This is a genomic window from Luteimonas aquatica (genome assembly GCF_022662575.1).
Taxonomy (GTDB): domain Bacteria; phylum Pseudomonadota; class Gammaproteobacteria; order Xanthomonadales; family Xanthomonadaceae; genus Luteimonas; species Luteimonas aquatica.
The window spans coordinates 171599-228241 of the sequence record NZ_JALBFU010000001.1 but is presented as its reverse complement, the minus strand read 5'-3'; the positions used below and the strand labels follow the sequence as shown (position 1 = coordinate 228241).

Here is a 56643-nt window from a genome sequence, read left to right as displayed (position 1 = left end):
GGTCGGCGGCCTCGGCAGCCTGCAGCAGCCGGCCACGCCGGCGGCGCCCGCCGCCGACGACCCGGTCGCCAGACTCAAGAAGGCCAAGGAGATGCTCGACCAGGGCCTGATCACCCAGGCGGACTACGACGCGCTCAAGGCGAAGGCGCTGGGCCTGTAAGCCGCGGGCCGCACGACGACGATGTCCAACGCCAACACCCCGCCGCCGTTGCCGCCGCGGGCGCCTGCCGATCCGGCTTCCGCGGGTCCGGCCCTTGCCGGGCCGGGCTCGCCGCAGGACGTCCCGCCGCTGCCCGGCGCTTCGCCGCTCGACCCGGCCACCCTGCCCCAGCCCATCCGCGATGAGCTGGAGGCGCCCGACCCGGTCGCCATCGACACGGCCTCCGACGAACTCAAGGACGGCCTCAACCGCTGCCCGAAATGCGGGTCGACCGACATCCGGCAGAAGCCGGGCGGCGACCTGCTGATCTGCCTGTACTGCCGCAACGAATGGCACAGCGCGCGGGTGGAAGAGGAGTTCGGCCTCGGCGAGGGCCTCGACCAGCTCCAGGGCACGGTCATCGCCTCGGGCGCGCGCGACATCGCCGCCGACGCCGCCAGCCTGATGACCTTCAAGTGCACCGGCTGCGGCGCCGAGGTGACGGTCAACACCGAGAACGCGATGACCGCGCGCTGCCACTGGTGCCGCCACGTCTTCGGCGTCAACGAGCAGGTGGCCAACGGCGCGGTGCCCGACGCGCTGCTGCCCTTCCACATCAAGAAGGACGACGCGGTCGCGCGCATCCGCCAGTTCGTGGCCAAGCGGCAGCTGTTCGCGCTGAAGGCCTTCAAGGAACAGTTCACGCCCGAGAACGTCGTCGGCGTCTACCTGCCCTACATGATCGTCGACGGCAGGGCCAGCGCCGACGTCGCCGGCCACGCCGAGATCGAGACGCGCCGCTACACGCGCGGCAGCGGCGACAACAAGAAGACCTACTACGACGCCGACGTGTACCAGGTGGAGCGGCACGTCGACTTCACCGTGGACGACCTGCCGCTGGAATCCTCCACCGAGCGCGGCAACCTCGACACGCGCGTCAACACCAACAACATCATCAACACCATCCTGCCGTTCGACACCAAGAACGCGGTGAAATGGAATGCCTCCTACCTGTCCGGCTTCACCTCCGAGAAGCGCGACCAGGACGTGGAGCGGCTGCGCCCGCGCCTGGAGGACCAGCTGCTGTCGATCGCCCGCGCCCAGGTCGAGGACTCGGTGGACCGCTACGACCGCGGCGTGCGCTGGGAGCAGGAACGCCTGGACGTGCACGGCACGCGCTGGGTGTCGATGTACCTGCCGGTCTGGCTCTACTCGTACCACCAGCCGGGCCGCAACGGCGGCCTGCTGCACTACATCGCCGTGAACGGGCGCACCGGCGAGACGATGGGCAGCGTGCCGGTGCAGCAGTGGAAGCTGCTGCTGACCGCCCTCACCGTCGGCACCTTCCTCGAAGGCATTGCACTCTGGATCCTGGCGAATTCGACATGAGCGACGACGGCGGCCTTTTCCTGCTGGCCCTCGGCCCCGCCGGCGCGACCGCGCTGTACTGGGCCCTGTACCGGTATTACCGCAACACCGACAAATCCCATGCCTTCGAGCGCGAGACCAAGGTCGAGGCCAAGCCGGTGACCGGCTCGGACAGGAAGGTCAACACGGTGACCGGCACGCAGAGGACGAGCATCGATGGCGACAACGTGAGCGAGTACCGCAAGCGCGTGCAGCGGATCCAGGACAACTCTCCCCCGAGCTAGGCGGTATGGCATGGAATTCAGCGATCTTGAAGCGTCGGCACTTCGACTGAACGCTCTCTACGAGCAGCTCGAGACCAAGAAGTACGGACGCATCTGGACCCCGGAAGAACTGGCGCTGGGTTTCATGGGGGACGTGGGCGACTTGGCGAAACTGATCCAGGCGAACGCCGGCATCCGGGACATCGACGACTGCAAGGCGAAGCTTGGGCACGAGTTGTCGGACTGTCTGTGGTCGATCATTGTTCTTGCGAACAAATGTGGCATTGATCTAGAGGCGGAGTTTGCCAGAAACACCGGAGAGCTGACCGAATATGTATCTAGCGAGCTAAACACATAGAAACAAGGGTCAGGTCAGCGCACAGAGCGTGATCAACCATCAAACGAATTTAAGATCACCTTCTTCATCCTGCCGCAAAGATTCCTCCAACAAGACTTCGTAAAGTTCAATACGATCGTTGAGGCGCAGTAGATACCACCCCATGGCGTACGCCAAAAGCAATGCCCAAATCAGCAGGCCTTGAACCAGATTAATCTCAGCAAGCATGCCCCAATCGCCCCACTCCCAATCCTTGAACTGCAGATACAAGACGAAGATAACGGGGAGAACGCCGAGACGCTCGAGGCCTCCGCTGAAAAGACCAAGCCGACGCTGCAGCGTCCTGCGCCGCCCGAGAATGTAATGCAACCGCATGCTCCTCTCGGCCGCCGGGTAGAGACGAAGAACATTCACGTACTGCTGGTACTTCGTGAAATCACGATCCAGCTCACAGGCATAATTACGTTTTGCGGAACGGAAGGCGCGCCACTCGCGTTTTACCAACAGCATCAGAGACAACGCAAAACCCGAAAGCTCAACAACCAAGCCCGCGACGGCAGACACCATCGCGGCACGCCCTTCCAGCAGCACGCCTAAAAGCATTCCTGCACCGGCCCCCATGAAACCGATGGCGAACGACCATCGCTCCCACGGGCCAGGCAGCGTCCCCTTTTGGGACTCAGCGAATGCATCGAGCATTTCATCCATGAACTCGAATCCGAGTGCCCGGGGCGTCTCGGAGGGAGTGCTCACTGCAGGCCTGCCCTTCTTAGCCAAATCGAATCCTTTATAGACGCGGGCACTAGCTCAAGAAGCACGAGCCACCTCTCTCCGAGGAGCTAGTTATCACGTTAAAAGCTAATGCCAGCGCAGTGCTCGAAGAGTGAATCTGCCCCAATTTCTCTTCAATCCCAACCCAACCCTGTTCTCTGGATGAAAAGTCGACTCTGCCCAGTTTTTGCCGAACGGCTCTACGCAGTCAATCCCACCAGAGCCCCACGACACGATCCCGACCGATGACCTCGGCTAGCGCATCGACCGAACCAATGCCTTGATCGACGGTGTCCGGGCAGAACGCGTACACCTCTTCGGCGAAGGCATGCAGATCCGGGGGCAATGTCTTCAGGCGGAAGGCGATGGTGTCCGTGGAAGCCATATAGATATCGATTCCATACGCGGCATCCCACTCCTTCAGTTTCCGGATCAGGTCCTCCGTCGCCATGTCGTAATTGACGGCATTGCTCGCCGCCACGCGCAGGATGTCGAACTGATCCGCCCCCTTGGCCACCACCACTTCGGAGCCCATCGCAGGCGGATCGGCCAGACTGTTGTCCGTACCGACGAAAGCGATCAACCCCGGACCAAGACGCGAGCGCAGCGATTCGACCAACGCCTCGGCCTGTGCTGGATCCACCAGCACCGACCGGGCGGCCATAAATGGCTCTCGGCCAAAGTCGCGGGTGGAATGCAATCTGACCGGCTGCCCGCTCGATTTCCCCAGCAGGCTGGCTGCGGTGTCCAGATCAATCGGGGTTTGTGCATGCGCCGTGCCTATGCCCAGTATGGCGAGCAGCAGGGTCATTCGAAGCATTATTCTCTTCCCTCAACCTAAATATGCAGCAATCTAGAGAAACAAAGGACGGAAACAAGCGACAGATCCGCAAGGCAATTGAAGCGCAGCTTGGGCGCTCGCTGGGCCCGAGGAAGATCGGCAGGCCGCGAAAGGTCATAGAACCCGGAGCGTCAGGAGTTGAAAGTCGACCCTGACCCCTGTTTTGGATAAAGCTGCTCAAGCCCCTCCCAGAAAGCTCGAACGCTGGCATTCACATTCTCACGCGTATCGAAACCAGACATAAGTTCGGCTGGAGTAACCGTGCGACGTAAAAATTTGCGGCGCGGCCCATGAGCAGACCGAGTCTCGGAGCGAACAACACCAGAATCAATGGCAACTCTCTCTACACCACCCCATCGAACATCATCAAAGATTCCAGCAAAAGTTCGATCTTGCACGCAAACAGGATTACATCTCGTATATGCACGCGCCAGGCGATCCACAAGCCTCACCACATCATCAGAAACATTTCTCACTGCCGATGGATCCGATGCTTTAGCCGCAGGAAATCCACGAGCATTAAGCTCTCCCCGGACTTTCGTAGGATCAAACAACTGAACAATCCCCCCATCAGCGCTTGCAACCCTCAATCCATTAAAACTAGAAACATCCACCTGACCAACCAGCTCAAGCACCGTGCAGCCGTCGACAAGCACACTCTCAAAAACTAAACGATCCCCACAACATCCAATGAATTTAAGATTCGAAAAATCAGCCCTCCGAAACTCCACATCACTGAAGGTGCATGCACTAAACTGAATCCCTCTCATCGATGATCCGGGAAATACAACGTCACGAATATTAATACTCTCGCATGGCACCTCTAAGCGCGCAAGCAGAGCAGCAACTATCCTTCCTGCATTCTCTTTTACTTGTCCTTGTTTTGGCGAAAACTCTGCCGAAGCAGCACAAAGTATCGCCACAAGACTCGAAACGGTTACCTCGCCGGCAACCACCATCTCATGCAATTTAGCAGCAACGCCGTGAGCCAATGAATCTGGCATCACAGAGCGCCCCAGAAGCAATGAAAGACCTTGTGCAGAAGATGAAATTTTTTTGGCGAACCTATTTGCAAGAAACTGAGAGAAGAATAATTCATGTTCGAATGCAACGGCCCCATAGGACTCTCCAACTTGCAGAAAAGCCATCGTAGGCATTCGCTCCATGACCACATGCTGATCGGAACTTGAAAGAGAAGTATCTGACAACACCAATTCCGCCAAATCCTTTACCGTCGACCGATCAAGTTCACGCGTCCCCTGCGCCCACATTTCTTCCGAGAAATCCTCGCAAAGTGACCTCAACTGCACCACTGACAGTATGGGGCGCTCATTTCTGTCACGAAGCTTATCTCGCTGCTCGCGCTGAAGGAAAGATGAAATCAATCTTTCCAATAACCCACCACTTCCTTCCAAATCCCCCCCGGTCATCAGGATGTCGACAGCCCTCACAATGAAAAGAGGCTTGTCCGCAAGCTCTTCATTTTCTCCGGAAAATATCTTCGTAAGCGCGAGGGCAATCGAATCCGACTGCCCATTTTCTTTGCAACGCCAATCCACATACTGCCGTCTCTGTATTTCGGCCCAGCCTCTGATTTCAATAGAGTCCAGCTTCCAAGACTGTTCACCTAACGCAGACGCTCTATTGGCCCTGGATAAGAATTCTTGTTCGTAATATGTCGAACGAGCAGATGCAAGAATTACACCACTGCCATTCAATTCTTCGACGAATGATGAAATTGAGTTGAAAGCATCATCATATCCTCCAACACCAATTAGCTCATCAAAACCATCAATAACCGGCACAAGCAAACCCAATCTAACCAGAGTTGAGACGGCATGAAACGGCAGCATCACACGCAGCTCATTCAGCTCGGTAGCCAGCGCTTCGTTGAACCTAGCGAGAGCGCGGCCTTGCGCATCTACATACAGGTACAAGTATCGAGATTGCCCTCGGACAAACAGATCCGCCTGCTGTCTGACCAATTCCTTAAGTACACTCGTCTTGCCCGCGCCAGCCTCTGCAGTAATCATCACCAAATCAGTCAGAAGATCACTTGAATCAGATTTTTCGACACAACTGCGAATTAGAGAGATTGCCGGCGATTCCGTATCAATTTCCGCATTCGAGTCCTTTGCGAAAGTTTCAACATATATAGAGTTCTTCAGTCTGGCCAAACTTCCCTTGGCAATACCAATCAAGTCCGCCATATCCTCGCCGGCAAAGAACGCCGTATAGGTTGTTCTATTTGAACCGCACTCAACCTCGACCTCACCCCCTGCGAGTGACACGCGAAAGCGCGCCTGCCTTACGACCCTTCGCTGCTCCCACGTCGCTTCAATCACGGCCCCATCTTCGATAATAAGCAACTCGCTTCCCGGATCAATGAATGGCGCAAGATCGCGCTCGATCCGCTCCTTCCATACAGCCACAAGGTCAGACATTGCCGTGCTCCCTCAGCATAACTCCCAGCCGCAAAATGACACTATCGTTGACACCGGCACCTGATTCTCGCTTTCTAGAACATAAAGCACCGCGCCTAATCGTAGATGCAAAAACTAGACCAGGAACCATATCGTCATCGTCAGAAAGCAACCCCAGTGGACAGGCAGTCTCTCGCGATGCATACACCATATCGGCGCACAGCATGGTATCGACCATTTTTTGCGACCCATACCTATAAGTGCCAATGAGTTTTTGATCTGGGCAGCACATGAGACTTAAGACGACCTCGGGCGTAATACGAGCACCATGACGACGTCCGCGCACAGTATGAAGAACTCGATACAGCCAATCAGCCCTGAAAGTTAGCTGTCCTCTCATATCAGTCCACCCCCCCGTATAGTCGCATCACTACTTCGTGGCATTGGGGAAAACACTCCAATCGCGCTAAAGCGACTAGCTCAGCAATCCTATTGATATTGAAAGCCACGTCTTCAATCTTTCTTTCTGGCTTCAACTGCTGGAGATTGTCGTAGTCCACTAGAACGATGCACTGCAATTCCGTTCTCCCCTAAAGCACAATGCGAATCACATATTCCGCCGATACTCCCCACCCACGTCATACAACGCATGGCTGATCTGCCCCAGGCTATGCGTCTTCACCGCCTCCATCAACGCCTGGAACACGTTCCGGCGCTCCCGGGCAGTAGCCTGGAGGTAGGCCAGCCCATGACCGTCGTGGACGAAGTCCTCCTCCTCGTCCGAGGCGGCCAGATGCCCGTGCTCAGTCTCCCCGACTGGGGCCAGGGCATTCCGTGACTGCTGCCACGCCTGGACGTTGGCGATCTGCTGGCCCTTCTCCTCCTCGGTGGAGCGGATCAGCTCGATCTCGGTGGCGATCTCGCCGCCGTGCTCCTTGGGGAGGAAGGTGTTGACGCCGACCAGGGGCAGCGAGCCGTCGTGCTTCTTGTGCTCGTAGTACATCGACTCTTCCTGGATCTTGCCGCGCTGGTACATGGTGTCCATGGCGCCGAGCACGCCGCCGCGTTCGCTGATCGACTCGAACTCCTTGTAGACGGCCTCCTCGACGATGTCGGTGAGCTTGTCGACGACGAAGCTGCCCTGCCAGGGGTTCTCGTTGAAGTTGAGGCCCAGTTCCTTGTTGATGATCATCTGGATGGCGACGGCGCGGCGCACGCTTTCCTCGGTCGGCGTGGTGATGGCCTCGTCGTAGGCGTTGGTGTGCAGGCTGTTGCAGTTGTCGAATAGCGCGTAGAGCGCTTGCAGCGTGGTGCGGATGTCGTTGAACTGGATTTCCTGGGCGTGCAGCGAGCGGCCGCTGGTCTGGATGTGGTACTTCATCATCTGGCTGCGCTCGTTGGCGCCGTAGCGCTCGCGCATGGCGCGGGCCCAGATGCGGCGGGCGACGCGGCCGATGACGGTGTATTCGGGGTCCATGCCGTTGGAGAAGAAGAACGACAGGTTGGGCGCGAAGTCGTCGATCTTCATGCCGCGCGCGAGGTAGTACTCGACGATGGTGAAGCCGTTGCTGAGGGTGAAGGCGAGCTGGCTGATCGGGTTCGCGCCGGCCTCGGCGATGTGGTAGCCGGAGATCGAGACCGAGTAGAAGTTGCGCACCTTGTGGTCGACGAAGTACTGCTGGATGTCGCCCATCATGCGCAAGGCGAACTCGGTGCTGAAGATGCAGGTGTTCTGCGCCTGGTCCTCCTTGAGGATGTCGGCCTGCACGGTGCCGCGCACGCTGGCCAGGGTCTCGGCCTTGATGCGGGCGTAGGTCTCGGCGTCGACCATCTGCTCGCCGGAGACGCCGAGCAGGGCCAGGCCGAGGCCGTTGTTGGTGGGCGGCAGGTCGCCCTGGTAGCGGGGGCGCTTGCGGCCCTCGAACAGCTTGACCAGGGTCTTGCCCGCCTCTTCCCAGCGCTTGGGATCGGCCTTGAGGTATTTCTCCACCTGCTGGTCGATGGCGGTGTTCATGAACATCGCCAGGATGATCGGCGCCGGGCCGTTGATGGTCATCGACACGCTGGTGGTGGGCGCGCACAAGTCGAAGCCGGAGTACAGCTTCTTCATGTCGTCTAGCGTGGGGATGTTGACGCCGGAGTTGCCGATCTTGCCGTAGATGTCCGGGCGCGGCGCCGGGTCCTCGCCGTAGAGGGTGACGCTGTCGAAGGCGGTGGACAGGCGCGCGGCCGGCTGGCCGACGCTGAGGTAGTGGAAGCGGCGGTTGGTGCGCTCGGGCGTGCCCTCGCCGGCGAACATGCGGATCGGGTCCTCGCCGGTGCGGCGGTAGGGATAGACGCCGCCGGTATAGGGATAGCTGCCGGGCAGGTTCTCCTTGCCGAGGAAGGTGAGCAGCTCGCCCCAGCTCTTGTAGGTGGGCGCGGCGATCTTGGGGATCAGCTGGTGGCTGAGCGATTCGCGGTAGTTCTCCACGCGGATGGTCTTGCCGCGCACCTCGTACTCGTTGACCTCGTCGGTGATCGACTTCAGGCGCTGCGGCCAGTCGCGCAGCAGCTTGAGCGAGTCGGAGGTGAGCGACTGGATGGCGTCGTTGTAGCGCTGGCGCAGCAGCAGAAGGGAACGGTCGGCGCCCTCGCCTCCATCCCCTCGCTCGCTCGCGGACGGGGGAAGCAAGGCATCGGCGCCGTAGAGGTCGAGCTGCCTGGGCAGCTTGGGGTCCTCCAACTCGTGCAGCGCCTGCCAGAACGCCTGCGCGCGGTCGGCGGCCTCGGCCTGCTTGCCGATGGCGGCGTTGATGCGCCGGCCCTGCTCGGCGATCTCGGCCAGGTAGCGCACGCGGCTGCCGGGGATCAGCACGGTGGCGCGCGGCTCCTTGAGCGAGGTGTCGATGCGCGGGGTCCACGCCTCCTTGGCCAGGTGCAGCTTCTCGGACAGCAGGCGGCACAGGTTGGCGAACATCCAGCTGACGCCGGGGTCGTTGAACTGGCTGGCGATGGTCGGATAGACGGGGACGTCGGCGTCCTTGGTCTGGAAGGCGACGCGGTTGCGCTTCCACTGCTTGCGCACGTCGCGCAGGGCGTCCTCGGCGCCGCGCTTGTCGTACTTGTTGAGCACGATCAGCTCGGCATAGTCGATCATGTCGATCTTCTCGAGCTGGCTGGCGGCGCCGTAGTCGCTGGTCATCACGTACATCGGGAAGTCGACCAGGTCGACGATCTCCGAATCGCTCTGGCCGATGCCGGCGGTCTCCACGATCACCAGGTCGTAGCCCAGGCTCTTGAGGAAGGCGATGCAGTCCTTGAGCACGGCATTGGTGGCCACGTTCTGGCGGCGGGTGGCCATCGAGCGCATGTAGACGCGGTGGCTGCGCAGCGAGTTCATGCGGATGCGGTCGCCCAGCAGCGCGCCGCCGGTGCGGCGGCGGGTGGGATCGACCGAGACCACCGCCACGCGCATCTTCGGGAAGTTGGCGAGGAAGCGGTTGAGCAGCTCGTCGGTGACCGAGGACTTGCCGGCGCCGCCGGTGCCGGTGATGCCGACCACCGGGGTCTTGCCGGCCGCCAGCTGCCATTGCTTGCGCAGGCGCGAGAGCTCGGCCTCGCCGTAGCTGCCGTCCTCGATGGCGCTGAGCACGCGGCCGATGGCGATCTCGTCGTCGATGCCGGGGGCCTCGTGCTTCTCTGCCGCGCGCGCGGCGTCATCGCGGGCGCCGGCGGCGCGCTTGACCACGTCCTCGATCATCTCCACCAGGCCCATCTTCATGCCGTCGTTGGGGTGGTAGATGCGCTCCACGCCGTAGGCCTCGAGCTCGCGGATCTCCTCCGGGGTGATGGTGCCACCGCCGCCGCCGAAGACGCGGACATGCGAGGCGCCGCGCTCGGCGAGCATGTCGACCATGTACTTGAAGTACTCGACGTGGCCGCCCTGGTAGGAGGAGAGCGCGATGGCGTCGGCGTCCTCCTGCAGCGCGGCGCGCACCACGTCCTCCACCGAGCGGTTGTGGCCGAGGTGGATGACCTCGGCGCCCTGCGACTGGATCAGCCGGCGCATGATGTTGATCGCGGCGTCGTGGCCGTCGAACAGGCTGGCGGCGGTGACGAAGCGCAGCGGCGCGGCGTCGGGCTGGGTCTCGGGGGTCTGCTTGTCAAAGGCGGTGGTGGCTGGCGTGCTCATCGCGCGCTCCGAACGGCTACTGGAATGCGCCGATTGTAGCGTGCGGCCCATGCCGCCCTCCCCGCCCCGGGCGGCGGCGACCGTGCGCACCCGCAGGGTGGCGCGCGCCTGAACGCGCGGCGGCCGGCCGTCAACAGCCGCGCGCGGCCGGCGTTCCCCTTCACGAACGGCGCGTGGGCGCCGATGCGAGGAGATGGTCATGAGGTTGCGTCCCTGGATCCTGTCCGCGGCGATCGCCTGCGCCGCGCTTGGCGGCGGCCTGCACAGCGGGTCCGCGCAGGCCGCCGGCTTCGTCGGCGTCAGCGTGCGCGTGGCGCCACCGCCCCCGCGCCACGAACGGGTCGTGGTGCGCCCGGGCTATGCGTGGACGCCGGGCTACTGGCGCTGGAACGGCCGGCGTCACGTCTGGGTGGCGGGCGGCTACGTGCCGGCGCGCGCCGGCTACGTCTACCGCCCGGCGCGCTGGTACCGGGCCGGCGCGGACTGGCGTTTCCGCGGCGGCTACTGGGTGAGGGGCCGGATCTAGAGCGCCAGACCCGGCCGGCATCGCGCAGCATGCCGGCCGGGACGGCGACGGCCTGGCGCGCGTCGGCGTCCCGCGCCCGCCCGCTGGCCGACGCGGGCCCTAGGTATCCAGCGCGCTGAGCAGTTCCAGGCAGCGTTCGCGCAGACCGGCCTCGGAGCGGTGGATGCTGAAGGGTTCGGCCGCCTGCTTCCTGCCCAGGATGCGCGCGGCGGTGGCCTCCAGCGTGGCGCGGTCGTCGTCGAAGCCGCCGTGCGTGGTGGCGTTGGCGGCCAGCGCCGAGCCGGGCGGCCGGTCCGAGGTGGGCGACTGCACCCAGTCCAGGCGCCCGGAGCGCAGCAGCTTGTGCACGCGCTCGAAGCCGAAGGCCTGGTCCTCGATACCGCGCGCGGCAAGGAAGCGCGCCATGCCGGCGAGCGGCGTGCCCTGGCTCAGGCGGCGGTCGATCCAGCTGCGCGGCTGCGATTCGAACGCGTGCGCCACCAGGTACAGCAGCGACTTGTTGTAGATGCGCGCGCACTGGTCGTCGTTCTCGGCCTTGTCGGTGAGGGTGAACAGGCCGGCGCGGTCGATGCGGCCGGCCTCCAGCGCCGGCGCGTAGGTCATCAGGAACATCTCCATGGTGATCGCCGGCGCCCACAGATTGAGGCTGTCGATCTTCGCGCCCATGCCCTGCATGCCGTGCGCCGGGCCGCCGATCACCTGCCCCTCGGAGGTGAGCAGCTGCACCAGCGGCGCCATCAGGATCGAGCCGCCGCTGTGCGCGGCCACGTGCAGCTCCACCGAGGCGTCCTCCTGCATCCACTCGTGCAGCAGCCGCGCCACCTGCGCCGCGCCGCCGGCCTCCTGGATGCCGCCGTCGGCGTTGCGCTGCACGGCGGTGGTGGCGAGCAGCGCGTTCTCCTTCATCTCGTCCCACAGCGCCTTGCCGCCGGCCAGGCGCGCCAGCGGTTCGAGGGTGTCGTCGAGCCGGTCGAGCAGCAGGTCGCGCGCGCGCTCGATCCCGCCCTCGGTGCGCGGGCGGGCGCTGTCGCGCAGGATGTTGCCCAGGGTGGTCCACAGGTCGCTCTTCCAGACGAAGCAGAGCGGATAGATTTCCTGGCGCAGGAAGGCGTCGCGGTAGTCGGCCACGCGCTGGATCGCCGAATCCTCGGGCACCAGGCCGCCATGCGCGTAGAGCAGCACGCGCTTCTTCTTCCAGTCCTGCATGGCCTTGCGCATGTCGTGGCGGACCAGGTTGCGCACGTCCTCCACGCCGGTGCCGAAGCGCCCGCTCTCGCGCAGCCGGCCGTTGTTGCCGAGACTGACGATATGCCCGCGCAGGTCGGCCTGCGCATAGCCGGCCGACTGCCGTCCCAGCGCCGAGATGCTCACCGCCGCCGACTGCGCGCGCTGCAGCCGCACCGGCGCGGCCAGGCGCCCGACCCAGACGTCGTCGCCGTACTGCAGCCATTCGTCGTAGCCGACGTGGCCGAAACCGCGGCGGCCCCAGCCGGCGCCCCAGGAGTTCTGGATCCAGAAGCCGGTCTCGTCGTAGCCGACGATGGCGAAGGCGTGGCCGCCGGCCACGTCCTGGCCGCGCCACTCGATCCGGCCGCTGGCCGGCGGATCGAACCAGCCCTCGTGCACCGAGGCCGAGGCGTACAGCACGCCGACCTCGGCGAAGGCGGCGTGCATGGCCACCAGGTCCTTGTGGTTGACGCGGAAGTAGGCGCCGAGCGGGCGCTTGAGCGCGTCCTTGGCGCGCTCGTCGGTGTAGGGCTCGGGCTTCTCGCCGGGCTTGTACGGCCACAGCGCCTCGGCGCAGACCCCATGGCGATGCCAGCCCTTCATCGCGCCGCGGCAGCTGGAGCCCGAATAGGCCTCGCCGCGCCATTCGTCGTTGCGGCGCGCCATGTCGTAGAACATGCGCGTGCTCACCTGCTCGGTGTCGGCACCCGAGCCGCGTGTGCGCAGCAGGGTATGCGCGATGGTGGCCAGGCCGAAGGCGGTGCATGCGCCCTCCTCGCCCTGGTTCAGCACCGGCACCTTCAGCGCCAGATGCCGCTCCAGCGGCACGCGCACCGGCACGTCGACCAGGGTGGGCTCGAACATGCGGTCGCGGAAATCCGCGGTGTCCGGGCGCGCGTCGAGCAGGCGCGCGCGCGCGGGCGGGGTCTGCGGTGCCTTCTTCGTAGCCATGCCATCCTCCGGGGGGAAGTGTTCGGGAACCTGGTTCGATTCAGAGATGGGGTTCAATTCAGAGACGGGGTTCAATGCGATGCTGCTCAGATCGCGCCGGGCGCCGGCGACATGCGCCCAGCATGCCAGCGCGCCATCTCGCCGGAAGCGACGGCGATGGCAATGCGCCCGGGCATGCGCGGGCCCGCGCCGCGGCCCGCCCGGGCACGGCGCAGGCGCCAATCCGCCCGCAAAGCATTAACCTTATGCGCCCGCCCCGCGGCCACGACCGGCCGCCCGGCGGTTCCCCACTTCCGGATCACGATCACAGATGCACGGATCACAGATGCACGCCCGCGCCGCCAACGGCGCACGACACCCCGTCCCTTCACGGGAATCGCGCCCATGCTGAGCGCCGATCAGGTCCTGGTCACGGTCGGCACGCCGTGCACGATGTCGGCGGTGGGCAGCACCGAGACCTACCAGGCGCTGGTGCGCGGCGACGCCAACTTCATCGCGCTGGCCGCCTTCGACGCCGGCCTGGTCGCGTTCGAGGACGACACCGGCGAGGAAGCGCTGCCGGCCATGCGCTGGACCGGCGGCGAGCAGGCCGGCCAGCCGGCCACGACCGCCGAGATCGAGGCCCGCCACGGCGCGCAGCTGCGCGCGGCGCTCGGCATCCGCCGCATCGATCCGGGCCTGCTGGCCCCCAACCAGACCGTCACCGACATCGCCGCCCCGCTGCCGCACGATTTCGAGACCGGCGGCCTGCGCCGGCTGGCCGGCCTGCGCTACGCCGACGTGCGCGAGTCGGAGTTGAAGGACATGTACGGCCTGTTCCAGGACGAGGCGCTGCTCGGCCCCTCGCTGCAGGCGCAGCTGTTCGTCTACGGCGCCCTCGGCGCGCTGGCCGGCCTGCCGGCACCGCTGTCGGAACTGCTGCCGCGCCCCTACGAGTTCCGCGTCGCCTCGGCCACGGCCTTCGGCGGCCTGGACGCGCTGGCGCAGTGGCTGCGGCCCGACGCGCCGCCGCCGCCGGGCGGCGAGCCGCGCGACAAGTTCGCGGTGCGCCTGGCCACCTCGCTCGGCTCGCACGGGCCGGCGCTGGTGTCGACCATGCTGGCGCCCTCCTACAGCCTGAGCCGCACCCTGAAGAATCCGGCGCTGCGCGATTCGCTGCATTCCGACGACCCGGGCTACCAGCGCGTGCCGCAGACCCCGCTGACCGCGGTCGGCGCCTGCGCCTCCAGCCTGATCGCCTTCAGCGACATCGCCCCGCAGCTGCTGTTCGACTACCCGGGCTTCGTGCGTCCGAAGATGGCGCTGCTGTGCGCGGCCGACGCCGCGCTGCAGCCGCGCTTCGGCATCCTCGACGCCTTCGGCGGCGGCGCGCTGATGACCAGCGAGAAGCTCGAGGCGATCAACGCCGGCCGCGCGCCCGATGAGCAGCGCGCGGTCGCGCATTCGCTGGCGCCGTTCGACATCGACGCCAACGGCACCGTGGTCGGCCACGGCGGCTCGGGCGTGCTGGTGACCACGCTGGACTTCGCGCTGCGCAATTTCCTCGACATCACCTCGATCGTCGTCGGCTGGGGCCAGAGCGGCGAGGCCGGCGGCAAGGCGCATTTCGCCGGCGTGGGCTTCGGCGGCGAGAACGCGGTGGTGCACGCGCTCGACATGGCCTACCGCGCGCACGGCTACGGCATCGCCGACTTCGAATATCTGGTCGCGCACGCCACCGGCACGCGCACCAATTCCAAGACCGATCTCACCACCGCCGCCGCCGGCCGCGCCGGCGCGGCCGAGCGCCAGGGCTTCCAGGGGCCGTTGCCGCCGATGGCCGTGGGCACGCCCAAGGCTCTGGGCGATGCGCACACCATGGGCGAGACCGGGCTGAAGGCGATCTCGCAGGCGCTGCAGTACGTGCTGGGACGTCCCGCGCCGGGCGTGCCGACGCTGCGCCGCCTGGATCCGGAACTGGAATCGGTGGCGGAGGCCTTCACGCTGCAGGCGGCGCCCGTGGCCGGCAGCGCCGACGGCGGCGCGCTGTGCGCCACCCAGGGCTTCGGCGGCTACAACGGCGCGATCGCGCTGCGCTCGGCGCATGCCGAGGCCTTCGCGCGCTACGCGATCGACCCGCAGGTGCTGTCCGCCTACCTCGAACGCTGGCCGCAGCTGCGCGCCGAGCGCGAGCGGCGCGAGCGCATGTACCGCCGCGGCCCGCGGCTGGCGCTGGCGATGGCCGAGCGCCACCACTGGCAGGGCGCCGACTGAGCGCCCGCCCGGACCGGCCGCGCGCGTCGCGGCCGGATGCCGACGAGGCGGCCCATGGCCGCCTTTTCCTTGCCGTGCCCACGCCTGCGCGCGGGCACCCCGTCGCCCGCGCGTCTCGCATCCCCCGGCGACACGCGCCCGCGCACGGCCGCGAACGCGTCCTGGGCCGCCCTACTGCGCTGTACGGGCTTTTGCCGGAAGGGACGCGTAAAATACCGCGCCTTCGACGCCGGCCCCGTTGCGCGCCGCGCCTCGATACCTGCCGATTCAATCACTTACCACATACACCTTACATCGCCAGCACCGCCCGCCCGCGCGGATCCGGTGCCATGCACGGAGTTTTTCGATGATCTTCGAACACCTCGACACCTACGGCCACGAGCAGGTCGTGTTCTGCCACAACAAGGACGCGGGCCTGAAGGCCATCATCGCGATCCACAACACCGTGCTCGGACCGGCCCTGGGTGGCACGCGCATGTGGCCGTACAAGACCGAGCAGGAAGCGCTCAACGACGTGCTGCGCCTCTCGCGCGGCATGACCTACAAGAACGCGGTGGCCGGCCTGAACATCGGCGGCGGCAAGGCGGTGATCATCGGCGACCCCGCGGCCGACAAGTCCGAGGCGCTGTTCCGCGCCTTCGGCCAGTTCGTGGAGTCGCTGGGCGGCCGCTACATCACCGCCGAGGACGTAGGCATCGACGTCAACGACATGGAATACGTGTTCCGCGAGACCGAGTACGTCACCGGCGTGCACCAGGTCCACGGCGGCTCGGGCGACCCCTCGCCGTTCACCGCCTACGGCACGCTGCAGGGCCTGATGGCCACGCTCAACCGCAAGTTCGGCGACGAGGAAGTGGGCAAGTACAGCTACGCCGTGCAGGGCCTGGGCCACGTCGGCATGGAGTTCGTGAAGCTGCTCAAGGAGCGCGGCGCCAAGATCTTCGTCACCGACATCAACAAGCAGCTGATCGACAAGGCGGTCAGCGAGTACGGCGCCGAGGCCGTGGGCGCGGAGGAGATCTACGACGTCAACGCCGACGTCTATTCGCCCTGCGCGCTGGGCGGCACCGTCAACGAGCACACCCTGCCCCGCCTGAAGGCCAAGATCATCTGCGGCGCGGCCAACAACCAGCTGGCCAACAACGCCATCGGCGACGAAGTGGTCAAGCGCGGCATCCTCTACGCCCCCGACTACGCGGTCAATGCCGGCGGCGTGATGAACGTGGCGCTGGAGCTGGACGGCTACAACCGCGAGCGCGCCATGCGCATGATGCGCACGATCTACCACAACCTGACGCGCATCTACGAAATCTCCGAGCGCGACGGCATCCCCACCTATATGGCCGCCGACCGCCTCGCCGAGGAGCGCATCGCCGCCATCGGCAAGCTCAAGCTGCCGATGGGCCGCAACACCCCGCGCTTCAAGGGCCGGATCCGCAACCACTGACCGGCGTCGATCCGGGCGATGCCCGGATCGGCCCCCAAGGTTTGTCGCACACACCTTGGGGGCCGCCTGTGCTTCCTATTCCCCGCCGCTGCCGCGGCGCCCCTTCGCCAAAGGGGGCCATGACTCCGATGAGTACAAGAGGTCGTGATGCGTCCGTTCCCACTCGGTGAAGAGCTCGATGCCCTGCGTGAAGCCATCCGCCGTTTCGCGGACGCGGAAATCGCCCCGCGCGCGGCGCAGATCGACCACGACAACGCCTTCCCCCAGGACCTGTGGCCCAAGCTCGGCGAGATGGGCCTGCTCGGCATGACCGTGCCGGGCGAGTTCGGCGGCAGCGACATGGGCTACCTCGCCCACCTGGTGGCGATGGAGGAAATCTCGCGCGCCTCCGGCTCGGTCGGCCTGTCCTACGGCGCCCACTCCAACCTGTGCGTGTCCAACCTGCATGCCAACGCCAGCCAGGCGCAGCGCGAGAAGTACCTGCCCAGGCTGTGCAGCGGCGAGTGGAAGGGCGCGCTGGCGATGAGCGAACCGGGCGCCGGCTCGGACGTGGTCGGCTCGATGAGCTGCCGCGCCGAGCTGCGCGACGGCGTGTGGGTGGCCAACGGCAACAAGATGTGGATCACCAACGGCCCCGAGGCCGACGTGCTGATCGTGTACATGCGCACCGCCGGCAAGGACGCGGGAAGCCGCTGCATGACCGCGTTCCTGGTCGAGAAGGGCATGAAGGGCTTCTCCACCGCGCAGAAGCTGGACAAGCTCGGCATGCGCGGCTCCAACACCTGCGAGCTGGTGTTCGAGAACTGCGAGATCCCGGCCGAGAACGTGCTCGGCGAGGTCCATCAGGGCGTCAAGGTGCTGATGCGCGGCCTGAACACCGAGCGCCTGGTGCTGACCGGCGGCCCGCTCGGCCTGATGCAGGCGGCGCTGGACATCGCCCTGCCCTACGTGCGCGAGCGCAAGCAGTTCAACGCCGCCATCGGCACCTTCGGCATCATGCAGGCCAAGATCGCCGACATGTACACCGCCCTGCAGTCCAGCCGCGCCTTCGCCTACCAGGTGGCGCGCGACTACGATGCCGGCCACAAGTCGCGCGTGGACGCGGCCGCCTGCCTGCTGCACGCCTCCGACGCCGCGGTGCAGGTCGGGCTGGAAGCGATCCAGACCCTCGGCGGCAACGGCTACATCAACGAATACCCGACCGGGCGCATCCTGCGCGACGCCAAGCTCTACGCCATCGGCGCGGGCACCAACGAGATCCGCCGCATGCTGATCGGACGCGAACTGTTCGAGGGGCGAGCCTAAGCAAGCCCCGCCACAAGCGGGGCTTGCTTAGGCGAGCGCCCGGCCACGGATGGCCGGGCCGGACGTTCCGAAGCCTGTCAGCACCGCCATGGACGGCACACGCACCGCCATTCGAAGCCACCCGCCACACGCGGATCGTGCTCAGGCGAGCGCCCGGCCACGGATGGCCGGGCCGGACGTTCCGAAGCCTGTCAGCACCGCCATGGACGGCAAACGCACCGCCATTCGAAGCCACCCGCCACAAGCGGATCGTGCTCAGGCGAGCGCCCGGCCACGGATGGCCGGGCCGGACGTTCCGAAGCCTGTCAGCACCGCCATGGACGGCAAACGCACCGCCATTCGAAGCCACCCGCCACATGCGGATCGTGCTCAGGCGAGCGCCCGGCCACGGATGGCCGGGCCGGACGTTCCGAAGCCGCCCTAGCACCGCCATGGACGGCCACCACACCGCCATTCGAAGCCACCCGCCACAAGCGAGTCGTGCTTAGACGAGCGCCCGGCCAGGAATGCCCGGACCGGGCCTTCCCCCCTCACCCCCAGCCCCTCTCCCGCCGGCGCGAGAGGCGCGCATCCGCTCCCCGGCCGGATTTGCCGCAGCGCAGCACGAGTCGCATAATTCAGCCTTTCCGGCGCCCCCACAGGCCCGTCTACCGGAGTTCCCCATGAGCGATATCGTCATCGTCGGCGCCAAGCGCACCGGCATCGGCTCCTTCCTCGGCCAGTTCACGGGCGTTCCGACGCCGACCCTGGGCGCGGCCGCCATCAACGGCGCGCTCGACCACGCCGGCGTGGCGCCGGACCAGATCGACGAGGTGATCATGGGCTGCGTGCTGCCGGCCGGCCTCGGCCAGGCCCCCGCCCGCCAGGCCTCGCGCGCGGCCGGGATCCCCGACGCGACCGGCTGCACCACCATCAATAAGGTGTGCGGCTCGGGCATGAAGGCGATCATGCTGGCCAGCGACCTGATCAAGGCCGGCTCGGCCACGGTGGTGGTCGCCGGCGGCATGGAGTCGATGACCAATGCCCCGCACCTGCTCAACGGCTCGCGCACCGGCATCCGCTACGGCAGCGGCGAACTGCTCGACCACATGGCCTGGGACGGCCTGACCAATCCCTACGACGGCAAGGCGATGGGCGTGTTCGGCGATGCCACCTGCAGCCAGTACGGCTTTACCCGCGAGGCGCTGGACGCCTTCTCCGCCGAGAGTGCGCTGCGCGCCCAGGCCGCGCAGAAGAACGGCAAGTTCGCCGCCGAGATCGTCCCGGTGACGGTCAAGGGCCGCAAGGGCGAGGTGGTGGTCGACAGCGACGAGGAGCCGGGCAAGATCGACACCGCCAAGATCCCGACGTTGCGCCCGGCCTTCGCCAAGGACGGCGTGATCACCGCCGCCTCGTCCTCGAAGATTTCCGACGGCGCCGCCGCCACCGTGCTGATGTCGGCCGACGAAGCGGCCAGGCGCGGCCTGACGCCGCTGGCCCGCATCGTCGCCCATGCCGGCCACGCGCAGGCGCCAGAGTGGTTCACCACCGCGCCGGTGAAAGCGATTTCAAACGTGCTCGAGAAAGCCGGCTGGAAAGTCGGGGACGTCGACCTGTTCGAGGTCAACGAGGCGTTCGCCTGCGTGGCCATGGCGCCGATGAAGGACCTGGGCATCTCCCACGACAAGCTCAACGTCAACGGCGGTGCCTGCGCGCTCGGCCATCCGATCGGCGCCAGCGGCGCGCGCTTGGTGGTGACCCTGCTGCATGCCCTGCGCGACCGCGGCGGCAAGCGCGGTGTGGCATCGCTGTGCATCGGCGGCGGAGAAGCCACCGCCATCGCGGTGGAACTGGTCTAAACCGGCCTGGAACGGCAACTTGAACGGTTGCCGAGGCTTAATAACTTCTTTACAAAAAAACCCGATCAACCGCTTGACAGCCGAAACGGGCTTGTCATCATGGCATCGCGCGCATTTATGCGCGTTGCCAAACTTTAACGACGAGGAAGATTGACATGACGATCAACAAGGCGCTGCTGGCCCTGGCTCTGGGTTTCGCCCTGGCTGCATGCAGCAACCAGAAGCAGGCCGAGAACTCGGCTGCCGACGCCGCCGATGCGGCCGCTGATGCTCAGACCGCCGCCGACCAGGCCGCCGCCGCTGGCGACGCCACGGCCGATGCCGCTCAGCAGGCTGCCGACACGGCTGCCGACGCCGCCGCGACCGCCGGTCAGGCTGCTGGCGACACCGCCGCCGCCGCCACCGACGCTGCGGCCGACGCCGCCGCCGACACGGCTGACAAGGCTGCCGACACCGCCGAGCAGGCGAAGGACGCCGCCCAGGAAGCCGCGAAGGACGAGGCTCCGAAGCAGTAATTCCGGAGCTACAATCCAAGCTGCAAAGAAGAAGTCGCTGGTTCGCCGGCGACTTTTTCTGTTGTGACGGACGCTTGCCGGCTTAGCTTTACCGCTGTGTGCTACAAACAAGTGTAAGAACCACTTTTTCCATCAACGCAACATCACCTCGATTACGGAGTGCTCCATGAACACCAAGTTCCTCGTTCTGCTCGCCGCCAGCGTCCTGGCCGTCTCGGCCTGCCAGAAGCAGGCTGACAGCGCCGCCGACGCCGCCAACCAGGCTGCCGACGCCACCGCCGACGCCGCCCAGCAGGCCGCCGACGCCACCGCCGACGCCGCCAACGCCACGGCCGATGCCGCCGGCCAGGCCGCCGACGCCACCGCCGCTGCCGCCAACGCCGCCGGCGATGCCGCCGCCGCCGCGGGCGACGCCGCCGCCGCGACCACCGCCGACGCTGCCAACGCCGCCGGCGACGCCGCCACCCAGGCTGCCGACGCCGCCAAGGACGCCGCCGCCGACGCCAAGGACGCCGCCAAGGACGCCACGGCCGCTGCCGCCGGCGCCGTGAAGGAAGGCGCCGAGAAGGTCGAAGAGGCCGCCAAGAAGTAATCGTCCCCGACGATGCAAAGAAGCCCGCGCAAGCGGGCTTTTTTGTGCCCGCGGCAATCGCCGCGCGCGCGTCGCCGGCACGGGCGCGGCGCCCGCCCCTCACGTCGGCGCACGCGTTCCTCTATCCTTGCCCGACCGCCGACACCGCTTTCGACATGCCTGCACTGATTTCGCAACTCGACCCGCGCTCGCAGGACTTCGCCGACAACGCCGCCTACCATCGCGCGCTGGCGCAGGAGCTGGAGGCGCGCCTGGCGCGTGCCGCCGACGGCGGCGGCGAGAAGGCGCGCACTAAGCACACCGAACGCGGCAAGCTGCTCGCGCGCGACCGCGTCACCGCCCTGCTCGACCCGGGTTCGCCGTTCCTGGAGATCGCCCCGCTCGCCGCCGAGGGCATGTACGAGGACGCCGCGCCGGCCGCCGGCATGGTCTGCGGCATCGGCCGGGTGATGGGACAGGAAGTGGTGATCGTCGCCAACGACGCCACCGTCAAGGGCGGCACCTATTTCCCGATGACGGTGAAGAAGCATCTGCGCGCGCAGGAGATCGCCCGCGAGAACCGTCTGCCCTGCGTGTACCTGGTCGACTCGGGCGGCGCCTTCCTGCCGCTGCAGGACGAGGTGTTCCCGGACCGCGAGCACTTCGGCCGCATCTTCTACAACCAGGCGCGCCTGTCGGCGGAGAACATCCCGCAGATCGCCGTGGTCATGGGAAGCTGCACCGCCGGCGGCGCCTACGTGCCGGCGATGTGCGACGAGTCGATCATCGTCAAGGAACAGGGCACGATCTTCCTCGGCGGTCCGCCGCTGGTGAAGGCGGCCACCGGCGAGGTGGTCGACGCCGAGGCGCTCGGCGGCGCCGACGTGCATACCTCGGTCTCCGGCGTGGCCGACCATTTCGCCGAGGACGATCGCCATGCGCTGCAGATCGCGCGCGGCCTGGTCGGCAACCTCAACCGGCGCAAGACGCTGCCGGTGGCCGTGCGCGAGGCGCGCGAGCCGCTCTACCCGGGCGAGGAGCTGTACGGCATCGTGCCCAAGGACACCCGGCGCCCGTTCGACATCCGCGAGGTGATCGCGCGCCTGGTCGACGGCAGCGACTTCGACGAGTTCAAGGCGCGATACGGCAAGACCCTGGTCACCGGCTTCGCGCACCTGCACGGCTATCCGGTCGGCATCGTCGCCAACAACGGCATCCTGTTCTCCGAGTCCGCGCTCAAGGGCGCGCACTTCATCGAGCTGTGCAACCAGCGCGGCATCCCGCTGGTGTTCCTGCAGAACATCACCGGCTTCATGGTCGGCAAGAAATACGAGAACGCCGGCATCGCCAAGGACGGGGCCAAGATGGTCACCGCCGTGGCCTGCTCGAGCGTGCCGAAGTTCACCGTGGTGATCGGCGGCAGCTTCGGCGCCGGCAACTACGCCATGTGCGGCAGGGCTTATGGCGCAAGGTTCCTGTGGATGTGGCCGAACGCGCGCATCAGCGTGATGGGCGGCGAGCAGGCCGCGAGCGTGCTGGCCACGGTGCGGCGCGACGGCATCGAGGCCAAGGGCGGCAGCTGGTCGGCCGATGAGGAAGACCGGTTCAAGGCGCCGATCCGCGCCCAGTACGAGACGCAGGGCAACCCCTATTACGCCACCGCGCGCCTGTGGGACGACGGCATCATCGACCCGGCCGACACCCGCCGCGTGCTGGGCCTGGCGATCTCGGCCTCGCTCAACGCGCCGATCGAGCCGGCGCGCTTCGGCGTGTTCCGGATGTGATGCCGAAGCGGCGCGCGAAGCTCAGCGCAGGGTATAGCCGCCGTCGGTGAACAGCGTGCTGCCGGTGGTGTAGGTGTTGCGCATCAGGAACAGCACGGCGTCGGCGGCCTCGTCGACGGTGCCCACGCGACCCAGCGCCGCCATCGCCGCGTAGTGGGCGTGGGCCTGTTCGCGCTTGTGCCTGAGCCGGGTCTGCCACAGTTCGGTGTCGATGGTGCCCGGCGAGATCGCGTTGACGCGGATCGGCGCCAGTTCCACCGCCAGCGCGCGCGCCAGGCCTTCGATGGCGCTGTTGCAGGCGACGTAGGTGGCCGAGCCGGCCAGCGGCCGCTGGCTGTAGGCGCCGGACATCAGCACGATGGAACCGGTCTTCGCCAGGTGCGGCAGCGCGTGCTTGACCGCGTAGTACTGGCCCCAGAACTTGGAGCGGAACGGGCTCTCGGCGGTGTCGTCGTCGATCTCGTCGATGCGCCCGGAGGACTGCGAGGATCCCGGCGTGAACAGGTGGTCGAAGCGGCCGATGCCCTCGAAGAAGGCGGCGATGGAGGCCTTGTCGCTGCTGTCGATCCGCCGCGCCTGGGCGCGCTCGCCCAGCGTCGCCGCCGCCTGCGCCAGCCGCTCCGGATCGCGCCCGCCGATCACCACCTGCCCGCCCGACGCCACCACCGAGCGCGCCACCCGCAAGCCCATGCCGGAACTGCCGCCGACGATGACAACCCGTTGATCCCGCATGGTTTTTTCGCCGCCTCGAGGAGATGCCGCGAATTCTAGCCAGCGCCGGCGCGGGCATCGACGCCCTCGGTGGAAATCAGCAATCCGCGGCGTCCGTGGCCGGGAATGCCGCCTGCGAATGACTGCCACGCCATCGTCACGATCATGGCCGAACCTCGCGTACAGGTTGGTAATCGCCCCGCAAGCCCTTGAGCAACGACGTTATTCGGTGAGGGGCGTCACATCCTGCGGCGGGTGATGGCGTGCTAGTCTCGCCGTTCGCCCGCCATTCCAGTCCCCTAAAGATTCGAGGAAGTCGCGTCATGGCCATCTTCAACAACCAGCAATCCCCCGCCAAGAAAGACACCCTGCCCTTCGGCGAGCCCTCGCCGCCGCCCGTGCGCGAAGCCGCCCCCGCGGTCGCCGACTTCAGCGTGCCCACGCCGCAGCCGCAGCCGGCCGCGCCGCGCCCGGCCCCGCAGCCGGAAACCAAGGAATCGGTGATCGCCGCCGACCTCACCATCGAAGGCAAGATCGAAGGCACCGGCCATGTGCGCATCGCCGGCAAGTTCAAGGGCGACGTGAACGTGCAGGGCGACCTGACCATCGAGAACGGCGCCAAGCTCAACGGCGGCGTGCGCGCCAAGCGCGTCGTGGTCGCGGGCGAGCTGGAAGGCAACATCGAATCCGCGTCGAACGTCGAGCTGCAGCCGTCCTCGGTGCTGGTCGGCGACCTCAAGGCCGGCTCGCTCACCATCGCCTCCGGCGCGCGCGTGCGTGGCCACGTCGAATGCGGCTGGGGCGAAAAGGACGGCGCCAAGGCCAATGGCAAGGCTTCCGCCGCGAAGTCGGAAGAACCCTCACTGGTCCAGTGAGCTTGCATTCGTGAGCAACGCCCGTCCGGGCACGGCAGGTGCCACGCGCACCTGCCCGCACTGCAAGACCCGCATCCTCGAAAGCGCGGCGATCTGTCCCGCGTGCAAGCACTACCTGCGCATCGATTCGCCCAATTCCCCGCTCGCGCAGCCGATGCCCTCCCCGCTCAAGGTGGAGGGCGTCATCCGCCAGCCTGCCGACGGCGGTTCCTGGGAATACCAGGTGGTGGTCACGGTGCGCGACGAGCGCGGCGAGGAAGTCTCGCGCCACGTCGTCGGCGTGGGCGCGCTGCACCCGAACGACGAGCGGACGTTCTCGCTGGCGGTGGAGATGTTCGCGCCCGCCGGAAAGGCCGGGCGGCGCCATTGACGGCGCCGCTTCGGCGGCGTTGATCGCGGAGAGGCGGGACGAGACCGCCGCCTGCGCAGCTATTTTCCGCGCGCCGACGGCCCGCAACTGTCGCAGCCGCCGCAGGCGCCGCTTCCGCCGCCCGACATCGGCGGCGCGATCCGTCGGCCCAGCGTGCGCAGCCATCCGGGCCGCCCTTCGCGCACCAGCGGCATCGCCACGGCCACCCGCAGGCGTCGCGTCGCGCTGGGGAACTGCTTCTTCATCACCACCCACAGGCTGACCAGCGCGGCCAGCGCGATCACCAGGTATTGCAGTGCCAGCGAGACGGTCATCGCCGCGACCTCAACCGCCGCCCAAGGCCACGGCGACCTGATAGGTCAGCAGCGAGGCCACGTAGGCCAGCGCGAACAGGTAGCCGGCGGTCAGCGCCATGGTCTTCCAGGAATTGGTCTCGCGCTTGATCGTCGCCCAGGTGGACAGGCATTGCGGCGCGTAGATGAACCAGACCAGCAGCGACAGCGCGGTGGCCAGCGACCAAGTGTCGGTGATGATCGGCCTGAGCGCATCGGCGGCAGCGGCATCGTCGGCTGCGGCCACGGCATACACCGTGGCCAGCGAGGATACGGCCACCTCGCGCGCGGCCAAGCCAGGAATCAGCGCGATACAAATCTGCCAGTTGAAGCCGATTGGTGCGAACACCGCGGCCATGGCGTGACCGATGCGACCGGCCAGGCTGTAATCGATGGCCGGCATCGTGGCGTTGGCGGGCGCGGCCGGGAAATTCAGCAACACCCATAACAGGATGGTCAGCGCGAGGATGATGCCGCCCACGCGCTTGAGGAAGATCGCCGCACGCTCGTACAGGCCAATGAGCAGGTCGCGCGCATGCGGCATGCGGTAGGACGGCAACTCCAGCAACAGCGGATGCTCGCTCTTGTCGCGGCGCCACTTCTTCATCACGAACGAGACCACGAGCGCGCTGAGGATACCGGCCATGTACAGCGCGAACAGCACCAGGCCCTGCAGGTTGAACACGCCGCCGACGCTGCGCTGCGGGATGAACGCGCCGATCAGCAGCGTATAGACCGGCAGCCGCGCCGAACAGGTCATCAGCGGGGCGACCACAATCGTGGCGATGCGGTCGCGCGGATCCTGGATCGAGCGCGTGGCCATGATGCCGGGGATGGCGCAGGCGAAGCTCGACAGCAGCGGGATGAAGGAGCGTCCGGACAGGCCCGCCGAAGCCATCATGCGGTCGAGCAGGAAGGCCGCGCGCGGCAGGTAGCCCGACTCCTCCAGTGCGAGGATGAAGGCGAACAGGATCAGGATCTGCGGCAGGAACACCACCACGCTGCCGAGGCCGGCGATGATGCCGTCGGTGAGCAGGCTGGTGAGCGGTCCTTCCGGCAGCACGCTGCCGACCCAGGCGCCCAGCGCGGCGGTGCCGGCGTCGATCGCGTCCATCATCGGCGTGGCCCAGGCGAATACCGCCTGGAAGATCAGGAACATGATCACGATCAGCGCCAGCAGGCCGAACACCGGATGCAACAGCCAGCGGTCGAGCGTGTCGTCGATGCGCGCGGTGCGCGCCGGCATGCTCACGGCGAGCGAGAGCAGGCGGCGCGTTTCCTCGTGATAGGCGTTCTCGTCCGCGGGCGGTTCCACCGACGGCGCGGTCAGGCGCCCGGCCTCGACCAGGGACTCGATGCGTTCGACCAGGGCCTTGGCGCCGTGCCGCCGCACCGCGACGGTCTCCACCACCGGCACGCCGAGCTCAGCCTCCAGTACCTCGCGGTCGATGCGGATGCCGCGGCGCGCGGCCACGTCGGCCATGTTCAGCGCCACCACCATCGGACGGCCGAGCTCGCGCACTTCCAGCACGAAGCGCAGGTGCAGGCGCAGGTTGGTGGCGTCGATGACGCACACCAGCACGTCGGGCGCCGCCTCGCCAGGATAGAAGCCGCGGCACAGGTCGCGGGTGATCGCCTCGTCCAGGCTGGCCGGCTGCAGGCTGTAGGCGCCGGGCAGGTCGAGCAGCGCGTAGCTGCGGCCCGAAGGCGCGGTGAGGCGGCCCTCCTTGCGCTCGACGGTGACGCCGGCGTAGTTGGCCACCTTCTGGCGGCTGCCGGTGAGCTGGTTGAACAGCGCGGTCTTGCCGCAGTTGGGATTGCCCACCAGCGCCAGGCGCAGCGATGCGGCCGTGCTCATTCGCCCACCGTGCGCGCGATGGCGGGCGCGTCGGCCGCGCCGTTCTTCAGGATCACGCGCGCGGCCTCCTTGCGGCGCAGCGCGAAGCGGGTGAAGCCGATCTGCACCAGCAGCGGCTCGGCGCCGAGCGGCCCATGCGCCATCAGCTGCACGGTTTCCCCGGCCACGAAGCCGAGTTCGCGGAGGCGGCGGGCAATGGGATCGTGAGGCATCTGGTCCTCCACGCTCTCGACGGTGGCGCTGGCGCGTCGCGGCAAATCGGACAGCCTCACGGATACACCAGAACCAGAATGGGAATTGTTCTCAATTATACATTAGCTGATCGCCCGCGACACCAGGGCCGGGCCGGAACGCAACGGTGCAGCGGCTATCATTCCGCCTTTCCCTCCGGTCCCGCCGATGGCCTTCGACTCCCTGCTCTCGCAACGCACCGGCGCCGTCGCCCGCCTGCGCCTGAACCGTCCGGACCTGCACAACGCCTTCGACGCGGCGCTGATCGCGGCGCTGACCGCGGAGCTGGAACGGCTGGCCGGCGAGGCCGCCGTGCGCGTGGTGGTGCTGGAAGGCGCCGGCGCCTCGTTCTCGGCCGGCGCGGACCTGAACTGGATGCGCGGCATGGCCGCCGCCGGCGAGGCGGAGAACCGCGAGGACGCGCTCGCCCTCGCCCGCCTGATGCGCACCCTGGACGAACTGCCCAAGCCGACCATCGCCCGCGTGCACGGCGCGGCCTTCGGCGGCGGCGTCGGGCTGGTGGCCTGCTGCGACATCGCCATCGGCACGCCCGAGGCGAAGTTCGGCCTCACCGAGAGCAAGCTCGGCCTGTTGCCGGCGGTGATCTCGCCCTACGTCATCGCGGCCATCGGCGCGCGCCAGTCGCGGCGCTATTTCGCCACCGCCGAGATTTTCGACGCGCGCACCGCGCAGGCCATCGGCCTGCTGCACGAGGTGGCGGCGGCCGACGCCCTGGATGCGGCGGTCGAACGGCAGATCGCGCTGCTGCTCAAGGCCGGGCCGCTGGCCTCGGCGCAGGCCAAGGCGCTGGTGCGCTCGGTCGCGGCGCAGACCGACCGCGATGCCGTCGACGCCGCCAATGCCGCGCTGATCGCCGGGCTGCGCGTCTCCGCCGAGGGACAGGAGGGCCTGGGCGCCTTCCTCGACAAGCGCGCGCCCGCATGGGCCGCGAAGGAGTAGCGGCATGCTCGATCACGTCGGCTTCCCGGTGGCGGATTTCGCGCGCAGCAAGGCGTTCTACGAGCGCGCGCTGGCGCCGCTGGGCGTGGTGCCGATCCTGGAGGTGACGCCGGAGATGAGCGGCGGCGACGCGCACGTCGGCTACGGCAGCAGCGGCAAGCCCTGGTTCTGGATCGGCAGCGGGCAAGCGCTGCGCGGGCGCATGCACGTGGCCATCGCCGCCGGCTCGCGCGCCCAGGTCGACGCCTTCCACGCGGCCGCGCTCGCCGCCGGCGGCCGCGACAACGGCGCGCCGGGACTGCGGCCGCATTACCATCCCCACTACTACGGCGCGTTCGTGCTCGATCCGGACGGCCACAACATCGAAGCCGTCTGCCACGCGCCGGAAGCCTAGGGCCCCCATGTTCGACAAGATCCTGATCGCCAACCGCGGCGAAATCGCCTGCCGCGTCATCCGCACCGCGCGCCGGCTCGGCATCCACACGGTGGCGGTGTACTCGGACGCCGACGCCGACGCGCAGCACGTGCGCCAGGCCGACGAGGCCTGGCCGATCGGCGGCCCGCGGCCGGCCGACAGCTACCTGCGCGGCGAGGCCATCCTGGAAGCGGCCAGGCGCAGCGGCGCGCAGGCGATCCACCCCGGCTACGGCTTCCTCAGCGAGAACGCCGACTTCGCCGACGCGGTGGAGGCGGCCGGGCTGGTCTTCATCGGGCCGAAGGCGGCCTCGATGCGCAAGATGGGCAGCAAGGCCGGCGCCAAGGAGCTGATGCAGGCCGCGGGCGTGCCGGTGGTGCCCGGCTACACCGGCGAGGACCAGGACGCGACGACGCTGGCGCGCGAGGCCGAACGCATCGGCTTCCCGCTGATGATCAAGGCCGCGCACGGCGGCGGCGGCAAGGGCATGCGCATCGTGCGCGGCGCCGGCGAATTCCTGCCCAACCTGGAAAGCTGCCAGCGCGAGGCGCGCAACGCCTTCGGCCGCGACCGCGTGCTGCTGGAGCGCTACATCGAGCAGCCCCGACACATCGAGATCCAGGTCTTCGGCGACAACCACGGCAATGCCCTGCACCTGTTCGAGCGCGAGTGCTCGGCGCAGCGCCGCTACCAGAAGGTGCTGGAGGAATCGCCCTCGCCCTTCCTCACCCCGGAGCTGCGCGCGGCGATGGGCGCGGCGGCGGTGCAGGCCGCGCACGCGATCGACTACGCCAATGCCGGCACGGTGGAGTTCATCGTCGCTCCGGACGGCGGCTTCTATTTCATGGAGATCAACACGCGCCTGCAGGTGGAGCATCCGGTCACCGAACTGGTCACCGGGCTCGACCTGGTCGAATGGCAGCTGCGCATCGCCGCCGGCGAGCCGCTGCCGCTGGCGCAGGACGAGATCGTCCAGCGCGGCCATGCCATCGAGGTGCGGCTCTATGCGGAAGATCCCGACGCGGGCTTCCTGCCGGGCTCGGGGCGCCTGCAGCGGCTGCGCCTGCCGCCGCCGTCGGCGCATGCGCGCATCGACTCGGGCGTGGTCGAGGGCGATACGGTGACGATCTTCTACGATCCGATGATCGCCAAGCTCATCGTCTACGACGAGGACCGGCCGCGCGCCCTCGCCCGCCTGCGCGATGCGCTGGCGAACTGCGAGGTGGAGGGGCCGAAGTCCAACATCGCCTTCCTCGAGCGCCTGGCGCGGCACCCGGCGGTGGTCGACGGCCGGATCGACACCGGCTACCTGGATCGCCACCTCGACGAGTTCGTCGGCGACAGCGGCGGCACCGGCGAGGCCGACGCGGTGATCGCCGCGGCCACGGTCGCGCTGCTGCGCGACGAGGCGGCCACGCGCGCGCTGGCCGCCGCCAGCGGCGACCCCCATTCGCCCTGGGCCGAGGCCTCCGGCTGGCGGCTGGGGCACGCCGGGCAGCGCCGCCTGGTGCTGCGCGAGGGCGAGACGCGCCACCTCGTGCTCGCCAGCGGCGCCGCCGGCGACTACCGCATCGAATACGGGGATCGCGCCGCGGACGTGCGCGGCGCGCGCCTGGACGGCGAGGCCGACGGCGGCACGCGGCTGAGCGCCCGCTTCGACGACCAGGCGCGCGGCTATCGCGTCGAGGCCGACGAGCATCGCGTGCTGCTGCACGACGGCGAGCGGCGCCGCCGCTACGCGCGCGTGCCCGCCTACGAGCCCGAGCATGCGGCCGACGCCGGCGGCGGCGACCAGCTCAAGGCGCCGATGCCCGGACGCATCGTGCTGGTCAAGGTCGCGCCGGGCGACGCCGTCTCGCAGGGCCAGGAGCTGCTGGTGATGGAGGCGATGAAGATGGAACTGGCGCTCAAGGCGCCGCGCGACGGCAAGGTCGCCGAGCTGCGCGCCGCGGCGGGCGACTTCGTCGAGGCGGATACCGCGCTGGTGCTGCTGGAAACCTGAGCCCCGCGCCCACACGTCTTCCTTGGACACCCCTCTCCCGCCGTACGGGCGAGGGCCATGAACCCACGCATCGACCGAGTCCGCCATGGCACTTCCCACCCACGTCCGCATCGTCGAGGTCGGCCCGCGCGACGGGCTGCAGAACGAAAAAACCGTCATCCCCGCCGCGGCGAAGATCGAACTGATCGACCGGCTGGGCGCCACCGGCCTGCAGACCGTGGAGGCCACCAGCTTCGTCAGCCCGAAATGGGTGCCGCAGCTGGCCGATGCCGCCGAGGTGTTCGCCGGCATCGCCCGCCGGCCCGGCGTGCGCTATCCGGTGCTGGTGCCCAACGAGCAGGGCTACGACCGCGCGCGCGCGGTGGGCGCCGAGGAGATCGCCGTCTTCACCGCGGCCTCGGAAGCCTTCAACAGGAAGAACATCAACGCCTCGATCGACGAGTCGCTGGCGCGCTTCGAGCCGGTGGTGGCGCGCGCCAGGGCCGACGGCGTGGCGGTGCGCGGCTACGTGTCCACCGTGCTCGGCTGCCCCTACCAGGGCGAGGTGCCGGTGGCCGACGTGGTGCGCGTGGCGCGCGCGCTGCACGCGATGGGCTGCTACGAGGTCTCGCTCGGCGACACCATCGGCGTCGGCACACCCGCCAAGGCGCGGGCGATGCTGCTGGCGGTGGCCGAGGCGGTGCCGATGCCGGCGCTGGCGGTGCATTTCCACGACACCTACGGGCAGGCGCTGGCCAACATCCTGGCCTGCCTGGAGGAAGGCGTGGCGGTGGTGGATTCGGCGGTCTCGGGCACCGGCGGCTGCCCCTACGCCAAGGGCGCCACCGGCAACGTCGCCAGCGAGGACGTGGTCTACATGCTGCACGGCATGGGCATCGCGACCGGCGTGGACCTCGAGGTCCTCGTCGAGACCGGGCGCTGGCTCGCCGCCCTGCTCGGCCACGAGACCAGCAGCAAGGTGACCCGCGCCCGCTCGGCGGCATAGCGCCCGCCGTCGCGGGATCGTCGCGGCTCTGGGCTAAAATGGGCGTTTTCCCCGCAGGATCGCCCATGCAGCTCGCAGCCACCCGCGCCGTCGTCACCGGCGGCGTTTCCGGCCTCGGCCTGGCCGTCGCCCAGCACCTGGTCGCCCACGGCGGCAAGGTCGCGCTGTTCGACGTCAACGACGACAAGGGCGCGGCCGCCGTCGCCGGACTCGGCGCCGACAAGGCCCGCTACTTCAAGACCGACGTGACCGACGAGGCCGGCGTCGCCGCCAACATCGCCGCCGCGCGCGACTTCTTCGGCGGCCTCAACGCCGCCATCAACTGCGCCGGCATCCTCGGCGCCGGGCGCGTGCTCGGCCGCGAGGGCCCGATGCCGCTGTCGCAGTTCCAGACCACGGTGCTGGTCAACCTGGTCGGCAGCTTCAACGTCGCCAAGGCGGCCGCGGCCGTGATGCAGGGCAACGAGGCGGGCGAGGACGGCGAGCGCGGCGTGATCGTCAACACCGCCTCCGTGGCCGCCTACGAGGGCCAGATCGGCCAGGCCGCCTATTCCGCGTCCAAGGGCGGCGTGGTCGGCATGACCCTGCCGATGGCGCGCGAGCTCTCGCGCTTCGGCATCCGCGTGATGACCGTCGCGCCGGGCGTGTTCTGGACGCCGATGGTCGACGGCATGAGCGAGGAAGTGCAGCAGTCGCTGTCCGCCTCCATCCCCTTCCCCTCGCGGCTCGGCCGTCCGGAGGAGTTCGCCGACCTGGTCGCCTACATCCTCGGCAACCGCTACCTCAACGGCGAGACCATCCGCATCGACGGCGCCACGCGCCTGGCGCCGAAGTGATCTTCCGCGTCGTCCGGGCCGGGCCCGGATGACGCGCGGGATTCGACGCGCCTTGCCCATTTCCCTCCAAGAACCCAATCCGATGAAAGCCTACGACGTCAAGAAAGGAAACGTGGTCGAACACAACAACGGCGTGTACCAGGTGCGCGACATCGAGCGCAGCTCGCCGCAGGGCCGCGGCGGCAACGTGCGCTTCCGTTTCGTCATGTACAGCGTGCCCGGCGGCAACAAGACCGACGCCAGCTTCGACGCCGACGACGAGCTCAAGGAAGTCGACCTGCTGCGCCGCCAGGCCAGCTTCTCGTACAAGGACGGCGAGGCGTTCGTGTTCATGGACGACGAGGACTTCACCCCCTACACCCTCGACGCCGACGTGGTCGGCGATGCCGCCGGCTACATCACCGACGGACTGAGCGGCTGCTACGTGCAGGTGATCGACGAGCAGCCGGTGGCCGTGCAGCTGCCGCAGAGCGTGGTGCTGGAAGTGGTCGAGACCCCGCCCGAGCTCAAGGGCGGCACCGCCACCAAGCGGCCCAAGCCGGCCAGGCTCAGCACCGGCCTGGAAATCCAGGTGCCCGAGTACATCGGCAACGGCGAGCGGGTGTGGGTGAACACCACCACGGGCGAGTTCGGCGGACGCGCGGACTGAACGCCCGCGGCTCGAACCCATGCCTCGTCGCGAGGCATGGGCAGGCATCGGGCGCGGCGCCCGCCTTCCCGACGCGCCGGATGTCCCGACTCGCGTTCGATGGCCCACTAATGGCCCACTAGTAGCAAGGCCCGGTGGTGGTCGCCGTGCCGGTGGCCTGATGGTTCAGGTAGAAGCCGACGGTGGCCTTGATCAGCCCGCCGCGCCGGGGGCAGTAGAAGGAACAGGAATACTTGTTGGTGCAGTTGTAGGGGATCACCGCATCGGTTCCCTGCGGATCGATGGCCCACTCGATCCTGTCGTGCGCGGGACCCGGCCGGTCCGTGTAGCAATAGTTGCCGTCCGTGCATTCCAGGTAGACGGAGTCCGCGCGCGCCTGCGTCGGCGCGAACAGGCAGGAAGCCATCAGCGCCATCGCGCCGAGAATCGGATATTTCACGACTGTTCTCCCATGGATGTGTCGAATGGATGCGAGGGCCGTGCCTCCCGCGATCGGGAGCACAGCCAACCCTCAACTCGAAATCCATGGCGCGAACGGATCATCGCGGCGCGCGCGCCGCTCCGCCGCGGCAGCGCTATCGGTCGAACAGCTTTCCGGGATTCATGATGCCGGACGGATCGAGCACCCGCTTGATCCCGCGCATCAGGGCGATCTCCTCCGCGCCGCGGGTGCAGGACAGGTACGGCTTCTTGACCAGGCCGATGCCGTGCTCGGCGGAAATGCTGCCGCCGTGCTCCTCCAGCGTCGCCGCCAGCAGCCTGGTGACATGCTCGCACTGCGTCAGGAAGACGGCGTCCTCCAAACCGTCGGGCTTGAGCACGTTGATGTGCAGGTTGCCGTCGCCGATGTGGCCGAACCAGACCACGTCGAAATGCGGGTACTCCCGCCCGAGCAGCGCCTGCGTTTGTTCCAGGAATGCCGGCATCCGCGAGATCCGCACCGAGACGTCGTTCTTGTACGGCTTGTGGCGCGCCAGGCTCTCGGTGATGCCCTCGCGCAGGCGCCACAGCTGCGCGGCCTGCGCCTCGCTCTGGCTGATCACCCCGTCGCTGACCCAGCCGCTGTCCATGCAGTGCTCGAAGGCTTCCAGCACCCGCGCTTCCTGGCGCTCGTCGCCGGTCGCGAACTCGGTGACCACGTAATACGGATGGATCTCGGCGAACGGCGCCTGCGCGCCGTGGGCGAGCACGTGGTGCAGCGCGCGATCGGTGAAGAACTCGAACGCCTCCAGCTGCAGGCGTTCGCGCAGGGCGGCATACACCTGCATCAGCACCTGGAACGAGGGCAGCGCCAGCAGCATCACGTTGGTCGGCGGCGGCGGGTCGGTCAGCCGCAGCGTCGCCTCCACGATCACGCCGAGCGTGCCCTCGGAGGCGATGGCCAGGTGCCGCAGGTCGTAGCCGCTGGAATTCTTGATCAGGCCGCGGTTGAGGTCGACCAGCGCTCCCGTCCCGGTCACCAGCTTCAGTCCGGCGACCCATTCGCGGGTGTTGCCGTAGCGGATCACGCGGATGCCGCCGGCGTTGGTGGCGATGTTGCCGCCGATGCTGCAGGAGCCGCGCGCGGCGAAGTCGACCGGATAGACCAGCCCGTGCTCGCGGGCGGCCTCGTGCACCGCCTGAAGGGCGATGCCCGGCTGCACGGTCAGGGTGCGGTCGATGGGATCGAAGCCGAGCACGCGGTTCATCCGCTCCATGCTCAGCACCAGCTCGCCGTCGGCGGCCACCGCCCCGCCGGACAATCCGGTGCGCCCGCCCGAGGGAACGACACCGACCCCGTTCGCACCCGCCCAGCGCACCACGGCCTGCACCTGGCCGGCGTCCGCGGGCAGCGCCACCGCCAGCGGCGCCGGCGTCCAGCGCCGGGTCCAGTCGCGGCCGTAGTGTTCCAGGTCGGCCGGATCGGTTTTCAGGCGCAGCCCCGGCACGGCCTGCAGCAGGGAATCGAGACGCGGGTCGGCCATGGGATCGGAGGCATCGGCGGGAGAGCCAGCGTGCCAGCCGGCCCGGTCGGCGTCCAGTGCGGCAGTGCAGCAAAAACCCGGATTTGCTGGCACACTCCATGGGGACGCGCGCCGCCCCAACCTTCTGCTTCTGCTCTTCGCCGCCAGGAATCCGAAGCGGAGGGACTGATCGCAGACCCGAAGGGCGGCGTACAGGATGTGCGCCGTTTTTCGACCGAGCCAGGATGGCGAGTCGAAAAATCCCGATAGCGGCGAAGCGATGGGACTGACTCGTCGGGAAGGCGTTTTTCTTTGGTTCGTTTCTTTTGACGCCTTTCAAAAGAAATGAACTCGTCCGCGACAGCGGACGAAACGCTTCGCCCCTGCCAAAGCGATGCAGATGCATATGCCGCCATCCCCTATCGAAAGAAGATGAAAAAAACCTCCTACCCCAAGCGCGACATCCGCATCCTCCTGCTGGAAGGCATCAGCCAGACCGCCGTCGAGACCTTCCAGGCCGCCGGCTACACCCAGATCGAGCAGCACGCCAAGTCGCTGCCCGAGGACGAGCTCAAGCGCCGCATCGCCGACGCCCACTTCGTCGGCATCCGCTCGCGCACCCACCTCAGCGCCGAGGTGCTGGCCGAGGCCAGACGCCTGCTGGCCGTGGGTTGCTTCTGCATCGGCACCAACCAGGTCGACACCGAGGCGGCCGAGCTGGCCGGCATCCCGGTGTTCAACGCCCCCTACTCCAACACGCGCAGCGTCGCCGAACTGGTGGTGGCCGAGGCCATCATGCTGCTGCGCGGCATCCCGCAGAAATCCGCCGAATGCCATCGCGGCGGCTGGTCGAAGAGCGCCGCCGGCAGCCACGAGGCGCGCGGCAAGACCCTGGGCATCGTCGGCTACGGCCACATCGGCACCCAGGTCGGCGTGCTGGCCGAGGCGCTGGGCATGCAGGTGCTCTTCCACGACATCGAGACCAAGCTCTCGCTCGGCAACGCGCGGCCCTCCGTCGATCTGGACGACCTGCTGCAGCGCTCGGACGTGGTGACCCTGCACGTGCCGGAAACCCCCGCCACCAGGCTGATGTTCGGCGCCCGGCAGATCGCGCGGATGCGGCCCGGCGCGCACCTGATCAATGCCTCGCGCGGCACCGTGGTCGACATCGACGCGCTGGCCGAGGCCCTGCAGTCAGGCCAGGTCGGCGGCGCCGCCGTGGACGTGTTCCCGGTGGAACCCAAGGGCAACGGCGATCCTTTCGAATCGGCGCTGCGCGGGCGCGAGAACGCGATCCTCACCCCGCACGTGGGCGGCAGCACGCTGGAGGCGCAGGACAACATCGGCGTGGAAGTCGCCGCCAAGCTGGTGCGCTACAGCGACAACGGCAGCACGCTCTCGGCGGTGAACTTCCCCGAGGTGACGCTGCCCGAGCACGCGGCCAGCCATCGCCTGCTGCACATCCACCGCAACGTGCCGGGCGTGCTGTCGCAGATCAACGACCTCTTCAGCAAGCGCAACATCAACATCGACGGGCAGTTCCTGCGCACCGACGCCAAGGTCGGCTACGTGGTGATCGACGTGACCGCCGACCAGGCGCAGGCGGGAGAGCTGCGCACGGCGCTGGCGGAGATTCCGGGAACGCTGAAGACGCGGGTGCTGTACTGACGGTGCCGCGCTCCGCCCCGCCTGGTCCGCTTCGCGCGCAAGCGGCGGGATCCGCGCAGGGATCCCGCCTCCGGCGACGCTCGGCGGCCGCGAGGAACCGCTAGGTCTCGACGCCCGGCCCGTCCGGATCCGGCGGTTGCGGGCAGCCTGCGCCGGGCGTGCACACTCCGATCAGGCGCCATGCCCCGCCGCGGCACTGATAGTAGGCGCCGGGGTCGCCGGGATGGTCGTAAGGCACCAGAAACAGATGCCCTTCCGTGTCCGCCGTGCACGCATAGGTCGGCTCGGCCGCCACCGGCGCCGCCGCACTCATCGCTGCGACGAAAAGCGCCAATGCCGCGCCTGTTGCAATTCCTTTCATGCGGATGTCCTCCGTCGAATGCCGCCGCGATCGATGCCTTTCCCGGGACAAGGCGGCACGCATGACGATGCGGACGCCGGCGCGCGCCTTCCGGAAGCGGCGGCGCCTCCGGAATCGCCCCCTAGCGAGACGCTAGCACATGCCGCGCCGCATCATGAGCGGCCTGCGGCGGGTCATGACGGAGCGGTTCGGTTGGCACACCGACGGCGCGGAGCGTGCATCAGGCAGGGCGCGCGGGAGTGCGCCTGGACGTGCGCCGCATCCCCGGCTCGCCACGGATGATCTCGCCCACCTGCCCGCGCAACCAGGCATGCGCCTGATCGTGCTGGCGCGACTCGTGCCAGTAGCCCAGGATCGGAAACGGCCTCACCCGCAGCGGCAGCGGCCGAACCAGGATCGGCACGCGCTCCGACAGGTGCTGCGCATAGGACAGCGGCAGGGTCAGCAGCAGATCGCTGCCGGCGATCGCCTCGCAGGCGGCGAAATAGTGCTGGCAGACCAGGCGGATGTCGCGGAACACGCCGCTCTGTCCGAGCAGCACGTCGAGCGTATGCGGCTCGCCGAGCGGAGAGACCGCCACGTGCCGCGCCGCCAGGTACTCGGCGCGGCGCATCGTGCCGGCGGCCAGCGCGTGGCGGCGGCGCATCGCCACCACCAGCGAATCCTCGATCAGGTACTCGGTGACCAGGCGCGGGCCGACCGGCAGCCGGCGATCGACCGCCAGATCGATGCGGCCGGCGACCAGTTCGCGCTCGAGCTCGCCCAGCGCCACGCGCCGGCTGACCAGGCGCAGCCCCGGCGCCGAAGCGGCCAGGCGCGCGAGCAGCCGCGGCAGCACGATCGGCTCCAGCGCGTCGCGGAAGCCCAAGGCGAATTCCATCTCCAGGGCCGCCGGATCGAAGTCGGCGCGCAGCCGCGAGACGGCCTGCAGGCCCTTCAGGTGCGCCTGCACGTCGGCGATCACCGCGCGTGTGCGTTCGGTGGGAAACACCCGATTGCCCTGGCGCACGAACAAGGGGTCGTCGAAGTGCGCGCGCAGGCGGTTCAGCGCATGGCTGACCGCCGGCTGGGTGAGATGCAGCGCGCGCGCGGCCGCGCCGATGCCGCCATGGGTATGGATCGCATCGAGGATGCGGAACAGGTTGAGATCGACGCGGCTCTCGCGACCGGTCATCGCGGCACCGCGTCCCGGCGGCCGGCCAGGCTGGCCCTGCTCCAGGTTGAAGCCGGACACCGGGCTGGTTCGGGACGACGCGACATGGTCGATACCGGCGAGGAAGACCAAGCCATTATCCATGCGAATGACCTGGCATGAAACATATTCATTTCATCGATGATGGCAAGCGGCGTAGGCTCGACCCTGCCAACCGGAGCCAGCGCCATGGAATTCGCCCCATCCGATCGTTGCCGCGAACTCGCCGAGCGCCTCGGCCGCTTCATGCGCGAGGAGGTGTTGCCGGCCGAATCGGCCTATGCCGCCGAACTGGCCGGCGGTGAGGATTGGCGGCGATGGCGGCAGCCCGCGGTGATGGAAGCGCTGAAGGCCAAGGCGCGCGACGCCGGCCTGTGGAACCTGTTCCTGCCCGAGGCGCCCCCATCGTCCACGCCCGACGCCGCGCACGGCGTTGGCCTGAGCAACGTCGACTACGCGCCGCTGGCCGAGATCATGGGCCATTCCTTCCTCGCGCCCGAGGTCTTCAACTGCAACGCGCCCGACACCGGCAACATGGAGGTGCTGGCCCGCTACGGCACGCCGGAGCAGCAGCGGCAATGGCTGGCACCGCTGCTCGCGGGCGAGATCCGCTCCGCCTTCTGCATGACCGAGCCGCAGGTCGCCTCCTCCGACGCCACCAACATGCAGGCCACCGCCGCCGTGCAGGGCGACGAGGTGGTGCTCAACGGCCGCAAGTGGTGGTCCACGGGCATCGGCCATCCGCACTGCCGCTTCGCGATCTTCATGGGACTGAGTGATCCGCAGGCCGAGACGCACCGCCGCCACGCGATGGTGATCTGCCCGCTCGACGCGCCGGGCGTGAAGATCGAACGCATGCTGCCGGTGTTCAACGCCTTCGACGAGCCGTTCGGGCACGGCGAGGTCAGCTTCGCCGACGTGCGCCTGCCGGCGGCCAACATCCTGCTCGGCCCCGGGCGCGGCTTCGAGATCGCGCAGGGGCGATTGGGCCCGGGACGCGTCCATCACTGCATGCGCGCCCTGGGCGCGGCCGAGCGCGCGCTCGCCCTGCTGTGCGCGCGCGCCGCCAGCCGCCAGGCCTTCGGCCAGCCGCTGATCCGCCTGGGCGGCAATGCCGACCTCGTCGCCGATCTGCGCATGGCCATCGAACAGGCGCGCCTGCTCACCCTGAAAGCGGCCTGGACCATCGACACGCAGGGGCCGAAGGCGGCCCTGAGCCTGGTCTCGCAGATCAAGGTGGTGGTGCCGGCGGTGGCGCAGCGCGCCGCCGATGCCGCCATGCAAATGCATGGCGCGGCCGGCCTGTCCAACGATTTCCCGCTCGCGGCCCTGTACGCCTACGCGCGCGTGCTGCGCCTGGCCGACGGCCCGGACGAGGTGCATCGCGCAGTGGTGGCCAAGCTGGAAATCAAGCGGCAACTGGGCGCCGCGGCATGAACGCCGCGATCGATCAGGCCCGCGCCGTTCGCGAGGAGGACGCCTTCGACCTCGCGCGCGTCGACGCCTTTCTCAAGGAACGCATCGAAGGGCTCGCCGGCCAGCCGGAACTGCAGCAGTTCCCCGGCGGCGCCTCCAACCTCACCTACCTGCTGCGCTACGGCGAGCGCGAGCTGGTGCTGCGCCGCCCGCCCGCCGGCGCCAAGGCCCGGTCCGCGCACGACATGCTGCGCGAGGCGCGGGTGATGGCGGCGCTGAAGCCGCACTACCCGGCCGTCCCGGCGATCCTGGCGGTGTGCGAAGACGCCGGGCTGATCGGCCAGCATTTCTACGTCATGGAGCGCCTGCGCGGGGTGATCCTGCGCCGCGATCTGCCGCCCGAACTCGGCCTGGACGCCGGCGGCGTGCGGCGGCTGTGCGAGGCGTTCGTCGAGCGCCTGGTGGAACTGCACGGCATCGACACCGGCATCCCGGACGTCGCCGCGCTCGGCAAGGGCGAAGGCTACGTGCATCGCCAGGTGGCCGGCTGGAGCGAGCGCTGGACGGCCTCGCTCACCGACGGCACCGACGCCTGCGAAGACGTGCTGGCCTGGCTCGCGGCGAAGCGGCCGGCGCACGAGACCGCGATCTGCGTCATCCACAACGACTACCGCTTCGACAACGTCGTGCTCGGCACAGCGTCCGCCGCGCACCCGCTGTCGATCGTCGGCGTGCTCGACTGGGAGATGGCCACCCTGGGCGACCCGCTGATGGACCTCGGCGGCTCGCTCGCCTACTGGGTGCAGGCCGACGACGACGCGACCTTCCAGACGTTCCGGCGGCAGCCGAGCAACGCGCCGGGCATGCTCAGCCGGCGCGGAATCGTCGAGCACTACGCGCGCCGCACCGGCCGCGACATCGGAGTGTTCGATTTCTACGAGGTCTTCGGCCTGTTCCGCCTGATGGTGATCATCCAGCAGATCTACCGCCGCTACGTGCTCGGCCAGACCACCAATCCGCAGTTCGCCGGGTTCGGCCACGCGGTACGGTATCTCGGCCAGCGTTGCCGCGGCCTGATCGCGGCCTCGGCGCTGTAGACGATGGCCGACCTGCTGCTGATCCGCCACGGACAGGCCAGCTTCGGCGCGGCCGACTACGACCGGCTCTCCGACACCGGCGAGGAGCAATCGCGCCGCCTGGGCGCCTGGCTCGCGCGCTGCGGCGTCGGGGCCGAACTGGTCGCCACCGGGCGCTTGCATCGCCATGCGCGTACCGCCGAGCTGTGCCTGGACGCGGCCGGCCTCGCCGGACTGCCGCGCCTGACGCTGGCGGGCCTGGACGAGCTCGACCATGTCGAGGTGCTCAAGCGCCATCGCCCCGACCTGCGGGATTTCGAGGACTTCGCGCGCGAGCTGCGCGGGCAGCCCGACCCGCACCGGGCCTTCCAGCGCATGTTCGCCGAGGCGGTCGCGCGCTGGAGCGGCGGCCGGCACGACCACGAGTACGAACGCACCTGGCCGGCGTTCCGCCGCGAAACGCTGGAGGCATTGCAGGCGCTCGCCGAACACCCGGCGCGCGGGATCTGGGCCTTCACGTCCGGCGGACCGATCGCGGTGATCGCCACCGAACTGCTCGGCGCGCCGGTCGAGCGCACCTTCGCGCTGAGCTGGAACCTGGTGAACACCGGCATCACCCGCGTGCGCCTGGGGCGCGGCGCGCCGCAGCTGATCACCTACAACGCCTGGCCGCACCTGGCCGAGGCCGCCGACGCGGCCCTGATCACCTATCGCTGACCCATGCCCGCACGCGAGACGACGCCCATGACCGGATCCACGCCTTCCGCTCCTTCCGACCCGTTCGACCTCGGCGGCAAGATCGCCGTGGTCACCGGCGCCAGCCGCGGCATCGGCGCCGAGATCGCCAAGCTGCTCGCCGCCAAGGGCGCGCACGTGATCGTCTCCAGCCGCAAGCGCGAGGACTGCCAGACGGTGGCCGACGAGATCCGCGGTACCGGCGGCAGCGCCGAGGCCGCGGCCTGCCACATCGGCGAGCCGGCGCAGATCGAGGCGCTGTTCGCCGGCCTCGACGCCGGCCACGGCCGCATCGACGTGCTGGTCAACAACGCTGCGACCAATCCCTACTTCGGCCCGATCGTCGACACCGATCCGGGCGTGTTCCAGAAGACCGTGGACGTCAACATCCGCGGCTACTTCTACATGTCCGCGCACGCCGCCCGGCGCATGGCCGCCGGCGGCGGCGGCTCGATCGTCAACGTCGCCTCGGTCAACGGCGTGGTGCCCGGCTTCCAGCAGGGCATCTATTCGATCACCAAGGCGGCGGTGATCTCGATGACCAAGGCCTTCGCGGTCGAATGCGCGGGCGCCGGTGTGCGCTGCAACGCGCTGCTGCCCGGACTCACCGATACCAAGTTCGCCTCGGTGCTGGTGAACACGCCGGAGATCCTCAAGCTGGCGCTGGCGCACGTGCCGATGCGCCGGGTGGCGCAGCCGTCGGAAATGGCCGGCGCGGCGCTGTATCTCGCCTCGGCCGCCTCCTCCTACACCACCGGCGCGATCCTCAACGTCGACGGCGGCTACCTCTGCGTCTGACCTCGTCCCCACCCCCTTCCGGAGTCCGCTCGATGACCGCATCCCCCGCCCCGCGCCTGGCCGGCAAGCAGGCCTTCGTCACCGGCGCCGCCGGCGGCCTGGGCCGCGCCATCGCGCGCCGCTTCGCCGAACACGGCGCCAGGCTGTTCCTCACCGACCTGGACGGCGCGGGTGCGGCCGAGGTCGCCGCCGACATCAATGCCGGGATCGGAACGCAGGTGGCCTGGAGCGCCGCCCAGGACGTGCGCGACGAAGCGCTGTGGCAGTCCCTGCTCGGCGAGGCCAGCGCGGCGATGGGCGGCGTGTCGGTGCTGGTCAACAATGCCGGCACCGGCTCGCTGGGCGGCGTGGAGCACATCGAGCAGAAGGAGTGGCGCCGGGTGATGGCGGTGAACGTGGAGAGCATCGTGTTCGGCTGCAAGCATGCCCTGCCCCATCTGCGCGCCGCCCAGCCCGGATCGATCGTCAACATCTCCTCGCTGGCCGCGTTCAAGATCGAGCCCGACTACACCGCCTACAACGCCTCCAAGGCCGCGGTCGCCTCGCTCAGCAAGTCGATCGCGGTGGACTGCGCGCGGCAGAAGATCGACGTGCGCTGCAATTCGATCCATCCGGCCTTCATCCGCACCGGCATCGTCGAGCCGTTCTTCCGGCAGCTCGGCGAGGAGGAAGCCACGCGCAAGCTGGTGCGCGGCATCCCGATGCGCCGGCTGGGCGATCCGGACGACGTGGCATACGCGGCGATCTACCTCGCCAGCGACGAAAGCCGCTACGTCACCGCGGCCGAGCTGACCGTCGACGGCGGCGCGCGCGCCATCTAACATCGTCTTCTTTGCCGGACCCTCCGCATGCCGTTCCTCGACCTGCCGCAGCATCGCCTGCACTACCGCATCGACGGCGACGGCAAGCGTCCCTGGCTGCTGCTGTGCAACTCGATCGGCACCGACCTGCACATGTGGGACGAACAGATCGAGGCGTTTTCGCGCGACTTCCGCGTCCTGCGCTACGACCGCCGCGGCCATGCGCGTTCGAGCGCGCCGCCGCCGCCCTGGACCGTATCCGACCTCGGCCGCGACGTGCTCGCGCTGCTCGATGCACTCGATGCCGAGCGCGTCCATTTCTGCGGCCTCTCGCTCGGCGGCCTGATCGGCCAATGGCTGGCCCTGCATGCCCCGCGGCGCATCGGCCGCCTGGTGGTGTGCAGCACCGCGGCGAAGATCGGCAGCGCCGAGGCCTGGCGTTCGCGCATCGCCCTGGTGCGCGAACGGGGCATGGACGCCGTGGCCGAGGCGACGCCCTCGCGCTGGTTCACCGACGCCTTCGCCCAGGCGCATCCGGAACGGGTGCGCTCCATCCTCGCGACGATGCGTTCGCTCTCTCCCGAGGTCTACGCGGCCTATTGCGGGATCCTGATCGACGCCGACTTCCGCGCCGAACTGGCGGACATCGCCGCGCCGCTGCTGGCCGTGGCCGGCCGCGACGACGCCACCACGACGCCCGCCGACCTGAAATGCATCGCCCACGGGGTCGCGGACGGCCGCTACCTCGAACTCCCCGGCCGCCATCTGACCAATGTGGAATCGGCGGCCGCGTTCACGCCGGCCGTGCTGGATTTCCTCCATTCCTGACCCGCAAGACGCGAGACCGACCATGTCCGAGAGCAATCGCCAGCTGCGCCTGAAAACCCGTCCCGAGGGCGACGTGCGCCGCGAAGACTTCGACCTCGTCGCGCAGCCCCTGCCCGAGCTCGGCGACGGCGAGGTGCTGATCCGCGTGCTGTACCTGTCCATGGACCCGACCCAGCGGGTCTGGATGCGCGACATCCCGCAGTACCTGCCGCCGGTGGCCATCGGCGAGGTGATGCGCGCGCTGGGCATCGGCCGCGTCGTGGCGTCGCGGTCGGCGCACTATGCCGAGGGCGACCTGGTGCAGGGCCTGCTCGGCTGGCAGGACTACGCCCAGCTCCACGAGAAGCAGCTGGCCGCGTCGGGCTACGTGAAACTGGGCGCGCAGGCGCAGCAGCTGCCTCTGCCGACCCTGCTCGGCGCCTGCGGCATGAGCGGCATGACCGCCTACTACGGCCTGACCGACATCGCGCCGGTGCAGCCGGGCGAGACCCTGGTGGTGTCCGCGGCCGCCGGCTCGGTCGGCTCGATCGCCGGGCAGATCGGCAAGATCCGCGGCGCGCGCGTGGTCGGCATCGCCGGCGGCGCCGACAAATGCCGCTACCTGGTCGAGGAACTGGGCTTCGACGCGGCCGTCGACTACAAGGCCGGCGACTGGAAGCAGGCGCTCAAGGCCGCCACGCCCGACGGCGTGCACGTGAATTTCGAGAACGTCGGCGGCGAGATCATGCGCGCGGTGCTCTCGCGCATGGTCATCGGCGGCCGCGTGGCGCTGTGCGGCGTGATCGCCGGCTACAACAGCGACGAACGTCCCGCCGACGACTTCAGCGTCGCGATCTACAAGCGCCTGACCATCCGCGGCTTCCTGATCCTGGACTACAAGCAGGCCAAGGAAGCGGTGCAGGCGCTGGGCGGCTGGCTGCGCGAGGGCAGGCTCAAGGCCGAGGAGACCGTGGTCGATGGCCTGGAGAACGCGCCGCTCGCGCTCAACCGCCTGTTCGACGGCAGCCATCGCGGCAAGCTGGTGCTGCGCGTGGATCCGGCGAGCTGAGCATCGCGCCCGCGCGGCGGGCGCCGAACGTTTGCCCAGCGGGATGCCGGCGCGGATTTCCCGGCGCAGCCGCGCCCACTTCCATTCGGCGATCGCGCTCGTGTATGATCGGCGCCGCTTCACAGAGGAAGCCATCATGCAAAGTGTTCGTCTCCGCGCCTGACGCAGGCCGCCCCGCTTCAGGCCGCTCGCCAGCCCATCGCGCTGGCCCGCCCGCCTCGGCTCCGATTCTCCCGGCTCCGACTCCCTCAGCGCTGACTCGCTCAGTGCCGATCCGTTTCGGCTCCGAATCCCGCTGAAGCGCCTTTTTCGCGCGCGGCATCGCCGTGCGCCTCCCAGACATCCAACGCCATGTCCATTCCTACCTTTCGCGCCGGCAAGGCGGCGATCGCGTTCATCCTCGTCACCGCGATGCTCGACATCGTGGCGATGGGCATCGTCATCCCCGTCCTGCCGCCTCTCATCGAACAATTCTCCGGCTCCAGCTCGCGCGCCGGCATCATCAACGGCATCTTCGTCGCGCTCTGGGCGCTGATGCAGTTCGTCGCCTCGCCGATCATCGGCTCGCTGTCCGACCAGTACGGCCGGCGCCCGGTCATCCTGCTCTCGACCGCGGGACTGGCCGCCGACTACCTGCTGATGGCGGTGGCGCCGAACCTGTGGTGGCTGGCGCTGGGCCGCATCGTCGCCGGCATCACCTCCGCCAGCTTCACCACGGTCTACGCCTACATGGCCGACATCACCACGCCGGAGAACCGCGCGCGCGGCTACGGCCTGGTCGGCGCGGCCTTCAGCGCCGGCTTCGTCGCCGGTCCGCTGCTGGGCGGCGTGCTCGGCGAATGGTCGCCGCGCGCGCCGTTCTGGGCGGCCGCGGCGATGAGCGGCCTGGCCTTCCTCTACGGCCTGTTCATCCTGCCGGAGTCGCTGCCCAAGGAGCGGCGCATGCCCTTCTCCTGGCGGCGCGCCAATCCGCTGGGTGCATTGCGCCTGCTGGGATCGCACCCGGAGCTCACCGGCCTGGCCACCGTCAACTTTCTGCTCTACTTCGCCCACCACGTGTTCTCGGCGGTGTTCGTGCTCTATGCCGGGCACCGCTACGGCCTGGGCGCCTGGCAGGTCGGCATGCTGCTGGCGCTGGCAGGCGTGCTAGAGCTACTCGTGCAGGGCGTGCTGACCGGCCACGCGGTCAAGCGTTTCGGCGATCGCAAGGTGATGGTGTTCGGCCTGTTCGCGGGCACCGTGGGCATCGCCTGCATGGGTCTGGCGCCGAACGCGCTGGCGTTCACGCTGGCGCTGCTGCCCAACGCGCTGTGGGCGCTGGCGATGCCCACGCTGCAGTCGCTGATGACCCAGCGCGTGTCGGAATCCGAGCAGGGCCAGCTGCAGGGTGCCAACAACAGCGTCGGCAGCATCGCCGGCGTGTTCTCGCCGCTGTTCTTCGGCGCGGTGTATGCCGCCTCGGTGGGCACCGACGCGCCGTTCCCGCATCCCGGCGCGGCCTTCCTGATCGCGGCGCTGGTGCTGCTGGTCGCGGCGGTGCTCGGCTGGCGCGTGGCGCGTCGCGCGAGGGACGCTCAGGCGGCGGCCGGCGCCTGAGCCGGTCCCGCCGCCGCCTCGCGCGGCGGCGGGACTGGGCCGATTTCCGTTTGGCCGATTTCCGCTCGGGGTCCTTGTCCGAAAACGGCCAGCATCGCGCGCGCGATCGCGGCATAAGGCATTGGCGCATCGCGCGTCGATGCCGCGCAAGCCGCTCCACGATTCCCACGCGACGGCTCGCGCCGTCGCTGCGGTCCCGTTCGGCCCAGGCATCGGCTTCAAGCACCGGATTCGAATGCCTGAACCCTCGATTCGGAACAGGAGACGCCATGACCCGCTTCCGCAAGCCCGCTCTGCTGGCCGCCTCCACGGCCGCGCTCTTCGTCGGCCTCGCGCACGGCGCCGATCCCTTCGTGGTGCGCTATCGCATCGCGGTGCTCCCCGCGCTGGGCGGCTCCTCCAGCGCCGGCGCCGGCATCAACGATCGCGGCTGGGCCACGGGCACGTCCAACCTCGCCGGCGACCGGACCGTGCGCGCCACCCTGTGGCGCGGCGGCCGGGCCACCGATCTCGGTGCGCTCGGCGGCCCCGGCGCCAACAGCGCGGTGCTGTGGCCGGTGAAGAATCTGCGCGGGATCGTCGCGGGCATCACCCAGACCGCCGAGGACGATCCGCTCGGGGAGCGCTGGAGCTGCTACTCCTTCTTCCCCGGCCCGAACCGCGCCGGCAAGCGCTGCGTCGGCTTCATATGGGAGAACGGCGCGATGACCGAGCTGCCCACGCTCGGCGGCACGCACGGCTTCGCCGCCGGCGCCAACAACCTCGGCCAGGTGGCCGGGTGGGCCGAGAACCGGGTCCGCGATCCGAGCTGCATCGCGCCGCAGGTGCTGCAGTTCCGCGCCGTGCTCTGGGGGCCCGGGCGCGGAGAGCTGCGCGAACTGCCGCCGTTGCCCGGCGACTCGGTCAGTTCCGCCACCGCGCTCAACGACCGCGGCCAGGTGGTCGGCATTTCCGGCAGTTGCGCCAACGCCGTCGGCGGGCGCAGCGCGCGGCGCAACGTGCTCTGGGAGCACGGCAGGCCGGTCGACATCGGCGACTTCGGCGGCATCGCCTGGAACACGCCGATGGCGATCAACCAGCACGGCGACATCGTCGGTTTCGCCAACCGCTCCGCCGCCGACGGCACCGCGTTCAATCCGCGCGCCTTCCTCAAGTCGCCCGGACGCAGGATCCGCAACCTCGGCACCCTCGGCGGCGAGGGCAACAGCCAGGCGCTGGGCGTCAACGCATGGCGGCAGGTGGTCGGACAGTCATGCGACGCCGCCGGCGCCTGCGTCGGCTTCCTGTGGCAGGACGGCAGGATGACCGACCTCAATACCCTGCTCTCCCCCGCTTTCCACGGCAGCGTCGTCGCCGCCAACGACATCGACGATTTCGGCCGGATCACCGGGCAGGCGGTCGACGCGGCCAGCGGCGATGCCGTGGCCTTCGTCGCCACGCCCTACCTCGTCCGCAGCCCCTAGCGGTCGCCCGGCTTCGGCCCTTTCGAGCCGGCGGAATGGGTTCCGCCGGCTTTTTTTCGTGCCCGCGCTCGCGGCACAACATCAGCTGAACGATTCAGGACATCCTCGCCGGCCTTGTCGATCCCGCGCATTCCCATCCGTCGCCCTCACAAGAACCGATGACGACGCATCGGTCGCGCCACAGACCAGAGGAGACCGCCATGAAAGTGCTAGTGATCGTCAAAGCCACCGCCGCGTCCGAAGCCGGCGTCATGCCCAGCCGGGAACAGATCGCCGCGATGGGCAACTTCAACGAGGAGCTGGTCAAGGCCGGGATCATGCTCGCCGGCGAAGGCCTGCATCCCAGCGCCAGGGGCGCGCGCGTGCGTTTCTCCGGGCGCGAGCGCACCGTCACCGACGGGCCGTTCGCCGAGACCAAGGAACTGGTCGCCGGCTTCTGGATCTGGCAGGTGCGTTCGCTGGACGAGGCCATCGAATGGGTCAAGCGCTGCCCGAATCCGCACGAGGAAGAGAGCGAGATCGAAATCCGCCCGTTCTTCGAGGCCGATGACTTCGGCGAGGAATTCACTCCCGAACTGCGCCAGCAGGAAGACCGTCTGCGCGCCACGATCGAACGGCAGCGCTCCTGATCCCCGCGCTGCCTTTGCACGCCATTCCCGCCCATCCCGCATCCGACCGAGAGTCCACCGCCATGTCCCTGCAATTCACGCCCTATCTCATCTTCAACGGCCAGTGCCGCGAAGCCTTCGAGTTCTACCGGAGCGTCTTCGGCGGCAGGATCGAGGCCATGATGGGTTTCCGCGATACGCCCATGGCCGGTCATGCGCCGCCCGGCGCCGAGGACGACATCATGCATGCCTGCCTGATCATCGATGGGCAGAGCGCCGACGGGCATACGCTCATGGGCTCCGACTCCTGCGGCCAGCCCTACGTCAAGCCGCAGGGCCAGCACATCTCGATCCAGGTCGACACGCCCGAGGACGCCGAGCGCATCTATGCGGCGTTGTCCGACCAGGGCGCGATCGCGATGGAACTGCAGGAAACCTTCTGGGCCAAGCGCTTCGCGATGTTCACCGATCGCTTCAATATCCCCTGGATGATCAATTGCCCGTGCGAGCTGCGCAAGGAATAAGCGTCGCCGCAGGCACGCACGCCCCTTGCAACGCGCCGTGCCGGCCTGGACGGCCTCTTGCGCCCCCCGGGCCGCAGGCCGGCCGCGCGCGCCTTGGACGATCGTCATGGGAAAACCCTGGAGGCATGCCGCCATGCGGGACTTGCGCCGGATAGTCGATGATGTTGTGATCGCCCGCCATGACACCGGCCGACGTTCACCGCAGCATCGACACCGTCTGGCGCATGGAGTCGCCGCGGGTGATCGCCGGCCTCGTGCGCATGGTGCGCGACGTCGGCCTGGCCGAGGAGCTGGCCCAGGACGCGCTGGTCGCGGCGCTGGAGCGCTGGCCGCGCGACGGCGTGCCCGACAATCCCGGCGCCTGGCTGATGGCCACCGCCAAGCACCGCGCGATCGACCGCCTGCGCCGCAGCAAGCTGCAGCAGCGCAAGCACGAGGAGATCGCCTACGAGCTGGAGTCGGAGCAGGACATGGCCGCCTCTGACGCCATCGACGCGCTCGACGATGACATCGGCGACGATCTGCTGCGGCTGATCTTCACCGCCTGCCACCCGGTGCTGCCGATGGAGGGACGCGTAGCGCTGACGCTGCGCCTGCTCGGCGGCCTCACCACCGACGAGATCGCGCGCGCCTTCCTGGTGCCCGAACCCACCGTCGCGCAGCGCATCGTGCGCGCCAAGCGCACCCTTTCCGAGAAGCAGGTGCCCTACGAGGTGCCGCGCGGCGAGGAACTGGCCGAACGCCTGGCGGCCGTGCTGCACGTGATCTACCTGATCTTCAACGAAGGCTATTCGGCGACCGCCGGCGACGACTGGATGCGCCCCGCCCTGTGCCAGGAAGCCCTGCGCCTGGGCCGCGTGCTCGCCGGCCTGGCGCCGCGCGAGGCGGAGGTGCACGGCCTGGTGGCGCTGATGGACATCCAGGCCTCGCGCACGCGCGCGCGCACCGGCGCGTCGGGCGAGCCGATCCTGCTGCTGGAGCAGAACCGCGCGCGCTGGGACCGCCTGCTCATCAACCATGGCCTGGAGGCGCTCGAGCGCGCCGAGCGCCTGGGCGGCGCCGACGGTCCCTATGCTCTGCAGGCCGCCATCGCCGCCTGCCATGCGCGCGCGCCGGTCGCCGAGCAGACCGACTGGGCGCGCATCGCCGCGCTCTACGCCCGGCTGGCCGAGGCGATGCCCTCGCCCGTGGTCGAGCTCAACCGCTCGGTGGCGCTGTCGATGGCCGCGGGCCCGGCCGCCGGCCTGGCGCACGTGGATACCTTGCGCGACGAGCCGGCCCTGAAGGACTACCACCTGCTGCCCAGCGTGCGCGGCGACCTGCTGCAGAAGCTCGGCCGCCTCGGCGAGGCGCGCGCGGAATTCGAACGCGCGGCCTCGCTGACCCGCAACGCCCGCGAACGCGAGCTGCTGCTCGGGCGCGCACAGGCCTGCGTCGACTAGGCAGGGGACTTTTCACGCGCGGACCGCGCCTGCCATGAACCATGCCGGCTTCGGATCAAGCCGGGATCAAGTCGCTTCGGATCGAGCCGGCTCGATGCCGGCTCGATGCCGGCTCGAAGCACGCCCGCTCGAATCAGGCGGCGTGCGAATCGGGCACGCCGGTCTCCGGTGTCGGCGTGCGCGCCGGGCGCAGCAGCAGCGCGCCCAGGATCGCCGCCAGCACGGCGAATCCCGCGCCCACCAGGAAGGCGATGCGGTAGCCATCGTTGAGCGCCACCAGCCGGTCGGCGCCGAGCGACAGCAGGGCCCCGGTGCGCGCCGAGGCCAGGCTGGCCAGCACCGCCAGCCCGAGCGCGCCGCCCATCATGAAGGCGGTGTTGACCACGCCCGAGGCCAGGCCCGATTCGTCCGGGCGCACGTCGCTCATCGCCGCCAGCAGCAGCGGATTGAAGGCCATGCCCGCGCCGAGGCCGAGCAGCAGCATGCCGGGCAGCACGTGGCTGGCGAACTCGCCGTTCACCGGCGCCTGCGAGAACAGCAGCAGGCCCGCGGCCGCCAGCCCCAGGCCGACCGCCAGCGGCACGCGGATGCCGAAGCGCATCACCAGTTTGGCCGACAGGCCGAGCGAGAACGCCGCCATGATCAGGTTGGCCGGCAGGAACGCCAGCCCGACCTGCATCGGGCCGTAGCCGAGCACCAGCTGCATGTATAGCGCCGACAGGAAGAACCAGGAGAACATGCCCGCCGCCCACAGTACGCCGACCACGTTGGCCGTGCTGACGTTGCGCGAGGCGAACAGGTGCAGCGGCATCAGCGGCACCCGCACGCGCGACTCGATCCGCAGGAACGCGCCGAGCAGCACCGCCGCCACCGCCAGCATGCCCAGCGTCCTGGCGGCGAGCCAGCCCACCTCGTTGCCGTTGACGATCGCGTACACGGCCAGCATCAGCGACAGCGTCACGGTGACCGCGCCGGCGACGTCCAGCTCGCGGGTATCGGGCGCCTTGTGCTCGGCCGGCAGCAGCTTGCGCGAAAGCAGGAACACCACCGCGCCGATCGGGATGTTGATCAGGAAGATCCAGTGCCAGCTCAGCGCGCTGGTCAGCAGTCCGCCGAGCAGCACGCCGATGCTGCCGCCGCCCGCGCAGACGAAGCTGTAGACGCCCATGGCCTTGGCGCGCTCGGCGGTCTGCGTGAACAGCATCATGATCAGCGACAGCGCCACCGCGGTGACCACCGCGCCGCCGAAGCCCTGCACGGCGCGCGCGGTCACCAGGAACGCCTGCGAGCGGGCCAGGCCGCAGGCCAGCGAGGCCAGCGTGAACAGCACGATGCCGATCAGGAACAGGCGCCGGTGGCCGAACAGGTCGCCCAGGCGCCCGCCCAGCAGCATGAAGCCGCCGAAGGTGAGCAGATAGGCGTTGACCACCCAGGCCAGCGCCGCGTCGGAGAATCCGAGGTCGTCGCGGATCGAGGGCAAGGCCACGTTCACCACCGTGGAATCGAGCACGATCATCAGCACGCCGAGGCAGACCACGATCAGGGCCTGCCAGCGGTGGTCGCGGGTGTTGCCGGCGCCGCTGGCGGCGCGTGTGGGGGAATTCACGCAGTCGTTTCCATGTCGGGGAGGAACGGGACGAAGCCGTGGCGCGATGGTAGCGCGACGGCCGGCATGGCGGGCTCGCCTGGCGCCCGCGTCATTGCTGCTTGGCGATCGCCTCGACCTGGATGCTCAGCTTCACGTCCATGCTGAAGCCGTAATCCTTGCCGGCCGTCATGCCGAAGGCGTCGCGCTGGATGGTGGTCGCGGCGTCCGCGCCGCACAGCTCGCGCTTGCTGACCGGATGCGGCATGCACTTGAAGGAGCGGATCTCCAGGGTCACCGGCTTGGTGACGCCATGCAGGGTCAGCTCGCCCTCGGCCCTGGTCGGCTTGCCGTCGACGAAGCCGGCCAGCTTGCCCTTGTAGGTCGCGGTCGGATACTTGGCGACGTCGAACAGCTCCGCACTCCTGGCCGCATCGTCCATTTCCTTCAGGCCGTAGTTGACGCTGGCCGCGTCGATGGTGACGTCGATCGATCCGGTCCCGGCCTTCCTGTCGAGCGTGACCGTGCCCGCGCTCTTGTCGAACTTGCCGCGCCACACCGACAGGCCGCCCAGGTGGTCGGCCTCGAAGCTGGGAAAGGTATGCATCGGATCGATCTCGTAGACCGTCTCGGCGGCGAGCGCCGCGCCCGGGAGCAGCGATGCCAGCAGCGCCAGCCGGCGCAGGATGCGATGGTTCGGGTGCGACATGGTGACGTTTCCTGAGAAGTGGGTTCGGGGGATGGCGGCGGCGCATTGTGCGCCGCGCGCCTGCGGCCGGGTCGTGACCGATTGCGGACTGCGGCGCTTCAGAACCGGACGATGGGCTTGAAGCCGCCCCAGAACATGCGCTTGCCGTCGAACGGCATGTCCTTGGGCCCCATGTTGGCCAGGCGCGGATCGGCCATCACCTTCTTGACGACGCTGTCGCGGTGCTTGCGCGACTTGTAGACGACCCAGGAGAAGACCACCACTTCGTCCTTCTTGAGCTTCACGCTCTGCGGGAACGAGGTGACCTTGCCCGGCTGCACGTCGTCGGCCACCGTTTCCATGTATTCCAGCGCACCGTATTCCATCCAGATGCGGCCGGCCTTGCGGGCCAGGGCGCGGTACTTGGCGAGGTTCTTCTTCGGGACCGGCAGGACGAAACCGTCGACGTAGCTCATGTCAGGACTCCAGCGTGTTGAAGGGAAAGGCGCCGCGGGCAGGATCGTTTCCCCGGCGCGCATGACAACGTCGCGCGGGGGGACCGGAAATCGACACGGGATCGCGCGATGCCCGGACATATTCAGATTGCGTTTAGATTCGCCGCCCGACCAGGACCCTGGGCCGATCGGCTAGCATCCGCCCATGTGCCTGATCGCCCTCGCCTGGCGGGTCTACCCGCGCTACCCGCTCGCCCTGATCGCCAACCGCGACGAATTCCATGCCCGCCCCACCGCGGCGGCCGGCCCTGATCCCGACGCGCCCGAGGTCTACGGCGGCCGCGACCTGGTCCAGGGCGGCGGCTGGCTGCAGGCCTCCGCGCGCGGTCGGCTGGCGGCGGTGACCAACGTCCGCGACGGCATCGCCAGGGAGGCCGCGCCGCGCTCGCGCGGATTCCTGGTCCGGGACTTCGTCCGCGCCGACGCCGGCGCCTTGCAGGCCGCCGCGGCGCTGGCGCCCACGGCGGCCGAGTACGGACGCTTCAACCTGCTGGCCTGGGACGGCGCCGAGCTGGCCTTCACCAGCAACCATCCGCGCTTCGCCTGCTCGCCCGTCGCGCCGGGCATGCACGCCATGTCCAACGGCGCTTTCGACGCGCCCTGGCCCAAGAGCGGCCGCGCGACGCGGGCGCTCGCCGCCTGGCTGGACACGCCGGCGGCCGAGGCCTGCGCGCAGGGCGAAGCCGCCGTGCTCGCCCCGCTGTTCGATGCGCTCGCCGACGCCGCGCCGGCTCCCGACGCCGACCTGCCCGATACCGGCGTCGGCCTGGATCTGGAACGCGCGCTCTCGCCGCCGTTCGTGCTCGGCGAGCACTACGGCACGCGTTGCAGCAGCATCGTCCTGGTCGGCACCGACCGGATCGTCTTCGCCGAGCGCCGCTTCGGCCCCCATGGCGTCGCGGCCGGCGAGTCGTTCGCGATCCTGCCCTTGGCCTGAACGTTGGCGCTCAAGGCGTTGCGGCACGTTCGCGAGGATGCGCCTGCGCATTGCCCGGCATCGGTCTGTTCGCGCTGGCGTTGCGCCGCGCGCTGCAGGGCGCGCATGCAAAGCGCGCATAAAGCAGAAGGCCCAGTCTCACGGATTGCTCCGTTCGGCTGAGCCTTCTTTGTCGAAGCGATTGCGTCCGGCTTTCGCGTTTCGCTTTTTCTTCGACGGGAACAGGCTATCGCAATGACCGTTATGTGACCGTAAAAAATCCTCGCCGTTCGTCGGCACCGGGTGAAAACGCGGTTGCAAACGCATGATCGCTGCCGCACCGCAACGAAATGCGTTCGCGCCGTCGTCATGGATGCGGGGCAAGATCGTCGAGCGCGGAGAACGGCCACCAGCCCGTTCCCCGGCTGGCATAGCGATCCGCGGCGCGCTCGAAGCGGTTGCGCACGCTGATGCCGCCGCACAGCAGGTACAGCGGCAGGAACAGCGGCCCCAACGCCATGTACTGGTAGATGTGCGCGCGCTCGTGGTCGGCCAGCAGGATGGCCGGCTCCTGGCACCATCCTGCGCGGTGCGCGTAGGTGACGCATTCGGCATCGAGCGTGTCGCCGGTGTGCAGGATCACGTTGCCGAGCGTCATCGCCCCGCCCGGCCCCCACGGCCAGCGATGGAACACCAGCGCGAGATCGGCCGCGCGCAGGTGCGCGTGCGCGCCGAACGCGAGCCCGGCGACGCCGAGCAGCAGTCCGATCGCGGTATTGGGCAGCGTCCAGACGACGCCGCAGGCCTGCAGCGCGCGCAGGCCCGCGCGCGCCCACGGCGTCCCCGCAGCGCTCAATCGCCGCCTTCCGGGGGCGTGCTTCCTGGAGCCACGCTTTCTGGAGCCGCGCTCTCCGGAGCCACGCTCTCTGGAATCAGCAGCCACAGGATCAGATAGACCAGGATGCCGGGGAACGCCGCCGACAGCACCGACACCAGCACGTAGATCACGCGCAGCAGGGTCGAGTTCCAGCCGAAGCGGCGTGCCACGCCGCCGAGCACGCCGGCCAGGACGCGGTCGTTGATGGAGCGGGAAAGCGTCGGTGGCTGGCGCATCGTCGGAAGCGTTGGCGGGCGGATGCCGGGAGTCTAGCGCGTCGGGCCGGCCGTTTTCGCGTCCTGGCGCTGGCGCCGCAACTGCTCGCCGAACCAGGCCGAGGCCGGCTGCGGCGCCCGCCCCCGGCAGCGCACGCGGTAGGGCTTGCCGCTGACGCTGCTGCGGGTGGCGGCGCGTTCGATGAACTGTTCGGCGTTGCCCGCGGCATCGCGCTTGCGCAGCCAGTCGTACTTGCGCTGCAGATGCGCGCGGGCCGCGGCGGCATCGTGCCAGGAGCCGTTGCGCTCGAACTCGCAGCCCGAGTCGCCGATGGCGCGGATCAGGCCGTCGATTTCGCGCTCGCTCTCCGCCGCGGGCGCGGTCGCCGCGCACAGCAGCGCGGCGCATCCGATGCCCAGCGCGACGACGCCGATCCTATGCATTGCGCGCATGCAGCCACTCGTGGATCGCGCCCGGCACCTCTTTCTGCGCCCGGCTGGAGACGTAGATGCCGATGTGGCCGCCGCGGAAGGACAGTTCGGAATAGTCCTGGCTGCCGATCAGCCCGCGCAGCGGCCGGGAGGCCGACGGCGGCACCAGGTGATCCTGCTCGGCGAAGATGTTCAGCACCGGCATCTCCACCAGTCCCAGGTGCACCTCGCGCTCGCCGATGACGATGCCGCCGTTGACGAAGCCGTTGCCCTGGTAGAACTGCCTGACGAACTGACGGAACGCCTCGCCGGCCTGGTCGGGCGAATCGAAGATCCACTTCTCCATGCGCAGGAAATCCTCGACCGCGCGCTTGTCGTCGAGGATGTCCACCAGCCCCACGTACTTCTGCACGAACAGGCGCCAGGGCTTGAGCGTGAGGTAGCACAGGTTCATGGTGTCGGCCGGCACGTTGCCGAGCGTGTCGACGAACAGGTCGACGTCCAGCTCGCGCACCCAGTTGGAGAGCATGTTGTCGTCGGTGTGGAAATCCACCGGCGTCACCATGGTGATCAGGTTCCTGACCTTGTCCGGATGCAGCGCGGCGTAGCACAGCGCGAACGCCCCGCCCTGGCAGATGCCGAGCAGGTTCACCGCGTCCAGGCCGTGGTGGTCGCGCAGGTGGTCGATGGCGCCGCCGATGAAACGGTCGATGTAGTCCTCGAGCGTGAGGAAGCGGTCGGAGCGGTCCGGGTAGCCCCAGTCGATGATGTAGACGTCCTCGCCGTGGGCCAGCAGGTTGCGCACGATCGACTTGTCGTTCTGCAGATCGACCATGTACGGGCGGTTGACCAGCGCGTAGCTGATCAGCAGCGGCACCTTGGCGGTCGGCGCCTTCTCGCCGACGAAGCGGTACAGCACCGTCTTGCCGTCGCGCCAGACCTCCTGGCGCATGGTGGCGC

Annotated in this window: 53 protein-coding genes and 1 pseudogene (2 of these 54 only partly in view); 34 read left to right on the top strand and 20 right to left on the bottom strand. The window is 68.6% G+C overall.

The features are described from left to right. The 4 genes in view from MD221_RS01035 to MD221_RS01020 are tightly spaced (at most 21 nt apart) and all read left to right on the top strand, a layout consistent with a single transcriptional unit that may run on beyond the window. On the top strand, positions 1-160 hold the end of the coding sequence (locus tag MD221_RS01035; RefSeq protein WP_242107138.1) for an SHOCT domain-containing protein. It extends 992 nt beyond the left edge of the window; only the last 160 of its 1152 coding nucleotides appear in the window; its start codon lies beyond the left edge, outside the window; its stop codon occupies positions 158-160. 21 nt (positions 161-181) lie between these two features. Next, positions 182-1528: a TFIIB-type zinc ribbon-containing protein gene (locus tag MD221_RS01030; RefSeq protein ID WP_242107137.1), complete on the top strand. Its 1347-nt coding sequence runs from the start codon at positions 182-184 to the stop codon at positions 1526-1528. Next, positions 1525-1791: a hypothetical protein gene (locus MD221_RS01025; protein ID WP_242107135.1), complete on the top strand. Its 267-nt coding sequence runs from the start codon at positions 1525-1527 to the stop codon at positions 1789-1791. The genes MD221_RS01030 and MD221_RS01025 overlap by 4 nt, the downstream gene beginning before the upstream one ends. Positions 1792-1801: 10 nt before the next feature. Further along, positions 1802-2128 carry a nucleoside triphosphate pyrophosphohydrolase family protein gene (locus MD221_RS01020; RefSeq protein ID WP_242107133.1) on the top strand — a complete coding sequence of 109 codons (327 nt, stop codon included), beginning with the start codon at positions 1802-1804 and terminating at the stop codon, positions 2126-2128. A gap of 39 nt (positions 2129-2167) precedes the next feature. Here the strand turns inward: MD221_RS01020 and MD221_RS01015 are convergent, their stop codons facing one another. The 4 genes from MD221_RS01015 to MD221_RS01000 all read right to left on the bottom strand — a co-directional run bounded on the left by MD221_RS01015 (position 2168) and on the right by MD221_RS01000 (position 10316). After that, on the bottom strand, positions 2168-2815 hold the full coding sequence (locus MD221_RS01015; RefSeq protein ID WP_242107131.1) for a hypothetical protein: 648 nt from the start codon (positions 2813-2815) through the stop codon (positions 2168-2170). A gap of 271 nt (positions 2816-3086) precedes the next feature. Beyond that, complete coding sequence (locus MD221_RS01010) at positions 3087-3689, bottom strand: DUF4253 domain-containing protein (RefSeq protein WP_242107129.1); 603 nt, start codon at positions 3687-3689, stop codon at positions 3087-3089. Between the two features lie 161 nt (positions 3690-3850). After that, a complete protein-coding gene (locus MD221_RS01005) occupies positions 3851-6163 on the bottom strand; it encodes an NACHT domain-containing protein (protein ID WP_242107127.1) in 2313 nt (770 codons plus the stop codon). A gap of 586 nt (positions 6164-6749) precedes the next feature. Further along, a complete protein-coding gene (locus tag MD221_RS01000; RefSeq protein WP_242107125.1) occupies positions 6750-10316 on the bottom strand; it encodes a methylmalonyl-CoA mutase family protein in 3567 nt (1188 codons plus the stop codon). Between the two features lie 199 nt (positions 10317-10515). Here MD221_RS01000 and MD221_RS00995 point away from each other — a divergent pair, with 199 nt between their 5' ends. Then, the gene (locus MD221_RS00995; RefSeq protein WP_242107123.1) at positions 10516-10842 is read left to right on the top strand and encodes a hypothetical protein; all 327 of its coding nucleotides are present in this window, start codon (positions 10516-10518) and stop codon (positions 10840-10842) included. 99 nt (positions 10843-10941) lie between these two features. Here MD221_RS00995 and MD221_RS00990 read toward each other — a convergent pair whose 3' ends face one another. Then, positions 10942-13020: a C1 family peptidase gene (locus MD221_RS00990; RefSeq protein WP_242107122.1), complete on the bottom strand. Its 2079-nt coding sequence runs from the start codon at positions 13018-13020 to the stop codon at positions 10942-10944. A 384-nt stretch (positions 13021-13404) separates the two neighbouring features. Between MD221_RS00990 and MD221_RS00985 the strand changes: the two genes are divergently transcribed. The 7 genes from MD221_RS00985 (at position 13405) to MD221_RS00955 (ending at position 22733) form a co-directional block, all read left to right on the top strand. Next, entirely contained in the window at positions 13405-15273 is a 1869-nt protein-coding gene (locus MD221_RS00985; protein ID WP_242107120.1) for a beta-ketoacyl-[acyl-carrier-protein] synthase family protein, read from the top strand. A gap of 346 nt (positions 15274-15619) precedes the next feature. Next, entirely contained in the window at positions 15620-16720 is a 1101-nt protein-coding gene (locus MD221_RS00980; RefSeq protein WP_242107117.1) for a Glu/Leu/Phe/Val dehydrogenase dimerization domain-containing protein, read from the top strand. A 147-nt stretch (positions 16721-16867) separates the two neighbouring features. Continuing rightward, positions 16868-18025 (top strand): isovaleryl-CoA dehydrogenase, encoded by a 1158-nt coding sequence (locus tag MD221_RS00975; RefSeq protein WP_242107115.1) that lies wholly within the window; start codon positions 16868-16870, stop codon positions 18023-18025. Positions 18026-18687: 662 nt separating this feature from the next. Next, positions 18688-19863, top strand: coding sequence for a thiolase family protein (locus MD221_RS00970; RefSeq protein WP_242107113.1), 1176 nt, complete (start codon positions 18688-18690; stop codon positions 19861-19863). Between the two features lie 155 nt (positions 19864-20018). Beyond that, complete coding sequence (locus MD221_RS00965; RefSeq protein WP_242107110.1) at positions 20019-20378, top strand: hypothetical protein; 360 nt, start codon at positions 20019-20021, stop codon at positions 20376-20378. 166 nt (positions 20379-20544) lie between these two features. Continuing rightward, positions 20545-20970 (top strand): hypothetical protein, encoded by a 426-nt coding sequence (locus MD221_RS00960; RefSeq protein WP_242107108.1) that lies wholly within the window; start codon positions 20545-20547, stop codon positions 20968-20970. Between the two features lie 155 nt (positions 20971-21125). Then, the gene (locus MD221_RS00955; protein WP_242107106.1) at positions 21126-22733 is read left to right on the top strand and encodes a carboxyl transferase domain-containing protein; all 1608 of its coding nucleotides are present in this window, start codon (positions 21126-21128) and stop codon (positions 22731-22733) included. A gap of 21 nt (positions 22734-22754) precedes the next feature. Here MD221_RS00955 and MD221_RS00950 read toward each other — a convergent pair whose 3' ends face one another. Continuing rightward, positions 22755-23465, bottom strand: coding sequence for an SDR family oxidoreductase (locus MD221_RS00950; RefSeq protein ID WP_242107104.1), 711 nt, complete (start codon positions 23463-23465; stop codon positions 22755-22757). A gap of 302 nt (positions 23466-23767) precedes the next feature. On the opposite strand from MD221_RS00950, the gene MD221_RS00945 reads away from it, so the two are divergent. Together MD221_RS00945 and MD221_RS00940 are read left to right on the top strand one after the other, a co-directional pair. Further along, positions 23768-24319 carry a bactofilin family protein gene (locus MD221_RS00945; RefSeq protein ID WP_242107102.1) on the top strand — a complete coding sequence of 184 codons (552 nt, stop codon included), beginning with the start codon at positions 23768-23770 and terminating at the stop codon, positions 24317-24319. 10 nt (positions 24320-24329) lie between these two features. After that, positions 24330-24689 (top strand): hypothetical protein, encoded by a 360-nt coding sequence (locus MD221_RS00940; RefSeq protein WP_242107100.1) that lies wholly within the window; start codon positions 24330-24332, stop codon positions 24687-24689. Positions 24690-24748: 59 nt separating this feature from the next. Here the strand turns inward: MD221_RS00940 and MD221_RS00935 are convergent, their stop codons facing one another. The 3 genes from MD221_RS00935 to MD221_RS00925 are packed head-to-tail and all read right to left on the bottom strand — an operon-like array spanning position 24749 to position 27151. Then, on the bottom strand, positions 24749-25003 hold the full coding sequence (locus MD221_RS00935; RefSeq protein ID WP_242107098.1) for a DUF6587 family protein: 255 nt from the start codon (positions 25001-25003) through the stop codon (positions 24749-24751). Positions 25004-25013: 10 nt separating this feature from the next. After that, positions 25014-26879, bottom strand: coding sequence for a ferrous iron transporter B (feoB, locus tag MD221_RS00930; protein ID WP_242107096.1), 1866 nt, complete (start codon positions 26877-26879; stop codon positions 25014-25016). After that, entirely contained in the window at positions 26876-27151 is a 276-nt protein-coding gene (locus MD221_RS00925) for a FeoA family protein (protein WP_242107094.1), read from the bottom strand. Before MD221_RS00925 ends, feoB begins: the two co-directional genes overlap by 4 nt. Positions 27152-27278: 127 nt before the next feature. On the opposite strand from MD221_RS00925, the gene MD221_RS00920 reads away from it, so the two are divergent. From MD221_RS00920 to yeiP, 6 genes are all read left to right on the top strand, one after another. Further along, positions 27279-28070: an enoyl-CoA hydratase-related protein gene (locus MD221_RS00920; RefSeq protein WP_242107091.1), complete on the top strand. Its 792-nt coding sequence runs from the start codon at positions 27279-27281 to the stop codon at positions 28068-28070. Between the two features lie 4 nt (positions 28071-28074). Then, the gene (locus MD221_RS00915) at positions 28075-28464 is read left to right on the top strand and encodes a VOC family protein (protein WP_242107089.1); all 390 of its coding nucleotides are present in this window, start codon (positions 28075-28077) and stop codon (positions 28462-28464) included. Between the two features lie 7 nt (positions 28465-28471). Beyond that, positions 28472-30487 (top strand): acetyl/propionyl/methylcrotonyl-CoA carboxylase subunit alpha, encoded by a 2016-nt coding sequence (locus tag MD221_RS00910; protein WP_242107087.1) that lies wholly within the window; start codon positions 28472-28474, stop codon positions 30485-30487. An 85-nt stretch (positions 30488-30572) separates the two neighbouring features. Then, positions 30573-31472 carry a hydroxymethylglutaryl-CoA lyase gene (locus MD221_RS00905; RefSeq protein ID WP_242107085.1) on the top strand — a complete coding sequence of 300 codons (900 nt, stop codon included), beginning with the start codon at positions 30573-30575 and terminating at the stop codon, positions 31470-31472. Between the two features lie 65 nt (positions 31473-31537). Further along, positions 31538-32308: an SDR family NAD(P)-dependent oxidoreductase gene (locus MD221_RS00900; protein ID WP_242107083.1), complete on the top strand. Its 771-nt coding sequence runs from the start codon at positions 31538-31540 to the stop codon at positions 32306-32308. Positions 32309-32390: 82 nt separating this feature from the next. Continuing rightward, positions 32391-32957 (top strand): elongation factor P-like protein YeiP, encoded by a 567-nt coding sequence (gene yeiP / locus MD221_RS00895; RefSeq protein ID WP_242107081.1) that lies wholly within the window; start codon positions 32391-32393, stop codon positions 32955-32957. A 118-nt stretch (positions 32958-33075) separates the two neighbouring features. Here yeiP and MD221_RS00890 read toward each other — a convergent pair whose 3' ends face one another. Continuing rightward, entirely contained in the window at positions 33076-33396 is a 321-nt protein-coding gene (locus MD221_RS00890) for a hypothetical protein (RefSeq protein ID WP_242107079.1), read from the bottom strand. Between the two features lie 136 nt (positions 33397-33532). Beyond that, positions 33533-34921, bottom strand: a complete 1389-nt coding sequence (locus tag MD221_RS00885; protein ID WP_242107077.1) for an FAD-binding oxidoreductase — start codon at positions 34919-34921, stop codon at positions 33533-33535. A 411-nt stretch (positions 34922-35332) separates the two neighbouring features. On the opposite strand from MD221_RS00885, the gene serA reads away from it, so the two are divergent. Then, positions 35333-36568 carry a phosphoglycerate dehydrogenase gene (serA, locus tag MD221_RS00880; RefSeq protein WP_242107075.1) on the top strand — a complete coding sequence of 412 codons (1236 nt, stop codon included), beginning with the start codon at positions 35333-35335 and terminating at the stop codon, positions 36566-36568. A 100-nt stretch (positions 36569-36668) separates the two neighbouring features. Here the strand turns inward: serA and MD221_RS00875 are convergent, their stop codons facing one another. Together MD221_RS00875 and MD221_RS00870 are read right to left on the bottom strand one after the other, a co-directional pair. Further along, positions 36669-36929 carry a hypothetical protein gene (locus MD221_RS00875; RefSeq protein ID WP_242107073.1) on the bottom strand — a complete coding sequence of 87 codons (261 nt, stop codon included), beginning with the start codon at positions 36927-36929 and terminating at the stop codon, positions 36669-36671. Positions 36930-37149: 220 nt separating this feature from the next. Then, on the bottom strand, positions 37150-38226 hold the full coding sequence (locus MD221_RS00870) for a LysR family transcriptional regulator (protein WP_242107072.1): 1077 nt from the start codon (positions 38224-38226) through the stop codon (positions 37150-37152). An 84-nt stretch (positions 38227-38310) separates the two neighbouring features. On the opposite strand from MD221_RS00870, the gene MD221_RS00865 reads away from it, so the two are divergent. From MD221_RS00865 to MD221_RS00810, 12 genes are all read left to right on the top strand, one after another. Continuing rightward, positions 38311-39558, top strand: a complete 1248-nt coding sequence (locus MD221_RS00865) for an acyl-CoA dehydrogenase family protein (RefSeq protein WP_242107071.1) — start codon at positions 38311-38313, stop codon at positions 39556-39558. After that, positions 39555-40634, top strand: coding sequence for a phosphotransferase family protein (locus MD221_RS00860; RefSeq protein WP_242107070.1), 1080 nt, complete (start codon positions 39555-39557; stop codon positions 40632-40634). The genes MD221_RS00865 and MD221_RS00860 overlap by 4 nt, the downstream gene beginning before the upstream one ends. A 3-nt stretch (positions 40635-40637) precedes the next feature. Continuing rightward, complete coding sequence (locus MD221_RS00855) at positions 40638-41330, top strand: histidine phosphatase family protein (protein ID WP_242107069.1); 693 nt, start codon at positions 40638-40640, stop codon at positions 41328-41330. 27 nt (positions 41331-41357) lie between these two features. Further along, positions 41358-42146 carry an SDR family oxidoreductase gene (locus MD221_RS00850; protein WP_242107068.1) on the top strand — a complete coding sequence of 263 codons (789 nt, stop codon included), beginning with the start codon at positions 41358-41360 and terminating at the stop codon, positions 42144-42146. A 32-nt stretch (positions 42147-42178) separates the two neighbouring features. Next, the gene (locus tag MD221_RS00845; protein ID WP_242107066.1) at positions 42179-42967 is read left to right on the top strand and encodes an SDR family oxidoreductase; all 789 of its coding nucleotides are present in this window, start codon (positions 42179-42181) and stop codon (positions 42965-42967) included. Positions 42968-42994: 27 nt separating this feature from the next. Next, entirely contained in the window at positions 42995-43774 is a 780-nt protein-coding gene (pcaD, locus tag MD221_RS00840) for a 3-oxoadipate enol-lactonase (RefSeq protein WP_242107064.1), read from the top strand. 22 nt (positions 43775-43796) lie between these two features. Beyond that, a complete protein-coding gene (locus MD221_RS00835; RefSeq protein WP_242107061.1) occupies positions 43797-44822 on the top strand; it encodes an NADP-dependent oxidoreductase in 1026 nt (341 codons plus the stop codon). A gap of 351 nt (positions 44823-45173) precedes the next feature. Then, the gene (locus tag MD221_RS00830) at positions 45174-46418 is read left to right on the top strand and encodes a TCR/Tet family MFS transporter (protein WP_242107060.1); all 1245 of its coding nucleotides are present in this window, start codon (positions 45174-45176) and stop codon (positions 46416-46418) included. A 269-nt stretch (positions 46419-46687) separates the two neighbouring features. Next, the gene (locus MD221_RS00825; protein WP_242107058.1) at positions 46688-47881 is read left to right on the top strand and encodes a hypothetical protein; all 1194 of its coding nucleotides are present in this window, start codon (positions 46688-46690) and stop codon (positions 47879-47881) included. Positions 47882-48081: 200 nt separating this feature from the next. Further along, entirely contained in the window at positions 48082-48510 is a 429-nt protein-coding gene (locus tag MD221_RS00820; protein ID WP_242107055.1) for a YciI family protein, read from the top strand. Positions 48511-48572: 62 nt separating this feature from the next. Then, positions 48573-49013 carry a VOC family protein gene (locus MD221_RS00815; RefSeq protein WP_242107053.1) on the top strand — a complete coding sequence of 147 codons (441 nt, stop codon included), beginning with the start codon at positions 48573-48575 and terminating at the stop codon, positions 49011-49013. A 179-nt stretch (positions 49014-49192) separates the two neighbouring features. Beyond that, positions 49193-50455: an RNA polymerase sigma factor gene (locus MD221_RS00810; protein WP_242107052.1), complete on the top strand. Its 1263-nt coding sequence runs from the start codon at positions 49193-49195 to the stop codon at positions 50453-50455. Positions 50456-50588: 133 nt separating this feature from the next. Here MD221_RS00810 and MD221_RS00805 read toward each other — a convergent pair whose 3' ends face one another. From MD221_RS00805 to MD221_RS00795, 3 genes are all read right to left on the bottom strand, one after another. Further along, a complete protein-coding gene (locus MD221_RS00805; protein ID WP_242107050.1) occupies positions 50589-52061 on the bottom strand; it encodes an MFS transporter in 1473 nt (490 codons plus the stop codon). Between the two features lie 91 nt (positions 52062-52152). Further along, positions 52153-52749, bottom strand: a complete 597-nt coding sequence (locus tag MD221_RS00800) for a YceI family protein (protein WP_242107048.1) — start codon at positions 52747-52749, stop codon at positions 52153-52155. A gap of 98 nt (positions 52750-52847) precedes the next feature. Continuing rightward, a complete protein-coding gene (locus tag MD221_RS00795) occupies positions 52848-53204 on the bottom strand; it encodes a DUF1428 domain-containing protein (RefSeq protein ID WP_242107045.1) in 357 nt (118 codons plus the stop codon). A gap of 184 nt (positions 53205-53388) precedes the next feature. Here MD221_RS00795 and MD221_RS00790 point away from each other — a divergent pair, with 184 nt between their 5' ends. Continuing rightward, positions 53389-54180, top strand: coding sequence for an NRDE family protein (locus tag MD221_RS00790; RefSeq protein WP_242107044.1), 792 nt, complete (start codon positions 53389-53391; stop codon positions 54178-54180). Between the two features lie 346 nt (positions 54181-54526). Here the strand turns inward: MD221_RS00790 and MD221_RS00785 are convergent, their stop codons facing one another. The 4 genes and pseudogenes from MD221_RS00785 to MD221_RS00770 all read right to left on the bottom strand — a co-directional run. Continuing rightward, entirely contained in the window at positions 54527-55015 is a 489-nt protein-coding gene (locus MD221_RS00785) for a hypothetical protein (protein WP_242107042.1), read from the bottom strand. A gap of 71 nt (positions 55016-55086) precedes the next feature. Continuing rightward, positions 55087-55272, bottom strand: a pseudogene (locus MD221_RS00780) (PspC domain-containing protein); the annotation flags it as partial. A 33-nt stretch (positions 55273-55305) separates the two neighbouring features. After that, complete coding sequence (locus MD221_RS00775; protein ID WP_242107040.1) at positions 55306-55704, bottom strand: YfeK family protein; 399 nt, start codon at positions 55702-55704, stop codon at positions 55306-55308. After that, positions 55688-56643: the 3' portion of a class III poly(R)-hydroxyalkanoic acid synthase subunit PhaC gene (locus MD221_RS00770; protein WP_242107039.1), read on the bottom strand. Its footprint extends 115 nt past the window's final position; 956 of the gene's 1071 nt are visible here — the last part of the coding sequence; its start codon lies beyond the right edge, outside the window — the gene reads right to left on this strand; the stop codon is at positions 55688-55690. The genes MD221_RS00775 and MD221_RS00770 overlap by 17 nt, the downstream gene beginning before the upstream one ends.

Coding starts and splice junctions, on each gene's coding strand:
- MD221_RS00790 (WP_242107044.1), top strand. CDS start 53,389: ATGTGCCTGATCGCCCTCGCCTGGCGGGTCTACCCGCGCTACCCGCTC.
- MD221_RS01005 (WP_242107127.1), bottom strand. CDS start 6,163: ATGTCTGACCTTGTGGCTGTATGGAAGGAGCGGATCGAGCGCGATCTT.
- MD221_RS00830 (WP_242107060.1), top strand. CDS start 45,174: ATGTCCATTCCTACCTTTCGCGCCGGCAAGGCGGCGATCGCGTTCATC.
- yeiP (WP_242107081.1), top strand. CDS start 32,391: ATGAAAGCCTACGACGTCAAGAAAGGAAACGTGGTCGAACACAACAAC.
- MD221_RS00950 (WP_242107104.1), bottom strand. CDS start 23,465: ATGCGGGATCAACGGGTTGTCATCGTCGGCGGCAGTTCCGGCATGGGC.
- MD221_RS00795 (WP_242107045.1), bottom strand. CDS start 53,204: ATGAGCTACGTCGACGGTTTCGTCCTGCCGGTCCCGAAGAAGAACCTC.
- MD221_RS00855 (WP_242107069.1), top strand. CDS start 40,638: ATGGCCGACCTGCTGCTGATCCGCCACGGACAGGCCAGCTTCGGCGCG.
- MD221_RS00775 (WP_242107040.1), bottom strand. CDS start 55,704: ATGCGCGCAATGCATAGGATCGGCGTCGTCGCGCTGGGCATCGGATGC.
- MD221_RS00900 (WP_242107083.1), top strand. CDS start 31,538: ATGCAGCTCGCAGCCACCCGCGCCGTCGTCACCGGCGGCGTTTCCGGC.
- feoB (WP_242107096.1), bottom strand. CDS start 26,879: ATGAGCACGGCCGCATCGCTGCGCCTGGCGCTGGTGGGCAATCCCAAC.
- MD221_RS00860 (WP_242107070.1), top strand. CDS start 39,555: ATGAACGCCGCGATCGATCAGGCCCGCGCCGTTCGCGAGGAGGACGCC.
- MD221_RS00835 (WP_242107061.1), top strand. CDS start 43,797: ATGTCCGAGAGCAATCGCCAGCTGCGCCTGAAAACCCGTCCCGAGGGC.
- MD221_RS00975 (WP_242107115.1), top strand. CDS start 16,868: ATGCGTCCGTTCCCACTCGGTGAAGAGCTCGATGCCCTGCGTGAAGCC.
- MD221_RS00920 (WP_242107091.1), top strand. CDS start 27,279: ATGGCCTTCGACTCCCTGCTCTCGCAACGCACCGGCGCCGTCGCCCGC.
- MD221_RS00985 (WP_242107120.1), top strand. CDS start 13,405: ATGCTGAGCGCCGATCAGGTCCTGGTCACGGTCGGCACGCCGTGCACG.
- MD221_RS00960 (WP_242107108.1), top strand. CDS start 20,545: ATGAACACCAAGTTCCTCGTTCTGCTCGCCGCCAGCGTCCTGGCCGTC.
- MD221_RS00915 (WP_242107089.1), top strand. CDS start 28,075: ATGCTCGATCACGTCGGCTTCCCGGTGGCGGATTTCGCGCGCAGCAAG.
- MD221_RS00810 (WP_242107052.1), top strand. CDS start 49,193: ATGACACCGGCCGACGTTCACCGCAGCATCGACACCGTCTGGCGCATG.
- MD221_RS00955 (WP_242107106.1), top strand. CDS start 21,126: ATGCCTGCACTGATTTCGCAACTCGACCCGCGCTCGCAGGACTTCGCC.
- MD221_RS01020 (WP_242107133.1), top strand. CDS start 1,802: ATGGAATTCAGCGATCTTGAAGCGTCGGCACTTCGACTGAACGCTCTC.
- MD221_RS00905 (WP_242107085.1), top strand. CDS start 30,573: ATGGCACTTCCCACCCACGTCCGCATCGTCGAGGTCGGCCCGCGCGAC.
- MD221_RS00870 (WP_242107072.1), bottom strand. CDS start 38,226: ATGGATAATGGCTTGGTCTTCCTCGCCGGTATCGACCATGTCGCGTCG.
- MD221_RS00995 (WP_242107123.1), top strand. CDS start 10,516: ATGAGGTTGCGTCCCTGGATCCTGTCCGCGGCGATCGCCTGCGCCGCG.
- MD221_RS00875 (WP_242107073.1), bottom strand. CDS start 36,929: ATGAAAGGAATTGCAACAGGCGCGGCATTGGCGCTTTTCGTCGCAGCG.
- MD221_RS01030 (WP_242107137.1), top strand. CDS start 182: ATGTCCAACGCCAACACCCCGCCGCCGTTGCCGCCGCGGGCGCCTGCC.
- MD221_RS00980 (WP_242107117.1), top strand. CDS start 15,620: ATGATCTTCGAACACCTCGACACCTACGGCCACGAGCAGGTCGTGTTC.
- MD221_RS01025 (WP_242107135.1), top strand. CDS start 1,525: ATGAGCGACGACGGCGGCCTTTTCCTGCTGGCCCTCGGCCCCGCCGGC.
- serA (WP_242107075.1), top strand. CDS start 35,333: ATGAAAAAAACCTCCTACCCCAAGCGCGACATCCGCATCCTCCTGCTG.
- MD221_RS00850 (WP_242107068.1), top strand. CDS start 41,358: ATGACCGGATCCACGCCTTCCGCTCCTTCCGACCCGTTCGACCTCGGC.
- MD221_RS01015 (WP_242107131.1), bottom strand. CDS start 2,815: ATGGATGAAATGCTCGATGCATTCGCTGAGTCCCAAAAGGGGACGCTG.
- MD221_RS00970 (WP_242107113.1), top strand. CDS start 18,688: ATGAGCGATATCGTCATCGTCGGCGCCAAGCGCACCGGCATCGGCTCC.
- MD221_RS00935 (WP_242107098.1), bottom strand. CDS start 25,003: ATGACCGTCTCGCTGGCACTGCAATACCTGGTGATCGCGCTGGCCGCG.
- MD221_RS00800 (WP_242107048.1), bottom strand. CDS start 52,749: ATGTCGCACCCGAACCATCGCATCCTGCGCCGGCTGGCGCTGCTGGCA.
- MD221_RS00815 (WP_242107053.1), top strand. CDS start 48,573: ATGTCCCTGCAATTCACGCCCTATCTCATCTTCAACGGCCAGTGCCGC.
- MD221_RS00910 (WP_242107087.1), top strand. CDS start 28,472: ATGTTCGACAAGATCCTGATCGCCAACCGCGGCGAAATCGCCTGCCGC.
- MD221_RS00865 (WP_242107071.1), top strand. CDS start 38,311: ATGGAATTCGCCCCATCCGATCGTTGCCGCGAACTCGCCGAGCGCCTC.
- MD221_RS00845 (WP_242107066.1), top strand. CDS start 42,179: ATGACCGCATCCCCCGCCCCGCGCCTGGCCGGCAAGCAGGCCTTCGTC.
- MD221_RS01010 (WP_242107129.1), bottom strand. CDS start 3,689: ATGACCCTGCTGCTCGCCATACTGGGCATAGGCACGGCGCATGCACAA.
- MD221_RS00990 (WP_242107122.1), bottom strand. CDS start 13,020: ATGGCTACGAAGAAGGCACCGCAGACCCCGCCCGCGCGCGCGCGCCTG.
- MD221_RS00965 (WP_242107110.1), top strand. CDS start 20,019: ATGACGATCAACAAGGCGCTGCTGGCCCTGGCTCTGGGTTTCGCCCTG.
- MD221_RS01000 (WP_242107125.1), bottom strand. CDS start 10,316: ATGAGCACGCCAGCCACCACCGCCTTTGACAAGCAGACCCCCGAGACC.
- MD221_RS00820 (WP_242107055.1), top strand. CDS start 48,082: ATGAAAGTGCTAGTGATCGTCAAAGCCACCGCCGCGTCCGAAGCCGGC.
- MD221_RS00885 (WP_242107077.1), bottom strand. CDS start 34,921: ATGGCCGACCCGCGTCTCGATTCCCTGCTGCAGGCCGTGCCGGGGCTG.
- MD221_RS00945 (WP_242107102.1), top strand. CDS start 23,768: ATGGCCATCTTCAACAACCAGCAATCCCCCGCCAAGAAAGACACCCTG.
- MD221_RS00825 (WP_242107058.1), top strand. CDS start 46,688: ATGACCCGCTTCCGCAAGCCCGCTCTGCTGGCCGCCTCCACGGCCGCG.
- pcaD (WP_242107064.1), top strand. CDS start 42,995: ATGCCGTTCCTCGACCTGCCGCAGCATCGCCTGCACTACCGCATCGAC.